This window comes from Streptomyces pratensis (assembly GCF_037137275.1).
In the GTDB taxonomy this organism is placed as follows: domain Bacteria; phylum Actinomycetota; class Actinomycetes; order Streptomycetales; family Streptomycetaceae; genus Streptomyces; species Streptomyces pratensis_B.
On the sequence record NZ_JBBBEN010000079.1, the window covers coordinates 1 to 56473 of the forward strand.

Annotated in this window: 50 protein-coding genes (1 of these 50 cut by a window edge); 22 read left to right on the forward strand and 28 right to left on the reverse strand. The window is 73.8% G+C overall.

The window, feature by feature from the left end:
* Together V9U70_RS09655 and ctaD are read right to left on the reverse strand one after the other, a co-directional pair.
* Window positions 1-995, reverse strand: a 995-nt coding sequence (locus V9U70_RS09655) for a catalase (RefSeq protein WP_336674079.1), incomplete at its 3' end; no start/stop codon positions are given.
* A gap of 273 nt (window positions 996-1268) precedes the next feature.
* Complete coding sequence (ctaD, locus tag V9U70_RS09660) at window positions 1269-2999, reverse strand: aa3-type cytochrome oxidase subunit I (RefSeq protein WP_336674080.1); 1731 nt, start codon at window positions 2997-2999, stop codon at window positions 1269-1271.
* 294 nt (window positions 3000-3293) lie between these two features.
* Here ctaD and V9U70_RS09665 point away from each other — a divergent pair, with 294 nt between their 5' ends.
* The 5 genes from V9U70_RS09665 (at window position 3294) to V9U70_RS09685 (ending at window position 7329) form a co-directional block, all read left to right on the forward strand.
* Complete coding sequence (locus V9U70_RS09665) at window positions 3294-4496, forward strand: hypothetical protein (protein WP_336674081.1); 1203 nt, start codon at window positions 3294-3296, stop codon at window positions 4494-4496.
* Between the two features lie 11 nt (window positions 4497-4507).
* A complete protein-coding gene (locus tag V9U70_RS09670) occupies window positions 4508-5101 on the forward strand; it encodes a hemerythrin domain-containing protein (RefSeq protein WP_336674082.1) in 594 nt (197 codons plus the stop codon).
* A 182-nt stretch (window positions 5102-5283) separates the two neighbouring features.
* Window positions 5284-5775: a DUF2243 domain-containing protein gene (locus tag V9U70_RS09675; RefSeq protein ID WP_336674083.1), complete on the forward strand. Its 492-nt coding sequence runs from the start codon at window positions 5284-5286 to the stop codon at window positions 5773-5775.
* Window positions 5772-6749, forward strand: a complete 978-nt coding sequence (locus V9U70_RS09680) for a cytochrome c oxidase assembly protein (RefSeq protein ID WP_336674084.1) — start codon at window positions 5772-5774, stop codon at window positions 6747-6749. Before V9U70_RS09675 ends, V9U70_RS09680 begins: the two co-directional genes overlap by 4 nt.
* 178 nt (window positions 6750-6927) lie before the next feature.
* Window positions 6928-7329 carry a DUF4383 domain-containing protein gene (locus tag V9U70_RS09685; RefSeq protein ID WP_336674196.1) on the forward strand — a complete coding sequence of 134 codons (402 nt, stop codon included), beginning with the start codon at window positions 6928-6930 and terminating at the stop codon, window positions 7327-7329.
* 838 nt (window positions 7330-8167) lie between these two features.
* Here the strand turns inward: V9U70_RS09685 and V9U70_RS09690 are convergent.
* The 4 genes from V9U70_RS09690 to V9U70_RS09705 all read right to left on the reverse strand — a co-directional run bounded on the left by V9U70_RS09690 (window position 8168) and on the right by V9U70_RS09705 (window position 12172).
* A complete protein-coding gene (locus V9U70_RS09690; RefSeq protein WP_336674085.1) occupies window positions 8168-10069 on the reverse strand; it encodes an alkyl/aryl-sulfatase in 1902 nt (633 codons plus the stop codon).
* Window positions 10070-10368: 299 nt separating this feature from the next.
* Entirely contained in the window at window positions 10369-10563 is a 195-nt protein-coding gene (locus V9U70_RS09695) for a DUF2795 domain-containing protein (RefSeq protein WP_336674086.1), read from the reverse strand.
* A gap of 384 nt (window positions 10564-10947) precedes the next feature.
* A complete protein-coding gene (locus tag V9U70_RS09700; RefSeq protein WP_336674087.1) occupies window positions 10948-11103 on the reverse strand; it encodes a hypothetical protein in 156 nt (51 codons plus the stop codon).
* Between the two features lie 322 nt (window positions 11104-11425).
* Window positions 11426-12172 (reverse strand): dienelactone hydrolase family protein, encoded by a 747-nt coding sequence (locus V9U70_RS09705; RefSeq protein ID WP_336674088.1) that lies wholly within the window; start codon window positions 12170-12172, stop codon window positions 11426-11428.
* A gap of 737 nt (window positions 12173-12909) precedes the next feature.
* On the opposite strand from V9U70_RS09705, the gene V9U70_RS09710 reads away from it, so the two are divergent.
* A complete protein-coding gene (locus tag V9U70_RS09710; protein ID WP_336674089.1) occupies window positions 12910-14610 on the forward strand; it encodes a BCCT family transporter in 1701 nt (566 codons plus the stop codon).
* A gap of 65 nt (window positions 14611-14675) precedes the next feature.
* On the opposite strand, the gene V9U70_RS09715 is transcribed toward V9U70_RS09710, so the two are convergent.
* Genes V9U70_RS09715 through V9U70_RS09725 form a run of 3 tightly spaced genes read right to left on the reverse strand, consistent with a single transcriptional unit; the run spans window position 14676 to window position 18685 of the window.
* A complete protein-coding gene (locus tag V9U70_RS09715) occupies window positions 14676-16898 on the reverse strand; it encodes an iron ABC transporter permease (protein WP_336674090.1) in 2223 nt (740 codons plus the stop codon).
* Between the two features lie 2 nt (window positions 16899-16900).
* Entirely contained in the window at window positions 16901-17875 is a 975-nt protein-coding gene (locus tag V9U70_RS09720; protein ID WP_336674197.1) for an iron-siderophore ABC transporter substrate-binding protein, read from the reverse strand.
* 15 nt (window positions 17876-17890) lie between these two features.
* The gene (locus V9U70_RS09725; protein ID WP_336674198.1) at window positions 17891-18685 is read right to left on the reverse strand and encodes an ABC transporter ATP-binding protein; all 795 of its coding nucleotides are present in this window, start codon (window positions 18683-18685) and stop codon (window positions 17891-17893) included.
* 557 nt (window positions 18686-19242) lie between these two features.
* On the opposite strand from V9U70_RS09725, the gene V9U70_RS09730 reads away from it, so the two are divergent.
* Window positions 19243-19698, forward strand: coding sequence for a subtilase-type protease inhibitor (locus V9U70_RS09730; protein WP_336674091.1), 456 nt, complete (start codon window positions 19243-19245; stop codon window positions 19696-19698).
* A gap of 183 nt (window positions 19699-19881) precedes the next feature.
* Here V9U70_RS09730 and rpsR read toward each other — a convergent pair whose 3' ends face one another.
* From rpsR to rpmG, 4 genes are all read right to left on the reverse strand, one after another.
* Window positions 19882-20148 (reverse strand): 30S ribosomal protein S18, encoded by a 267-nt coding sequence (rpsR, locus tag V9U70_RS09735; protein ID WP_336674092.1) that lies wholly within the window; start codon window positions 20146-20148, stop codon window positions 19882-19884.
* A 123-nt stretch (window positions 20149-20271) separates the two neighbouring features.
* A complete protein-coding gene (locus tag V9U70_RS09740) occupies window positions 20272-21426 on the reverse strand; it encodes a CobW family GTP-binding protein (protein WP_336674093.1) in 1155 nt (384 codons plus the stop codon).
* Complete coding sequence (locus V9U70_RS09745; protein ID WP_336674094.1) at window positions 21423-21677, reverse strand: type B 50S ribosomal protein L31; 255 nt, start codon at window positions 21675-21677, stop codon at window positions 21423-21425. The genes V9U70_RS09740 and V9U70_RS09745 overlap by 4 nt, the downstream gene beginning before the upstream one ends.
* 90 nt (window positions 21678-21767) lie before the next feature.
* A complete protein-coding gene (gene rpmG, locus V9U70_RS09750; protein WP_336674095.1) occupies window positions 21768-21932 on the reverse strand; it encodes a 50S ribosomal protein L33 in 165 nt (54 codons plus the stop codon).
* A gap of 70 nt (window positions 21933-22002) precedes the next feature.
* Here rpmG and rpmB point away from each other — a divergent pair, with 70 nt between their 5' ends.
* Complete coding sequence (gene rpmB, locus V9U70_RS09755) at window positions 22003-22239, forward strand: 50S ribosomal protein L28 (RefSeq protein ID WP_336674199.1); 237 nt, start codon at window positions 22003-22005, stop codon at window positions 22237-22239.
* Window positions 22239-22544 (forward strand): 30S ribosomal protein S14, encoded by a 306-nt coding sequence (gene rpsN, locus V9U70_RS09760; protein WP_336674096.1) that lies wholly within the window; start codon window positions 22239-22241, stop codon window positions 22542-22544. The genes rpmB and rpsN overlap by 1 nt, the downstream gene beginning before the upstream one ends.
* 107 nt (window positions 22545-22651) lie before the next feature.
* Here rpsN and V9U70_RS09765 read toward each other — a convergent pair whose 3' ends face one another.
* Window positions 22652-23917 carry a hypothetical protein gene (locus V9U70_RS09765; protein ID WP_336674097.1) on the reverse strand — a complete coding sequence of 422 codons (1266 nt, stop codon included), beginning with the start codon at window positions 23915-23917 and terminating at the stop codon, window positions 22652-22654.
* A 163-nt stretch (window positions 23918-24080) separates the two neighbouring features.
* Between V9U70_RS09765 and V9U70_RS09770 the strand changes: the two genes are divergently transcribed.
* From V9U70_RS09770 to V9U70_RS09820, 11 genes are all read left to right on the forward strand, one after another.
* Window positions 24081-25067, forward strand: a complete 987-nt coding sequence (locus tag V9U70_RS09770; protein WP_336674098.1) for an ABC transporter substrate-binding protein — start codon at window positions 24081-24083, stop codon at window positions 25065-25067.
* Window positions 25064-26128 (forward strand): FecCD family ABC transporter permease, encoded by a 1065-nt coding sequence (locus V9U70_RS09775; protein WP_336674099.1) that lies wholly within the window; start codon window positions 25064-25066, stop codon window positions 26126-26128. The genes V9U70_RS09770 and V9U70_RS09775 overlap by 4 nt, the downstream gene beginning before the upstream one ends.
* On the forward strand, window positions 26125-27183 hold the full coding sequence (locus V9U70_RS09780; protein ID WP_336674100.1) for a FecCD family ABC transporter permease: 1059 nt from the start codon (window positions 26125-26127) through the stop codon (window positions 27181-27183). Before V9U70_RS09775 ends, V9U70_RS09780 begins: the two co-directional genes overlap by 4 nt.
* A 94-nt stretch (window positions 27184-27277) precedes the next feature.
* Entirely contained in the window at window positions 27278-28234 is a 957-nt protein-coding gene (locus V9U70_RS09785; protein ID WP_336674101.1) for an ABC transporter ATP-binding protein, read from the forward strand.
* Between the two features lie 68 nt (window positions 28235-28302).
* Window positions 28303-28437, forward strand: coding sequence for a streptamidine family RiPP (gene amiA, locus V9U70_RS09790; protein WP_015613003.1), 135 nt, complete (start codon window positions 28303-28305; stop codon window positions 28435-28437).
* A gap of 124 nt (window positions 28438-28561) precedes the next feature.
* Window positions 28562-29446: a hypothetical protein gene (locus tag V9U70_RS09795; protein WP_336674102.1), complete on the forward strand. Its 885-nt coding sequence runs from the start codon at window positions 28562-28564 to the stop codon at window positions 29444-29446.
* Window positions 29443-30987: a CocE/NonD family hydrolase gene (locus V9U70_RS09800; protein WP_336674103.1), complete on the forward strand. Its 1545-nt coding sequence runs from the start codon at window positions 29443-29445 to the stop codon at window positions 30985-30987. The genes V9U70_RS09795 and V9U70_RS09800 overlap by 4 nt, the downstream gene beginning before the upstream one ends.
* On the forward strand, window positions 30984-32351 hold the full coding sequence (locus V9U70_RS09805) for a YcaO-like family protein (protein ID WP_336674200.1): 1368 nt from the start codon (window positions 30984-30986) through the stop codon (window positions 32349-32351). Before V9U70_RS09800 ends, V9U70_RS09805 begins: the two co-directional genes overlap by 4 nt.
* A gap of 15 nt (window positions 32352-32366) precedes the next feature.
* The gene (locus V9U70_RS09810; protein ID WP_336674104.1) at window positions 32367-33980 is read left to right on the forward strand and encodes a nitroreductase; all 1614 of its coding nucleotides are present in this window, start codon (window positions 32367-32369) and stop codon (window positions 33978-33980) included.
* On the forward strand, window positions 33977-35716 hold the full coding sequence (locus tag V9U70_RS09815) for an ABC transporter ATP-binding protein/permease (protein WP_336674105.1): 1740 nt from the start codon (window positions 33977-33979) through the stop codon (window positions 35714-35716). Before V9U70_RS09810 ends, V9U70_RS09815 begins: the two co-directional genes overlap by 4 nt.
* Window positions 35713-37635, forward strand: coding sequence for an ABC transporter ATP-binding protein (locus V9U70_RS09820; protein ID WP_336674106.1), 1923 nt, complete (start codon window positions 35713-35715; stop codon window positions 37633-37635). Before V9U70_RS09815 ends, V9U70_RS09820 begins: the two co-directional genes overlap by 4 nt.
* Before the next feature lie 33 nt (window positions 37636-37668).
* On the opposite strand, the gene V9U70_RS09825 is transcribed toward V9U70_RS09820, so the two are convergent.
* The 3 genes from V9U70_RS09825 to V9U70_RS09835 all read right to left on the reverse strand — a co-directional run bounded on the left by V9U70_RS09825 (window position 37669) and on the right by V9U70_RS09835 (window position 42336).
* The gene (locus V9U70_RS09825) at window positions 37669-40137 is read right to left on the reverse strand and encodes a SpoIIE family protein phosphatase (protein ID WP_336674107.1); all 2469 of its coding nucleotides are present in this window, start codon (window positions 40135-40137) and stop codon (window positions 37669-37671) included.
* Window positions 40138-40298: 161 nt separating this feature from the next.
* Entirely contained in the window at window positions 40299-41531 is a 1233-nt protein-coding gene (locus V9U70_RS09830; protein ID WP_336674108.1) for a glycoside hydrolase family 26 protein, read from the reverse strand.
* Window positions 41532-41652: 121 nt separating this feature from the next.
* A complete protein-coding gene (locus V9U70_RS09835) occupies window positions 41653-42336 on the reverse strand; it encodes a cytochrome P450 family protein (RefSeq protein ID WP_336674109.1) in 684 nt (227 codons plus the stop codon).
* A 447-nt stretch (window positions 42337-42783) separates the two neighbouring features.
* On the opposite strand from V9U70_RS09835, the gene V9U70_RS09840 reads away from it, so the two are divergent.
* Both V9U70_RS09840 and V9U70_RS09845 read left to right on the forward strand, forming a co-directional pair.
* On the forward strand, window positions 42784-43263 hold the full coding sequence (locus V9U70_RS09840; RefSeq protein WP_336674110.1) for a tyrosinase family oxidase copper chaperone: 480 nt from the start codon (window positions 42784-42786) through the stop codon (window positions 43261-43263).
* Between the two features lie 19 nt (window positions 43264-43282).
* On the forward strand, window positions 43283-44146 hold the full coding sequence (locus V9U70_RS09845) for a tyrosinase family protein (RefSeq protein WP_336674111.1): 864 nt from the start codon (window positions 43283-43285) through the stop codon (window positions 44144-44146).
* An 81-nt stretch (window positions 44147-44227) separates the two neighbouring features.
* On the opposite strand, the gene V9U70_RS09850 is transcribed toward V9U70_RS09845, so the two are convergent.
* From V9U70_RS09850 to V9U70_RS09900, 11 genes are all read right to left on the reverse strand, one after another.
* Entirely contained in the window at window positions 44228-44509 is a 282-nt protein-coding gene (locus V9U70_RS09850; RefSeq protein ID WP_336674112.1) for a chaplin, read from the reverse strand.
* Window positions 44510-44646: 137 nt separating this feature from the next.
* Window positions 44647-45795, reverse strand: coding sequence for a GNAT family N-acetyltransferase (locus V9U70_RS09855; protein ID WP_336674113.1), 1149 nt, complete (start codon window positions 45793-45795; stop codon window positions 44647-44649).
* Window positions 45792-46532, reverse strand: coding sequence for a YveK family protein (locus V9U70_RS09860; protein ID WP_336674114.1), 741 nt, complete (start codon window positions 46530-46532; stop codon window positions 45792-45794). The genes V9U70_RS09855 and V9U70_RS09860 overlap by 4 nt, the downstream gene beginning before the upstream one ends.
* On the reverse strand, window positions 46529-47665 hold the full coding sequence (locus V9U70_RS09865; protein ID WP_336674115.1) for a glycosyltransferase: 1137 nt from the start codon (window positions 47663-47665) through the stop codon (window positions 46529-46531). Before V9U70_RS09865 ends, V9U70_RS09860 begins: the two co-directional genes overlap by 4 nt.
* Window positions 47662-48486 (reverse strand): polysaccharide deacetylase family protein, encoded by an 825-nt coding sequence (locus V9U70_RS09870; protein WP_336674116.1) that lies wholly within the window; start codon window positions 48484-48486, stop codon window positions 47662-47664. The genes V9U70_RS09865 and V9U70_RS09870 overlap by 4 nt, the downstream gene beginning before the upstream one ends.
* The gene (locus tag V9U70_RS09875) at window positions 48476-50167 is read right to left on the reverse strand and encodes a lipid II flippase MurJ (protein WP_336674117.1); all 1692 of its coding nucleotides are present in this window, start codon (window positions 50165-50167) and stop codon (window positions 48476-48478) included. The genes V9U70_RS09870 and V9U70_RS09875 overlap by 11 nt, the downstream gene beginning before the upstream one ends.
* Window positions 50164-51534 carry an O-antigen ligase family protein gene (locus V9U70_RS09880; RefSeq protein ID WP_336674118.1) on the reverse strand — a complete coding sequence of 457 codons (1371 nt, stop codon included), beginning with the start codon at window positions 51532-51534 and terminating at the stop codon, window positions 50164-50166. Before V9U70_RS09880 ends, V9U70_RS09875 begins: the two co-directional genes overlap by 4 nt.
* A 2-nt stretch (window positions 51535-51536) precedes the next feature.
* Window positions 51537-53024, reverse strand: coding sequence for an exopolysaccharide biosynthesis polyprenyl glycosylphosphotransferase (locus V9U70_RS09885; RefSeq protein ID WP_336674119.1), 1488 nt, complete (start codon window positions 53022-53024; stop codon window positions 51537-51539).
* Window positions 53021-54196 carry a glycosyltransferase gene (locus V9U70_RS09890; protein WP_419723960.1) on the reverse strand — a complete coding sequence of 392 codons (1176 nt, stop codon included), beginning with the start codon at window positions 54194-54196 and terminating at the stop codon, window positions 53021-53023. The genes V9U70_RS09885 and V9U70_RS09890 overlap by 4 nt, the downstream gene beginning before the upstream one ends.
* Before the next feature lie 505 nt (window positions 54197-54701).
* Window positions 54702-55751: a polyprenyl synthetase family protein gene (locus tag V9U70_RS09895; RefSeq protein WP_336674120.1), complete on the reverse strand. Its 1050-nt coding sequence runs from the start codon at window positions 55749-55751 to the stop codon at window positions 54702-54704.
* A protein-coding gene (locus V9U70_RS09900) for a tetratricopeptide repeat protein (RefSeq protein WP_336674121.1) crosses the window boundary here: on the reverse strand, window positions 55748-56473 show its 3' portion. It continues 333 nt past the right edge of the window; only the last 726 of its 1059 coding nucleotides appear in the window; its start codon lies off the right edge, out of view; it ends in the stop codon at window positions 55748-55750. The genes V9U70_RS09895 and V9U70_RS09900 overlap by 4 nt, the downstream gene beginning before the upstream one ends.

Sequence of the window (56473 nt, forward strand, 5' to 3'; positions counted from 1 at the left end):
GTGCCGAAGGACGCCTGCTCGTTCTCCGCGAAGTAGTTGTCCGGAACGCGGTTCAGCACCATCCGGCCCACCGCCTTCGGCGGGAAGTCCTGCTCCGGCCAGGTCTTCGTGTCATCCAGCGGATCGAAGTCCAGCTCGGGATGGTCGTCGTCGGACATCATCTGCACGACCAGCTCCCACTCGGGATGGTCCCCCCGCCGGATCGCGTCGTAGAGGTCCTTCGTGGCGTGCCCCAGATCATCCGCCTGGACGTTCGCCGCGTCCTCTGCGGTCATGCTGCGGACGCCCTGCTTCGGCAGCCAGTGGTACTTGACCAGCACTGACTCCCCCTGGTCGTTCACCCACTTGTACGTGTTGACGCCGAAGCCCTGCATGTGCCGGTAGTCGGACGGGATGCCCCGGGGGCTGAACAGGTTCACGAGCATGTGCATGCTCTCCGGCGTCTGCGACATGAAGTCGAAGATGCGTCCAGGCTTCTGCTCGTGGGAGACCGGGTCGGGCTTGAGGGCGTGGATCACGTCGGGGAACTTGATCGCGTCGCGGATGAAGAAGATGCCGAGATTGTTGCCCACGAGGTCCCAGTTGCCGTCCTCGGTGTAGAACTTGACGGCGAACCCGCGGGGATCGCGCGCCGCCTCCGAGGAGTCACGGCCGCCGATCACCGTGGAGAAGCGGACCGCGACGTCCGTGCGCTTGCCCGCCTCCTGGAACAGCTTGGCGCGGGTGTAGCGGGAGATGGGCTCTTCGCCCCACTTCCCGTACGCCTCGAAGTGGCCGTAGGTCGTCACGCCCCGCGCGTGCACCACTCGCTCGGGGATGCGCTCCCGGTCGAAGTGGCTGATCTTCTCCAGGAACTGGTAGTTCTCCAGAGTGGCCGGGCCCCGGGCCCCCACGGTGCGCTGGTTCTGGTTGTCGTAGACGGCATGACCCTGCCGGTTCGTGAGTTCCGGCCGGTCGTCGTCCTGGTCCGGCCCTGAGCTCGCCACGTCTGTCACAGTCCACCACTCCTCTTCGCTTACTCGTCTGTGCTGCGCGGCGCCTCCGACCGGAGGCGCCGGGCTCCGGACATGAGAAGGCATCCCGCGCCCGGTTCCGGCGCCGTCGCCGGTGCTCGTCCCGCAGACCGGTCTCCAAAGCCCATGCTCTTTCCCGTGCGTCGGCCCCACCACCGCAGAGAGGCGAATGGTGGAGCGGGCCCGCATCGGTCCCGTCCCGCGCCGGGGCGGGAGCCACGGCGCGGGACGGGACCCTTCCCCCGCGGGGAAGGATCAGGTCTCGTCCCGGCGACCGGAGAGCGGGGAGGCGATGCCTTCTCCCGGCTCGACGGCATCGCGCCTGCCCTCGTTGGCGTGCCGGTCCATGGTGGCCACGGCCGGGTGATGGAGGTCGAAGGCCGGGGACTCGGAACGGATCTTCGGCAGGGTGACGAAGTTGTGCCGCGGTGGCGGACAGGACGTGGCCCACTCCAGGGAACGGCCGTATCCCCAAGGATCGTCCTCGGTGATGCGCTCTCCGTACTTCGCGGTCTTCCACACGTTGTAGAGGAAGGGCAGCGTGGAGAGCCCCAGGAGGAACGCCCCGATCGACGACAGAGCGTTGAGCGCGGTGAACCCGTCAGCTGCCAGGTAGTCGGCATAGCGGCGCGGCATGCCCTCTGCCCCCAGCCAGTGCTGGACCAGGAAGGTCATGTGGAAGCCGACGAACAGAGTCCAGAAATGGATCTTGCCGAGGCGTTCGTCGAGCATGGTGCCCGTCATCTTGGGCCACCAGAAATGGAAGCCTGCGAACATGGCGAAGACGATCGTCCCGAACAGGACGTAGTGGAAATGGGCCACCACGAAGTAGCTGTCGTGGACGTGGAAATCCAACGGTGGCGACGCGAGGATGATGCCCGTCAGGCCTCCGAAGAGGAAGGTGACGAGGAACCCGAACGCCCACAGCATGGGAGTCTCGAACGAGAGCGAGCCCTTCCACATCGTGCCGATCCAGTTGAAGAACTTCACCCCCGTCGGCACGGCGATGAGGAAACTCATGAAGGAGAAGAAGGGCAGGAGCACCGCGCCGGTGGCGAACATGTGGTGCGCCCACACAGTGACCGAAAGCCCGGTGATGGCGACGGTCGCCCCGATGAGTCCGATATACCCGAAGACGGGTTTGCGGGAGAAGACGGGCAGGATCTCGGTCACCACGCCGAAGAACGGCAGCGCCAGAATGTAGACCTCCGGGTGCCCGAAGAACCAGAAGAGATGCTGCCAGAGAAGCGCCCCGCCGTTCTCGGGAGCGAACACGTGCGAACCGAACCGGCGGTCCGCCTCAAGGACCAGCAGGGCTGCCGCGAGGACCGGGAAGGCCAGCAGGACGAGTACCGAGGTCAACAGGACGTTCCACGTGAAGATCGGCATACGGAACATCGTCATGCCCGGCGCCCTCATGCAGATGATGGTGGTGATGAAGTTGACGGCGCCCAGGATCGTGCCGAATCCCGAGAGTGCCAGGCCCATGAACCACATGTCGGCCCCGACGGAGGGCGTGTGCTCCTCGCGACTCAGGGGCGTGTAGGCGGTCCAGCCGAAGTCGGCAGTGCCGTTGGACGTCAGGAGGCCGCCCACGACGATGAGCCCTCCGAAGAGGAACAGCCAATAGGACAGCATGTTGAGCCGGGGGAACGCGACGTCGGGCGCTCCGATCTGGAGCGGCATGATCGCGTTGGCGAAACCGGCGAAAGTGGGAGTGGCGAACAGCAGCAGCATCACGGTGCCGTGCATGGTGAAGGCCTGATTGTACTGTTCGTTCGAGATCAGCTGAATGCCGGGGCGAGCCAGTTCGGCGCGCATGATCAGCGCGAGAAGACCCCCGAAGAGGAAGAACGAGAACGAGGTGATCAGGTACAGATGTCCGATCTTCTTATGATCGGTGGTCGTCAGCCAGCTCACCACCACTTTCCCCGGGCCTCTGCCGGCGACGGGCACAGGTGTGACGGGTTCGGTCGACGTGGTCATCGGGGTCTCATTTCGGATTCGTGGGACAGCCGAAACTCTCAGTGCCCTTCGCTGCGCGCCCCAAACGGTCCGTCACTTGAATGGCCCCCTAAAAGAGGCAGGCAACCGGTTCCTGTGCCTCTTCCGTTTCCGTCGATCGTGGGCCAGAGCGAAGCCGACCGGGGTGCGCGCCGCCACTCCGGGCGGGGACAGGCGGAGCGAGCGGCGACGGCATGGGGCGGCGCGTCCTCCCGTTTCGGCACCGGCCGCCGGGGTACTCAGACGGCTCCCCGTGTCCGATGAAGGAGACATCGCGTGACCTTCAACCCGCTGGAACAGCGCGGCATCCCGTTGGACCGTCAGCTGAGGAACTGGCGCGAGCTGAACGTGGAGCCGATCGACCCGGACCACTGCGACCCCTACACCCGTTGCCGCGTCATCACGATGAACGGCATCGAGGTGGAGGCGATCATGTTCAGCCATCAACTGGCACGCCACACCGTCGATCCGGAGGTCAAAAGGCAGCTGGCGCGGACCCGCTACATCGAGGCGCAACAGCAGAAGGTGGTCAACTGGCTCCTGCCGGGCGCGTCGTCGGTGCTGGAGACGACGATCGCGTACGAGCAGGTGGCGGTCGACCTCACCGCGTGGATCGCCCGCATGGAACCGGACCCGTACCTGAAGCAGGCCTACCAGTTCGGCGTACTGGAGGACTTCGACCACCTGTACCGGTACGCGAACCTGTACGAGATGATCGAGCACCGCAAGGCGGACTCCATCGTCCAGGGCCTGACGGAGGTCATGCCCGGCCGGCCGACCAGGTTCCATCACCGTGACCCGGTCGACAACGTCCGTGACCCCTACGATCGCAGCCGCACGGACCCGCTGTCCAAACTGCACGCGCTCACCGTCATGTCGGCGGAGCAGCAGACGATGAACTTCTACATGAACACCGGTCCCACCTACATGGAGCCGATCGCGCGTCAGCTCTACCAGGAGATCGGGCTCATCGAGGAGGAGCACGTCACCCACTACGAGTCCCTGGTCGACCCCGGAGAGACGTGGTGGGAGCAGCTGGTCAACCACGAGTACAACGAGTGCTACCTCTACTACTCCTTCATGGAGCAGGAGAGCGACCCCCGGGTCAAGGCCATCTGGGAACTGCACCTCAACATGGAGCTGGAGCACCTGCACGTCGCCTGCGACCTCATGCGGCGTCATGACGGTCGCCAGCCCGAGGAGGTGCTGGCGCCGCAGCTCCCCAACGTGCTCACGTTCGAGCCCAACAAGGCCTATCTGCGCGAGCTGCTCGACACGCAGATCGACCTCACCACTCTCGGCGCCGGCTACGTCCGCGAGGCCCACGAACGGTTCGAGCGGATGCAGGAGCAGATCCACGGAGGCGAGAAGCCTCCGAGCGACCGGGTGATGGCCCAGCACGAGGACATGTTCGGCCGGGAGTACCGCGCGCAGAGCGAGGGCCGGCACCCCGACCCCGCCCAGCGGGAAGAAAGCTGACGGAGGCCGCCATGACCGGGACACACACTCCGCACGCCGGTGACGACCACGCCGCAGACGACGACGTGGTGGCGCTGCTCATGCGCCAGCACGGTGACATCCGCAATCTGTTCGACGAGGTCGAACGCAGCGGCGGCGACGCCAGGAGGGACGCCTTCCGCCGCTTGGTGCGCCTCCTCGCCGTTCACGAGACGGCAGAGGAGGAGGTGGTCCACCCTTTCGCCCGCCGCGGCTTCGCCGGCGGAGAGCAGGTGGTGGAGGACCGCCTGAAGGAGGAGAAGGCGGCCAAGGAGGCCCTCTCCGACCTCGACGCCATGGAGACCGACGACCCCGCGTTCCTGCCCCGGCTCATGAGGCTGCGCGAGGACGTCCAACTCCACGCCCGTGCCGAGGAACGCTACGAGTTCACCCATATCCGCCGCAGCGCGGACAACGCCCGGCTCGCCTCGATGGCACGAGGGGTGAAGGCCGCTGAGGCCATGGCGCCCACCCGGCCTCACCCCGGCGTCGAATCCGCCGGTGCGAACATGGCCCTGGGGCCCGTCGCCGCGCTCATGGACCGGACCAAGGACGCCGTGCGCAGGGCCATGGACAAGGACGGCTGACCGCCGCATCACCCCGTGGCCGGGCTGGCCAGGGCCCCGGGGCGCGGGCCGGGCCCGGGCCGGCCCCGTACCCCCTACGAGGCGTGGCCGGGGCCTGGCCCGGCCTGCGAGCCGCGTTCCGTCGAGCTCCCGGCCGCAGCGACGGCCCGGGGCGGACGGAACCGTACCAGGAGGCAGCCTTCATGAACGCGTCGGACGACCGACGGCCCGTCCACCCGGAGCACCCCGCTCGGCGCAGGTCGATGGTGGTGTGCGGGGTGATCGGAGTGGCGGTGATGGCGGCGGTCGACGAGATCGTCTTCCACCAGATCCTGGGCTGGCACCACTTCTACGACCGCTCCACCAGCAGTGTGGGTCTCCTGTCGGACGGCCTGCTGCACACCGGTGAGCTCCTGGCGCTGATCGCCGGACTCTTCCTCTACGCGGACCTTCGCCGCGCCCGCGCCCTGGCCCCGGCCCACGGATGGTCCGGCTTCTTCCTGGGACTGGGCCTCTTCCAACTGTTCGACGGGATCGTCGACCACAAGCTGCTGCGTCTGCACCAGATCCGGTACGGCGTGGACATCGCCCCCTACGACTGGGCGTGGAACCTCTGCGGCCTGGGCCTTCTGCTGATCGGAGTGCTGCTGGGCATCCGAGCGGCGCGCCCGGCCCGGGCCGGGGCAAAAGCGTGACTCTCGCGCACACCCCGGGAACCGCTCTGTTCGAGCAGATCCTGGCGGGGGCCGCGTCGGTGGCCGCTGTCGCCTACGGGGCGGCCGCAGTCCGCCTGGAACGGCGTGGCGACACCTGGCCCCGGTGGCGAGTGGCGTCCTTCACCGCCGGGAGCACGGGCGTGCTCTGGGTCGTGCTTGGCCCGCAGCCGGGCCCACCGTTCACCGCTCACATGGTCGGGCACCTGATCATGGGCATGGCTGCCCCGCTGTTCCTCGTGCTGGCGCGCCCCCTCACCCTGGCCCTGCGCGCCCTGCCTCCCGGCCCGGCACGGCGGGGTCTTCTGGCTGTTGCGCACGCGCCCCCCGTCAACTGGTCGGTCTTTCCGCCGCTGGCGGCTCTGATCGACCTGGGCGGGCTGTGGCTGCTGTACCGCACAGAGCTGTTCGCCACTGTGCAGCACCGTCCGCTGGGGCACGCCGTCATGCAGGCGCACGTCCTGGTCGCAGGGCTGCTCTTCACCTTCTCCGTCTGCCAGCTCGACCCCGTACGGCACCGCCGGCGCCTGGCGTTGCGAGGGGCCACCCTGCTGGTCGCCGGCGCCGCGCACGCCGTGCTCGCCACGTCCTTGTACGCGACGCCTCCCCCCGGCACCGCATACGCCACCACCGACCTGCAGACCGGTGCCCAGGTCATGTACTACGGCGGCGACGTGGTGGAAGCCGCCCTCGGCGCTGTACTCGCCGCCTCCTGGTATCGGGCGGTCGGCCGCGCCAGGGCGAACGGACGGCGCCGTTCGAGAACGGGTTGCACGGTGCGAGCGGAGGCAGGCCCTCGGCCGGAGGCCGCCGCCCGAAGGGGTCCGCCGTGCGGCGACACTGCCGCGTACGCCCCGCGCCCTTGCGGTCAGCCGGAGATACGAGACCGTCTGACGCCTCCGTCCCACCTCGCGGGTCCGAGCGCCGGGAGGAAACGGCCAGGTTCTCGTGCTTGAACGGCGATGTGTGCCCCCGGTCGTCGAAGGCGCCGATCGTTTTCGATAGGGCTGCGTCTGCCGGGGTACTCGCGGCGCACTGGGCGCTCACCGGAGCGCCCCCGTCCGGAAAGAAGGCCCCGTGACCACGCGCACCCCTTCCCCGCGAAGTGCCCGGACCCCCGTCCAGCTGGCGGCGATGACTGTCGGAGCCGTGTTCCTCCTGGTCGGAGTCCTGGGGTTCATCCCGGGAATCACTACCGACTACGACAGCATGCAATTCGCCTCGCACGAATCCCGGGCCCACCTGCTGGGCGTCTTCCAGGTCTCCATCCTGCACAACCTGGTGCATCTCGCCTTCGGCGTCGCCGGGCTCGCCATGGCCCGCACCTTCTCCGCGGCACGCACGTTCCTGCTGGCCGGTGGCGCTGTATACCTGGTGCTGTGGCTCTACGGCCTGTTCGTCGGCCACGACAGCAGCGCCAACTTCGTGCCGCTGAACACGGCGGACAACTGGCTGCACCTGGGCCTCGGCGTCGGCATGATCGCCTTGGGCCTGCTGCTCACCCGCGGGCGTACCCCGACGGCTCCCGCTGCGTGACAGCGGGACGGCCCGCCGCTCACCCGGGAGGGGGGCAGCCGGGCACCCCGTCCTGCACCCGGGGCGAAGCGGGTCGGCCGGGCAGACCGGCCATGCAGGCCGGCCGTCGGCCGCTCCGGCTCGAAGAGCAGCGAACAGGCGGCGCGGGCACCGGCGTCACCGGTGCAGTGGCTGTGGACCACGGCCGTGCCGGGAATCACGGCCTCCCGGCACGCGGCCCGCAGCGCCCAGCCCCGAACCGCCCGGGTGGCCGGCTCCGCGCGAGCCGGCCACCCGGGCGGTGCTCCGGGCCCGCCGCCGGCGACCGGTCGTAGGCCCGCCGCCTCGCACGGGAGCCGGCCGCGGCGACGGCACGGCCCCCGTGCGCGTCGACGATGCTGTCGGCACCTCGCTGGGCAGGGTAGGCCTGCGGGGAGAGGACGCCCCGCCCGACCGACTGTGACGAACCGCAAGGAGAGCGGCGGGACGAGGGAGATGGCGGTCGCCACTCCGGGCAGCGCGTCGGAGATGTCGGCGCGCACCAGCGCGAAGGCTCCCACAGAATCGGCGTCATCAGGGGCGCGACGATCATCGCGCCGATGACCGTCGCCGAGGAGTCGCCGATCACGCCCGCTCCGGCGATGACAGCGGCCAGGAGGAGGAGACCCCAGAACCGTGTCGCACTCGGGCTGCGCCACGGAGCCTCGACGAACAGGGTGTTCGCCATGCGCTGGACGGCTGCCGCGCCGACACCTGCCACGGCAGGCCCCTTTCACACTTCTGGTGCGCCGGGCCGGGCCCCGTGCTCCTCACGGCGGACGCGCGGAGCACGGGAGCCCCGTGCCGGCGCCGTGCGGGATCAGGGGGTGACGATCGCGAACCCGGGGTCCGGGTCGCTCAGCGCACCGAACAGTCCGAAGAGGAGCCCCGCGTCGCCGGAGATCCGTGCCCGCCCCTGGGAAGCGAGTTCGGAGGGTGTCACGCTGCCCAGCAGGACGGCGCGGAGATCCGCCTCGCCCAGCGCCACCACGACGTCCGGTTCGGCGGCCGCGGGGCCGTCCCCCGTCACATGGGTGAGGACGCCGTTGCGCAACCGCGAGGTCACGGGCTTCCCGTCCTCCAGGTCCCAGCGCACCGTGATGTCGGCGTCCCAGCAACGGGGTCCGTCGACGCGGATGGCCAGGGCGTCGAAGAGCTGGTCGAGGCTGAGGGAGCGCAGGAAGTCGGGGGACATGGTGACCGTCGGAGTGCCGACCGGACCTTGGCGCAGTTCCAGCGCGCCGGTGAGGTAGAAGTTGCGCCAGGGGCCGTTCTCGCACCCGTACCCGAGCTGTTCCAGGGCGTCCGCCTGAAGCTGCCGGGCATCGGCGTTGTCCGGGTCCGCGAACAGCACGTGGTTGACGACCTGGACCACCCAGCGGTAGTCGCCGTCGGCGAAGGACTCCCGCGCCCGGCGCAGCACTTCCCCGGCGCCCCCCATGAAGGTGACGTACCGGGCCGAGGCCTCGGCGGGAGGGTGCTCCCACAGATGCGCCGGATTGCCGTCGAACCAGCCCATGTACCGCTGGTACACGGCCTTGGCATTGTGGCTGACGGAACCGTAGTAGCCGTGCGTGTGCCATGCGCGCTCCAGCGCGGGAGGCATCTGGAACTCCTCGGCGATCTCCAGCGGCGTCATGCCCTGGTTGATCATCCGCAGCGTCTGGTCGTGGAGGTAGGCGTACACGTCCCGCTGTTCGGACAGGAAGGTGAGGGCGCGTTCCCGGCCCCAGACGGGCCAGTGGTGAGAGGCGAACGCGACGTCGACAGAGTCTCCGAACAACTCGATCGCCTGGGTGAGGTACCGCGCCCACACCCGGGGGTCGCGGACCTCGGCGCCCCGCAGCGTGAGCAGGTTGTGCAGGTTGTGGGTGGCGTTCTCCGCCAGGCACAGCGCCGCGTGGTCGGGAAAGTGAATGTTCAGTTCGGCGGGAGCTTCCGTGCCCGGCGTGAGCTGGAAGACCATCCGGATTCCGTCGACCGTCTCCGTCTGGCCGGTCCGCGTGACGTCCCGGGTCGGCGGGAGCAGGCCGATCGCACCTGTAGACGTCGTCGGGCCGAGCCCCGCGCCGATCTGCCCGCGCTCGCCCCTGGGCAGGGCCGCGCCGTACATGTAGGCGGCGCGGCGAGCCATCGCCGTACCCGCATAGACGTTCTCACTCACGGCGTGCTCGGTGAAGCCCTCCGGCGCGATCACGGGCAGACCGGCCGCGACGTCCTCCTCGCTCACCACGCCCCGTGCGCCGCCGAAGTGGTCCGCGTGGCTGTGTGTGTACAGGACGCCCGTCACCGGCCGCTCCCCGCGGTGACTGCGGTAGAGGGTGAGAGCCGCGGCAGCGGTCTCGGCGGAGATGAGCGGATCGATCACCAGGACTCCGCGCTCACCCTCGACGACGGTCATGTTCGACAGGTCGAATCCGCGGACCTGGTAGACGCCCTCCACCACTTCGAACAGTCCGTGGTCGGCCACCAGCCGACTCTGCCGCCACAGACTCGGGTTGGCCGTGGCGGGACAGTCCTGCGAGAGGAAGCCGTAGGCGTGCAGGTCCCACACCGTACGGCCGTCGGCGGCGGTGATCCTGCCGTCCTGCGCGGTTCCCATGAAGCCGCGACGCGCGTCCTCCATGTCCTGGGTGTCGCCGAACGGGAAGCGGCGTTGGACGTCCTCGTTGGCCCGGACGATCGCGTCCTGGGCCGGCTTGGACTGAGATGTCGCGGACATGGCGCTCTCCCTCGCGGCCGACTGTGGCGGCCCGGTGGCAGCCCGCCCTCAGCCTGGCCGGACCCCTGCCCCGGCACCAGCGGAGCTGCTCCGTCGGGATGGCGCCGCAGACCCGTCGGTCCCCGCGGCGGTCATGGCAAGGCGGGGGCACTGGGCCGAACGGGAGTCCACGGGGGCCCCGCCACGCGGCGCTCTCGGGTGGCCCGGCGGCTCCGGTCGTCCGTCCGGCGGGCGCGGCGGGGTCCGCCGGGCGACAACGCCGCGCCGGACGGTCGACCGGGGGGTCTGCGCCGGTGTGACTACTTTCCGTCGAACACCGCCTTCTGGACATCGTTCGGCCCGTCGAACCGGTCGGTGTCCGCAGCCGAGAGCTTGTCGATGATGCTCGCGTCGGCTCCGTTGTCCCGGGCGAGCGAAACGAGATCGTCGCGGTCTGCCGGGTAGTCGGCGCCGTTGAGAGCCTTCTGGACGTCGATCGGACTTACGTCTGCCATGGGTCATCCCTCGTCTCTGTGTCGCGCTGCTTCGAAGGCAGCGGTGCCGGCCGGTGTGCCGGAAGCTGCGGCAGGCCCGGCGAAGACCTGTGCGCGTCTGTTCGCGCACCGGCTCGCCCACGGGTCCGGGCCCGGCGGCTCCGCGTGTGGACGCGCAGCCGATGGCACCCGGACCATCGACTGAGTCCCCTGCCCTATATCGATAAAACGTCTCTTTGCTCCTGTTTTGACCGGCCGCCTTTCCTCCTCCTCGTGACGTCAGAGGAGGAGGGAAGGCCGTGTACGCCGACGGGAACAGGGTTCTCCGTCGGGAGATTGTTCTCGCAGGGCCGACAGCCGCTCAGGAGAGCCGACCAGGCGCCCGCGACGCGCCCGGAGCGCCGCTCATTCCTCGTAGTCCTCGGGCGTGACGCCTGCCTCCTCCATGGCCTCACGCATGTTCCGGCTCTCCCCGTCGTGCTTCTCCTGCGGAGTCTCGGGCTCGCCGATCACCTGGTCGGTGGTCTGCGTCTTCGGCCGGTTCTCCTCCGGAACAGTCATGTCGCTCGTCCTCTCTCGGTGTGATGTCCCCGCGCTCGGCTCCGCCGGACACGTTTCTTGCTTGTGCGCGGTCGCCGACCTTCCCTCATGGATCTTCCGCCGCAGTGGCGGGGTGCGGGGGCGGCGGGGCCGTGGCTTGCCGCCTTTGGTGCCGAGTCCCCGCGAACAGGCAGGTCAATCATTGCCGGGCGGTCCGGACCACGGGTTCGGCTCCCGCCCCCTGGGGGTGATCACCCTGACCCTCGCCGTGCTGCTGACGGCGCGCCTCAGCGTCGGGCGCCAGGCGGAAAGCCGACGAAGCCCGGGGGCGGCCGGCCGAGCCTCAGCCGGTGACGAGGGCGCGCCTCAGGAGGGGGAGCAGACGGTCCCAGTGGCGCCGTAGCGCTGAGGGATCAAAGGCGTCGGTGTCCGACATCGTGAAGCCGTGGACGGTGCCGGGGTAGATCTCGGAGGTATGGACGATCCCCGCGTCGTCCAAGGCCCGGTTGAGTACGCCGAGGGCCTCGGGGGTGATGTCGGTGGCGGCGTGGCCGAGATGGACCTCCGCGGTGAGCGTGGAGAGGAGGCGACGCAGTTCGCTCGGCCCTTCGGCGCCCACGGGGCCGTGGAACGAGGCGACGGCGGCCACGTGGCCGGGGCGGGCCGCCGCGGTGCGCATCGCCAGGAGGCCGCCGATGCAGTAGCCGGTCACCGCGACCGGGCCGGCGCCGACCTCGGGCCGCTCGGCGAGGAACCCGAGAAAGGCGTCGGCGTCGCGGTGGACGCGCTCGGCGGTATGCGTCCGGATCAAGGGCATCAGGCGGTCGATGAGCGCGGGCCGGACGTCCTCTCCGATGTGCTCGGGAAGTGCGACCACCGGTGCCGGGCCGTGCCGGTAGAAGAAGTTGGGGACGAGGACGTAGTACCCGTGGCGGGCCAGTTCGCCGGCCATCGCCCGCAGCACGGGCCGGATTCCGAAGGCGTCGGCGTACATCAGCACCCCGGGGTGCTGCCGGTCGTCGTCGGGAAAGACGGCGAAAGCGTCGGCGTGGCCGTCCGCGGTGGGAATCTGCAGTGTCTCGATGGGCATGGGCTCTCCTGACGTGGTGATGGCCGAAGCTGTGGTCAACACGCCGGAGGCGGAGCCCGCGCGGCAGCGGGGGACCCTCGCTCGCACCGGGGGCGGACATCCGCCCGTACGACGCTCAGGGGAGCGCCGGGTCACCGATCCGTGTGTGGCGCGAGGCCGTCCCGGGTTTCATGACCGCAGAGTCTAACGGCTCTCCCGTGGACCAGGCGTCCTGTGCCGAGCCCTGCCCCCACGAGCCCGGGCCGGGCTCGGCCGGTGCGTACCATTGGTGTAGGAGGGTTTGCACGCCGCCCGTTGTCCTTTCGCGGCCTGGTGCAGGACTGCGGAAGGAATGGCGGGGACGAGACCTTGCGGCCGTCGTCCACCGAGAGCACGCGCGGGTATGACAGCCCACCGCCGAGAAGATCATGACGGTCCCCGCGGCTGAGCCCGGCGCGGCGGTCTGCCCCCGGTGCCGAGGTGTGCCGCCCTCTGGCGTGAGGACGCGCTTCCCCGACGGCCCTGCCGGTGACGTCGACGGCCTCGGCGTCACCGGGACGGCGATCTCCGACAAGGCGCGGCGGACCGACGGCGGGGCAGGCCTGCGCCCGGCCGGGGCGGGTCAGGCTGACGATGCGATGCTCGGGACGATAACGTGTTCCCAGAAGCGTCGGCAGGTGACGGCGTGCGCCGACACGACGGGCCGTCCGGCGCGTCGCCTCCTTGCCATGGGGAGACGGCCCACCATAGTGGGGCCCATGAGCACGGAAACGATCGAGAAGCCTCCGCCGGGGCCCCCGCCCGGCGTCCCTGTCGCCGCCAAGCCCGACTACGTCCTCGTGGGCGTCGGGATGGCGGCGGTCGCCGGGGTGGTTCTGTGGGCCTGGCTCGGCGACGAGTCCTTCGACAGCGCGTCGTCCACCAGCCTGACGTGGGTGCTGAACAACTTCGGCTGGCTCTTCGTCGTCGCCGCGGACGTGTTCCTGGTCCTGTGCCTGGTCATCGCGTTCAGCAGGTTCGGCCGGATCAGGCTCGGCAAGGACGACGCAGAGCCGGAGTTCGGCAACCTCGCCTGGATCGCGATGATGTTCAGCGCGGGCATGGGCATCGGCCTGATGTTCTACGGCGTCGGGGAGCCGCTCACGCACTATCTGACGCCGCCGCCGACGAGCGGGGCCCAGCCCGAGTCCGCCGCAGCGGCGCGCGCGGCCATGGAGTACTCGTTCTTCCACTGGACGCTCACCCCCTGGGCGATCTACGGCATCGCGGGACTGGCTCTGGCGTACGCCGGCTTCCGCAAGGGGCGGGGCAATCGGCTCAGCGCCGCTTTCGTGCCGCTCATCGGGGAACGGCGGGCGGCTGCCTGGCCGGGCCGGGTGATCGACCTGCTCGCCGTCTTCGCGACCGTCTTCGGCACGGCGACCAGCCTCGGCCTGGGCGCACTCCAGGTGGCGGAGGGCCTCGATCTGACGGCGGGCGTCGACGCCACACGGACCACCCAGCTGATCATCATCGCGGCCCTGTCGGCGGCGTTCGTGGTCTCGGCCTTCACCGGACTGCACCGGGGCATCAAGTGGCTCTCGACGCTGAACATCCTGCTCGCCGCCCTCCTGATGGTGTTCGTCTTCCTGCTCGGCCCGACCGTCTACATCCTGGACACGATTCCGGCGTCCGTGGGCGGCTATCTGCAGAACCTGTTGCCGATGGCGACGCGTACCGGCGCCTTCTCCGACCACGCCTGGCTGGGCTCCTGGACGATCTTCTACTGGGCGTGGTGGCTGTCGTGGGCCCCGTTCGTGGGGACGTTCATCTCCCGCATCTCGTCCGGCCGGACCATCCGCGAGTTCCTCCTCGGAGTGCTGCTCGTGCCCAGCGGCGCGACGGTCGTCTGGTTCTGCGTGATGGGCGGTACGGCGCTCCGCCTGGACTCCACCGGAGAGGCGGACCTGGCCGGCTCTGTGGCGGACGGCGCGGAGGCGTCGCTGTTCGCGATGCTGGACGCCCTGCCGATCGGCACGGTCACCTCGTTCGTCGCGATGGTGCTGGTCATGACGTACTTCGTCACGAGTGCCGACTCTGCGTCCCTGGTGATGGGTTCGCTGACCAGCCGAGGCGCGCTGCACCCGCCCTCCTGGCTCGTCGTGCTGTGGGGTGTGCTGATGGCGTCGGTCGCGGCCGTGCTCCTGGTCGTCGGCGGCCTGGACTCGCTCCAGACGGCGACGATCCTGGTGGCCTTGCCGTTCGTGCTGGTCATGCTGCTGCTGTGCTGGGCGTTGCTGAAGGAACTGCGGGAGGACCCCGGCGCGGGCCCGGCCCGCCATCACGCCATGCACGGTCTGCGCGACGTCGTCCGCACCATGGTCGGTGACGTCGTCACGGAGGAGCGCAACCAGGGCCGCCACCACCGTCTGCGCCGGGCGGCGAAGTCCCGCTCGGAGAGCGACGGCGAGGAGACGTGACCCAAAGCGGCCGCGCGCGAGCCGTGCGAGGCCCCTCGACCCGGCCCCGACGGGTGCGGCGGCCTTCATGACCGCCTCTCCGGCTCCGCCGCGACCGGTTTCCCGAGCCGGGTCGCCTGCGAGAGGGCGGTGCGTCGACGCGACGGCGGCGCGCGGGACCGCCAGAGCAGCCAGATGAAGTACGGAGCGCCGATCACCGCCGTGACGAGCCCGACCGGAATCTGCGCCGGGGCGATGACGGTCCGTCCGACGGTGTCGGAGACGACCACCAGCAGTGCGCCGAGCAGCGCGCTCACCGGGATGACCCGTACATGGCGTCGGCCTACCAGCGCGCGGGCCGCGTGCGGGGCGACGAGGCCCACGAACCCGATCACGCCGACCGCCGCCACGGCTCCCCCGGTGAGGACGACGGCGATGCTCAACAGGATGAGGCGGGTCGCGCCGAGCCGGACGCCGAGCAGGCGTGGAGTGTCGCCGTCCAGCCCGACCAGATCGAGTTCGCGGCGCAGCACGGCCAGCGCGGGCAACGCGAGGACGAGCGCTCCCACCACGGGAACCAGCTCCGGGAACGTGCGCCCGTATGTCGATCCGGAGAGCCAGACCAGCGCCTTCGTCGCGTTGTAGGGATCGGTGAGCACGATCAGCAGGCTCACGAACGCGCCCCCTCCCGCGGAGACGCCGATCCCGATCAGTACCAGGCGGTTCTGCTCCAGCCCGCGGCGCGCGGCCAGCCCGAACACCAGGGTCGCCGCCGCGGCCGCGCCGACCAGCGCGGAGCCGCCGATGAGCCAGAAACTCGCCAGCGGTACGACGGTGAGCACCGTGACCGCCCCGGCTCCCGCTCCGCTGACGACGCCCAGGACACCGGGCTCTGCGAGCGGATTGCGCGACACGGCCTGGACGACCGCGCCCGCGACAGCCAGCGCCGCCCCGGCCGTCAGGGCGGCGGCGACCCGTGGCACGCGCGTGTCGAGGACATACGTCACGAACGACCCCGACCGGCCGGTGAGCCAGTTCGCCACATCGCCGAAGAGCAGGCGGGCGTCGCCGAGCAGCGTCCCCGCCACCACAGCGCCGAGGAGACCCACGGCCGCGACCACCAGCGTGAGGACGAAGGCGCGCCGGCTGCGCAACCGGGCGAACGCCGTCGAGCCGCCCGTCGCGCCCATGTCCCGCGACCGGTAGGCCAGGACGACCAGGACGAGCGCGCCGAAACAGGTCGTGACGATGCCGGTGGGCACTTCGGCCCCCGCCTGCGCGCCGAACACCGCGCGCAACGCCACATCCGCCCCGAGCACCACGATCACGCCCGCGAGCGCGGAGGCGGGGATGAACCAGCGATGGCGGACCAGGACCGGCGCCCACGTGCTGAGCAGCCGGACCACCGCCGGGGCGCACAGGCCGACGAAACCGATCGGCCCCGCGACCGTCACGGCGACCGCGGCCAGCACCACGGCGAGGATCACGGCGACGCTGCGCGTCAGCCGGGGACTCACCCCCACGACCGCCGCGCCATCGTCGCCGAGGGCCAGGATGTCCAGCCTCCGGCCCAGCAGCAGAAGCCCGGCCAGGGCCAGGAGCGCGACGGGAGCGAGCCGGTCGATGGACTGCATGCCGATCTGAGCCAGCGAACCGTTGCCCCAGGCGAACAGCCCCGTCGTCTGCTGCGTGCGCAGAAGCAGCAGCATCCCGCTCAGCCCGGTCAGGGCGAGGGTGAGCGCCGAACCCGCCAGCACCAGCCGGATGGGCCCCGCCCCCGCCCGGGACAGTCCGAGGACGACGCCCGCCGCCAGCAGCCCGCCGAGGAACGCCGTGCCTCCGGCGGGGAGAGCGGGCAGGGTGACGCCGAACGCGGCGACCGCGACGACCGCCAGGTACGCGCCCGCGTTGACGGCGAGCGTGTCGGGCGAGGCCAGCATGTTGCGGGAGACCGACTGGAGGGCCGCGCCCGCCGCGCCGAGCGCGCAGCCGACGAGGAGCCCGGCGGCCAGCCGGGGCAGCCGGGAGTCCAGGATCACGGCGGCACTCTGCTCGTCGGCGGTCCGGTCCGCGACGGCGCCGGTGGCCAGCTGCCACAGCGTGTGCAGGTCGACGGAGGCGGTGCCCTGGCCCACGTGCACGACCGCGAGGGCGGCGAGGGCCAGGAGGGCGGCGAGCGCGAGCAGGAGCGTGCGCCCGCGGCGGGCGGGTCGGCCTGTCACGGCCGACGGCGGGCCTCCTGAAGGGCCGGCCTCCGGCGTCGCCGCGTGCGTGGGGGCGGGCGGGGCGGGAGTGGTGCGGGCGCTCATCGTCAGGCGGTCAGCGTGCCGACGAGCGCGTCGATGTACGCGCGCATGGAGGCGGTGCCGCCGAACATCCAGATGCCGTCCGGCAGTCGGTGGACCTCGTCGTTCTTCACGAACGGCAGGGACTTCCACACCGCGTTGTCCTTGAGCCCGTCGGCGAACGGGTCGACGCCGTCGGAGTCGTTGGCGATGTAGGCGAAGTGCGCGTCACCGATCTTCGTCAGGCCCTCGACGTCGGTGGCCGCCAGGCCGTAGGCCTTGTCGCCCGTGAGCTTCCACGGGTCGGCCAGGCCGAGTTCGGTGTTCACGTCGGAGATGAGGGAGCCCTTGACGTAGGGCCGCACGGAGACCTGGTTGCCTTCCTTCCAGCCGTCGGCGAAGGCGACCTCCTCCCCGTCGAGACCGGCGGCCTCGAGCTTCTTCCTGCCCTCGTCGACGGCCTTGCGGAACGCGCCGACCTCGGCCTGTGCCTTCTCCTCCGTGCCGGTGGCCTCGGCTATGAGGTTGACGGTGTCGACCATCTGGCCGATCTGGCGGCTCGCGTCGGCCGAGCGCACCACGATGACCGGTGCGGCCTTGGACAGCTGGGCGACGGCCGATTCGGACAGGTCGGTGGTCGCGACGACGAGGTCGGGCTCCAGTCCGGCGACGGTGGCGACGCTGGGCTCGCCCCGGGTGCCGATGTCCTTGACGTCCCCGGTGAGCGGCGCGGCCGTGTCGTACGCCGTGTAGCCCTTTACGTCAGCCACGCCGACCGGCTGCACGCCCAGGGTGACGAGCGTCTCCACGACGTTCCACTCGGTGCCGACGACGCGCCGGGCCGGCCCGTCGAGCGTGATCTTCTTGCCGCGGGCGTCGGTGACCGTCACCGCGCTCTCTGCGGCGGACTCCTTCTTCGGTGTCTCCGTCGTGCCGCAGGACGTGAGGGCGAGGGCGGCCGCGGCGGTGAGGACGGGCCAGGTCATGTGCCGGTTCTTCAGGGGCTTCATGGGGGGTCAGGGCCTTTCGGAGCGGAGGTGGTGGCGGCCCACCGCGCGGGTGCGCGGGACGCCGGTGGAGGAGTCGGAGGTGACGTCGACGCGGATGCCGTAGGCCTCGCTCAGCCGTTCTGGCAGGTAGACCTCGACGGGCGTGCCCGCGGCGACGATGCGTCCGGAGGAGAGGAGGACGACCTGGTCGGCCACGGCCGCGGCCTGGTCCAGGTCGTGCAGCACGACGCCGACGGTCACGCCGTGCGTGTCGGCGAGATCGCGGACGAGGTCGAGGATCTCCACCTGGTACCGCAGGTCCAGGTAGGTGGTGGGTTCGTCGAGGAGGAGGACGTCGGTGTCCTGGGCCAGACAGCAGGCGAACCAGACGCGCTGCAACTGCCCGCCGGACAGGTTCTCCACGCCGCGTTCGGCGAACTCGGTGAGGTGTGTGACGGCGAGCGCGTGCTCGATCATCCGCGCTCCGTCCGGGTCGCTGCCGCGAAGGCGGCGGCGGTACGGGTGCCGGCCGAATCCGACGACGTCCCGCACGCTGAGTCCGGCCGGAGCGGTCCGGCTCTGCGCGAGCAGGGTCACGCGCCGGGCGAACGCGGAACGGGACAGGGCGAGGGCGTCGACGGGCTCGGCGTTCCCGGCCGACACGGAGACCGTGCCGGTCCGTGCCTCGTGCAGCCGGGCGATCGCGCGCAACAGGGTGGACTTCCCGCTGCCGTTCGGTCCGATCAGGGCGGTGACGCGGCCGCGCGGCAGCCGGAGGTCGGCCCCGTGGACGACGTCGGTGCGGTCGTACGCGACCGTCATGTCGCGTGCGTCGAGGCCGAGCGCGTCGAAGGAGGCGGTACGGGGCTCAGCGCCGACGGGCGCGGCGGGGACGCCGACGGAGGGCGTGGGGCGCCGACGCGGCGAAGGGGCGTCTCGGTCGAGGACAGGATCGATCACGTCGGTGAGGTTAGCCTAACCTAAACCGTACTGGTCAAGGGGGATGTGGAATCGAATCCTCCGCGCCGCTCCTCGCCCGCCTGGCCGGTCGCCCGCCCGGTGAGCGGGTGAGGCTCGCCGAGTGGTCGGTGCGGGTTCGGGTGACCCCCTGTGTGGCGGTGCTTTCCGGCCGAAGCGGGATGGGCGGGACTGTCGGCCGCTTGGCGTCGTCGCAGGTCAAGCGTTTGTTTCGGATTGAACCGCCAATGTCTGTCCGTATGCTGGACAGGTGTCGGCGGCCCGCGTGAGCTGCCCGAACGACCATCCGGTCGGTTCGAACGCGCGTGTGCGGCTGGAAGCCGGTCGTCGATGTGCGCTCACTTTCCGCGTGCGCAAGACTCCTGACCGCAACCAGGCACACGACTGAGGGGACTTCACTCATGCGACACCGTCGTCACGCGATCCTCGCAACCGTCACAGCGGCCACCCTTCTGCTGGCAGGCTCCGCGACGGCCACGGCCCAGGCGGCCCCGGCCCCGGCCCCGGAGGGGGCGGCGAGCCTCTATGCGCCGTCCGCGCTCGTACTCACCGTCGCCCGGGGCCAGGAGCCCCTCACCGCCACCGTCGAGCGGGCCGTGACGCTCAGCTGCGCGCCGCGCGCGGAGGGCACGCACCCCGACCCGGCCTCGGCCTGCAAGGAACTGGCCTCGGTGCAGGGCCGGTTCGCCGAGCTCACCGCCGGCCCGTCGAACCGGACCTGCACCCGGCAGTGGGACCCGGTCGTGGTCACCGCCCACGGCGTCTGGAAGGGTGAGCCGGTCGAGTTCGCCACCACGTACGGCAACGCCTGCGAGATGGCGGGCAGCACGAACGGCAGCTCGGTGTTCGCCTTCTGACCCCGCGGGGCGCACCGGCCGGCACGACGGGTGTTGGACCGCCATCGCCGGGCCGTGCCGACGTACCGCCCCGCCTTCGGCGCGCCCCCACGCGCCCTGTCACGACGACCGGGAGCATCGTGGTCGCCCCAGCCGCTCCGCCGCGGCCGGCAGCGACTCGCCCCGGTCGGTTCGCGCGTGGCGCTACTTCCCGGACCCGGACCCGGACCCGGGCCCGGACCCGGTGTACGGGAGCAGGGCCATCTCGCGGGCGTTCTTGATGGCCGCGGCCATCTGCCGCTGCTGTTGTGCGCTGATCCGGGTGACCCTGCGGCTGCGGATCTTCCCCCGGTCGGAGATGAACTTCCGCAGCAGGTCGGTGTTCTTGTAGTCGATGTAAGTGATCTTGGCGGCGTCGAGAGGGTTCGGCCGGGCCTTGAGGGGCTTGCGGGGGTCCTGCTTGCGTGCCATGGGGCTTCCTTGGGGCGAGTGGTCGATGCCGGCCGGGAGCCGCCCCGGGTGACGGGGCGCCGGTCGGCGGATGTACGGGCGCCGTCACGCGGCGGGCCGGTGGCGCGGGCGTGCGGCGCCGGGTCAGCGGACCGGGTCGAGGAGGGCGTCGAACGCCGCGGGCAGCGCCTTCCACGCCTCCCGGCCGGATCTGTATTCCCGGTCGGAGAGCAGGCAGGAGTCCAGCAGTGCGGTCAGCCCGTCCCGGTCGAGGCCGGGGGAGACGAACACCAGGTGCTGGCAGCGGTCCCCGTGCTCGGGGTGCCAGTCCAGCGCCGCGGCGGCCTGTCGGTAGGGCGGCGTCATGGACCAGGCGGCGTCCGGCAGCGAGGCGAGCCAGGGGCCGTTGTCCTCCACGCAGAGCGCGCCGCCCGCGGCGTCCCAGGAGAGGAGGGTGTCGGGCCGGTCCGCGAGCCAGAACCGTCCGCGGCTGCGGGCCGCCGCGCAGCTCAGGTCCTCCAGGGCGTGGAAGAGGCGCTCGGGGTGGAAGGGGCGGTGCCGCCGCCAGACGAGGGTGCTGACGCCGCTCTCCTCCGCCTCCTGGGGGAGCAGCGCGCAGGCCGGGTGCTGGCCCGCGGCCGCCGCCTCCACGTCGAAGCCGGCGAAGGCCAGACGCGCCAGCTCGGGGGAGGCCGCCGGGGCCTGGTGGGCGGTCGGATGGAGCTGCCGGATCAGTGCGCGGTCCTCGTCGTCGGCCTCCGGGCTCTCGGTGACGGCCAGGACGGGGGCGTACTCCAGCTGACGTGCCCAGGTGTCGCCGATGGTGCGCTGGTCCGTCGGCGCCGCAGCGAGGCCGGCCTCGACGAGGTCGTCCCCGTTGGTGAGGCAGGGCAGGACGAGTGCCGGATCGATCGCCGTGATCACGTTGGTCACCTCGGCGGCGACGGCGTGCGCGGCGATGACCTCGGCCATGGACTTCGGTTCGACGGAGTCCCAGAGCTCCAGCACGGCGAGCCGTGTCAGGCCCTCGTGGGCCAGTCGTTCCAGTTCGGGAACGAGGTCCTCGCGCAGCGCGCAGCAGGCGCAGTCGTTCACCAGGGGTGTTTCGCCGGAGGCCAGCTCCCCGCCGGAGTCCCGCAGAGAGCGGCGGACCGTGCCGCCGACGGCCGTCGAGAGATCGTGGTGCAGTGCGACGCTGCGCGGAACGTGCCGTAGCAGCCCTTCCACCACCTCGTGCCGGGCCTCGGCGTGCAGACCGCAGACGATCACGACGGGCAGGGGGGACCGTTCCCCGCTCACCGGGCCGGCCCCCGGCCGTAGCGGCGCTCGAAGCGCTCGACGCGTCCCGCCGTGTCCAGGACGCGGGCGGTGCCGGTGTAGAAGGGGTGGCTCGCCGAGGAGATCTCCACGTCGACCACCGGGTAGGCATTGCCGTCCTCCCAGGTGATGGTGCGGTCGCTGGTCAGGGTGGACCGGGTCAGGAACGCGAAGTCGGCGGCCTTGTCGCGGAAGACGACGGGGCCGTAGGCGGGGTGGATTCCGGGTTTCATGACGGTGTCCTCACAGCGGTGTTCGGGATGCGGTCGGGGGCGGCGGGCGCCGCCGGGGGCTGTTGGAATCGCGGGCCGGGCCCGGCGGGCTCAGCGCCCTTCGCGGAAGTCGACATGGCGACGGGCGACCGGGTCGTACTTGCGCAGCGTCATCCGGTCGGGGTCGTTCCGCCGGTTCTTGCGGGTGACGTAGGTGAATCCGGTCCCCGCCGTGGAGCGGAGCTTGATGACGGGGCGTACTTCGTTACGAGCCATGGGCGCTACTATATGGCAATGGTTTCCATTTTCAATAATGGACCGCATCGATGAGAGGCAGGTAACCCTCGTGTCCGCCCACTGCCAACTGACCGGCTCCAAGCCGGGATTCGGCAACGCCATCTCCCACTCGCACCGCCGGACGTCCCGCCGGTTCGACCCGAACGTCCAGCGCAAGCGGTACTGGTTGCCCAGTGAGGGGCGGCATGTGCGCCTCACCCTCAGCGCTCGGGCGATCAAGACCATCGACGCCATCGGCGTCGAGGCCGCGGTCGCGCGCATCCGCGCGCGGGGAGGGAAGGTCTGATGGCGAAGAAGAGCAAGATCGCGCAGAACGACAAGCGACGGGCGACCGTCGAGCGCTACGCGGCCCGCAGGGCCGAGCTCAAGGAGGTCATTCGCCGACCGGACACGCCCGAGGGCGAACGCGCGGCGGCTGTCGTGGAGTTGCGGCGGCAGCCCCGTGACGCCAGTGCGACCCGGGTCCGCAATCGGGACAGCGTCGACGGCAGGCCCCGGGGGTATCTGCGCAAGTTCGGCCTGTCCCGCGTCGGGATGCGCGAGCAGGCGCACGCCGGATTCCTCCCCGGCGTGACCAAGTCCTCCTGGTGACGGCCGGTTGAGGGTGCGGGGGAGGCGCGGCGACCGTGCCGCGCCGCCCCCGCCCCCGCCCCCGCCCGAGGGTCTCGTGGTGGTCGGCGGCTCGTGGGGTCGGAGCCTCAGCGGCCGACCGGGTCGGCGTGCGCCCCGTCGCCGGGCGTGACCAGGGTGAGGTGACCGCCGTCGTCGAGCGGCGTCGGAACGGTGAGGGTGGCGATCCGCGCCGCCCGGTCCGCGTCGAACACGTGGATCTCACCGTGGCCGCCCCGGCTGACCGCGACCAGGCCGCCACCGGGCGAGGCCGCGACCGCTCGCCGCTGGACGCCGTCCCAGGGGGCCTGGCCGCGGCGCGGTGCGCCGGACATGGTGGGCAGCGGGAGGCGGGCGCTGACCTGGGGGCGCGCTGGCCCGCCCGTGGGTGCGGCGAGCAGGATCAGCTCGTCGCCGTCCGGGTGGACGCGGGTGTAGGCGATATGGCGCTCCGCCACCGCGAGCCGGAACACGAGCCCCGGCCCCAGGGGCAGCCGGCCGGTCTCGCCCGTGTCGAGCCGGTGCCACCAGGCGTCGTTGGTCCAGTCCGGCCACTGCCCGGGGTCGCCGGGGCCGCCGCGCACGCAGGACCACAGGACGCGGCGCACGGGATCGAGCCGCAGGTAGTAGCCGCGCCCTCCGGAGCGCCCGTCCGCGGACCAGGGCAGAGGGCGTTCGGCCGTCAGGCCGTCCCCCTCGCGGCGCGCGCGGTGCACCCCCGAACCGGCGGCGGCGAACACCCGTCCCCCGACCGGGTCGTGGGCGTCGCCGTGCCCGTCGTCGTCCGGCAGGGCGATCCGCTGGACCGGGTCCGCCGGGGGGCAGGCGGGGGCCGCGTTCATCAGGTCGTCGTGCCGGTGGGTCAGCAGTTCGCCCGGTTCTCGGTGACGCAGCACCACGAGAGGCGACGGGCCGTCGAGGACGGTGACCCCGGGCTCGCCGGTGCGCCCCCGGACGCGTACGGCGACGGCGCCGTCCGGGGCGTCCAGGTCGACGGCGGTCAGCAGCCCGGTCCACGCCTCCTCGTTGCGGCCGAGGCCGGTGGTCACCACCAGCCGCCGCCCGTCCGGCGTCGTCGCCAGGTGTTCTGCGGGTACGGCGACCGGTATGCGCCGCCGCACCAACGGCTCCCCCGAGTCAGGGCCGTAGGGGTCGAGAACCAGCAACTCGCCCGCCCGGTCGTCCACGCAGGCGATCCGGTCGCCCGGCAGTGCGAGGAAGCCCGCGTGCTCGGAGAGGTGCCGGTGATCCAGTGCGGCGAGCTCCCTGCCGTCGGGGAGGTCCAACAGGCTGACCCGTCCCGCGACGTGGTCGGAGACCAGTAGGCGGGGCGACGGGGGAGGGGTGGGCGGCATGGTGACTCCTGGGGTCGATGGGCCGGAACAGGGTCGTCCCGCCAACTTTATTGGAAATGATAATCATGTGTATGGTTTGGGTCTGTGGCGGGGACCGCTCCCGGGGGCCCGCCGTCGCCCTGCCCCATCCCCGGGACCGCACAGGAGAGTTGAGGGCGTCTTCATGCCACGATCCGCACTGAGATTCCGCCGTTGGGCCGCGATCGCCGTACTGGGAGGTCTGCTGGCCGGCTGCGGCGCCGAGAACGCCGACAGCGGCTCCCCGGCAGCCGGGCCCGCGGGCGACTCCGGTTCCCGTACGAGCACCGAGGTGCGGCCCATCCAGGCCGCCACCCGGATCACCGATGCGGGCGGTGCCACGGTCTCCCTGCCGAAACCCCCGGAGAGGATCGTCTGCCTGGTCGCCCTCTGCGACGACATCCTCGTCGAGCTGGGCATGACCCCGGTCGCCACCAACTCCCAACTCCTGGCGCACCCGCGGTTCCTGGGCAAGGAGAAGGCGGCGGGGGTGCCGGTCGTCCCCGGGGGCTTCCTGAGCCCCGAGGTCGAGGCGATCCTGTCCCACCGGCCCGACCTGGTGATCGGCCTGGGCGACACCCACGGCAAGCTCGCGCCCGCGCTGAAGGGGGCCACGGTCTTCTGGCCGCTCCAGCCCGAGTCCTGGCAGGACAGCGTCGGCTACCTCCGGGATCTGGCCGCGCTCACCGGCCGTACCGAGCAGGGGGAGAAGGCAGAGAAGGCCTTCCGTGCCCGGCTGGCGCGGGCGGAGGAGGAGACGAGCGACAAGACCGCGCTCATCATCTACGGCAGCGACGAGAACTTCGGCGTGGCCACCCCCAAGACCGATGTGGCGGCCGGGCTGTTCCCGAAGATCTCGCACTACCCCTGGAAGAGCCGGGGGGTGGACGGCGCCTACAGCCTGGAGGAGATCCTCGCCCGGGACGTCGACGTCCTGTTCGTCGAGACCCTCTCCTTCGGCGCCCCCGACGGCAAACTCTCCGACAAACTGGCCGGCAACCCGCTCTGGTCCCGGATTCCGGCCGTCCGGAACGGCAAGGTCATCGAGGTCGACTCCGAGGTGTGGGCCAAGGGGCGCGGCACCCGGTCCCTGGGCGTCGTCCTCGACGAGGCGACGGCCGCACTGCGGTGAGGCGCCCGCCCGCAGCACTGCTCTGCCTGGGGGCGGCAGGCGTGGTGAGCGCGGTGTGCGCTCTCGCCCTCGGCACCCCGTACGTTCCGCCCGCCAGGCTCCCGGCCGTCCTGGGGAGCGACGGGCTCGCGGGTGTCGTGGTCACCGAACTGCGGCTGCCCCGACTGGTGCTGGCGCTGATCGCCGGCGCCTGCCTGGGCGCCGCCGGCCTCGTGCTCCAGGAGGCGCTGCGCAATCCGCTCGCCGTGCCGGAGATGCTGGGGGTCTCCTCCGGAGCCGCCCTGGGCGTCGCCGCGCCGCTGGTCCTGGCCCTCTCGGTCCCGCTGATGCTCCAGCCGTTCCTGGCTCTGGCCGGGGCGGCGCTCGGCGGCCTGCTCACCCTGCTCGCCGCCGGGTTCGGGCGCAGCCCTTCAGCGGTCCTGCTGACCGGAGCCGCCGTCGCCGCGGCCCTCCAGGCAGCCCTGCTGGTCCTCATGGTCATGGCCGACCAGCTCGACCTCCAGCTCATCTACCGCTATCTCCTGGGCAGTCTCTCCGCCCGCACCTGGGACGACGTCACCGGGCTGCTGCCGTGGCTCGCGGTGGCCGCCCCGGCGCTCGTGCTGTGCGTTCCGGTGCTCGGTGTGCTGCGGCTGGGCGACGACGACGCGCGGGCTCTCGGCGTACGGGTCGAACGCGCCCGGCTGGCCGCGCTGGGCATCGCCGTCGTCCTGATCGCCCCCGTCGTCGCGGTCTGCGGGCCGGTGGCCTGGGTCGGATTCCTCGCCCCCCACCTCGCCCGTCGCCTCCATCCGGACGGCGGTGCGGCGGGGTGGCTCCTCCGGTCGGCCCTGTGCGGCGCTGTCGTCGTGCTGTGCGCCGACCAGCCGGCGCGCCTGGCGCTCGCCCCCGTCGAGACGCCCGTCGGCGCCTGGACGGCCCTGGTCGGCGTGCCCGTCGGCGTCGTGCTCCTCAAGCGGGGGAGGCGGCGCCGGCCGCAGGACCGGGCGCCCGCGGCCCCGCATGCGGCGGGGCGCCCGTCGAGGCTCCCCGGCCCTGTCCTGCGAAAGGCGGAACGATGAGTGCCATCGAAGCCGCGCCCGGACCGGCCCGCCGGGCCCTGCGGGCGCCGGGCGTGCGGATGGGCGCGCTGGCGGTGCTCGTCACCGCGGTGGCCTGCGCCGATCTGTTCGCCGGCCGGGGCGTCGCCCCGGCCGGCGTACGGGCGGTCCTCCTGGGCAGCGGCGCGGACCCGATCGCCGAACACATCGTGCTCCAGCTCCGCTTGCCCCGTCTGCTGGTGGCGCTGGTGGCGGGGGCCAGTCTCGGGGTGGCCGGTCTCGTCCTCCAGTCGGCGCTGCGCAACCCGCTGGCCGGACCGGAGGTCACCGGCGTCACCCCCGGCGCGGTGCTCGGTGCGGTGGCCGCCACCGGCCTCGGGCTGGCGGGCTGGGAGTCCCCGGGGTCCGTCGTCGTGGCGGCCTGCCTCGGAGGGTTCGCGGGCGCGGGCCTGTTGTGGCTGCTCGCCGGGCGGGAGAAGGGCGACCCGGAGCAGACGGCCGTCTTCGGCGTCCTGGTGTCGGCGGTGCTGGCCGGCCTCACGGCCGTCGTCCTGCTGGTGGCCCCCGGTGAACTCGGCAGTGTCGTGCAGTGGTTGATCGGCTCCACCGAGGGCCGGGTCTGGCAACACTGGCATCTGCTCTGGCCCTGGGCGGCGCTCTGGGGTGCGGCGGCCTGGCTGCTCGCCGGGCCGTTGACCCTGCTGCGCTGCGGCGACGAGCAGGCCGCCGCCGCGGGCCTGGATACCGGGCGGGGCCGGGGGGCGGCGCTGGTGTGCGCGGTGGCGTTGACGGCCGGCGCGGTCTCGGCGGTGGGCGCGCTCGGATTCGTCGGGCTGTTGGTGCCGCATCTGGCGCTTGCGGTCTTCGGCGCCGACCTGCGCATCACCCTGCCGGGGGCCGCGCTCTTCGGTGCGGCGGTGGTGTGCGGTGCGGACGCCGCAGCCCAGCTGCTGTCCCGACTGCTGGCGGTGGCGCTCCAGACGGACCGGCTGACCCTTCCGGTCGGCGCGCTGACCACCTTCGTCGGGGCGGGGCTCCTGCTCGTCGTGGCCCGGCGGCGGACGGATGAGCGATGACGGGCGAAGGGCGCGCACGACCCGCGGACACGCCCGGGCGGAGCGAGCAGCGGGTGCGGGAGAGAAACGGGAGCCGGCGGATGAGGAGAGTGGCATGACGGGTCAGACGGACGTGACCGGGGCCGGGCAGGGCCCCGTCCGGAGCGCGACCGGGGCGCGGAGCCCCGGCCCGGACGCGGCCGGCGGCCGCGACCCCCTCCCCGCGGCGCCGCGGGCTGAGGAGGGCGCCCCGGACGTGGTCCGGGCCGAGGGGCTCGGCTTCGGATATCCGGGCCGTACGGTGCTGAACGGGGTCGACCTGCGTATCGGGGCCGGTGAACTGGTCGCCCTGATCGGGCTGAACGGCTGCGGCAAGAGCACCTTCCTCAAGCTCGCCGCGGGCCTGCTCGCCCCGACCGGCGGGCGGGTCCTGCTCGACGGCGACGACGCGGCGCGACTCTCCCGGCGTACCGCGGCCCGGCGGGTCGCGCTGCTGCACCAGTCGGCGCCCGCCGTGCCGGGGCTGACGGTGCGTCAGCTAGTACGCCAGGGGCGTTACGCGGCCCGGGGGCCGCTCGGGATGCTGCGGGAGGGGGATGACGAGGTGACGTCCCGGGCGCTGGCGGACGTCGGGGTCGCCGGCTGGGCGGACCGCCCGGTGGACGCGCTGTCCGGCGGTGAACGCCAGCGGGTCCGGCTGGCCATGGCGCTGGCCCAGGACGCCAGGACGCTGTTCCTGGACGAACCGACCACCTATCTCGACCTGCGGCATCAGCTGGAAGTGCTCCAGACGGTCGTACGGCTGCGCGCGGAGCGCGGCCTGACGGTGGTGATGGTCCTGCACGACCTCAACCACGCGGCCCGGTTCGCGGACCGGATCGTCGCGCTGCGCGAGGGCCGGGTTGCCGCCGACGGGGCTCCGTCAAAGGTCGTCACCCGTCGGCTGCTCGCCGAAGTCCTCGGCGTCGAGGGGCGGGTGGGGACCGATCGGCTCAGCGGGCGCCCCGTCTGTTACCCAGATCACCCTCTCGATCCGTCCCAGCTATTGCGGAATGAAAATCATATTCATTAGTGTCTGTGCTGCGGCACGCACCACCGCCGCGACCGATATCCATCCGATGTGAATGGAGGCTTCAACTCATGGAGCACAACAAGGTGTTCAGCCCGATCGCCGACCAGGGCCAGCTCGCCCACCTCTCCGCCACCCACTCGAACGCTCTCGTCGAGAACCCCTTCGACGACGCGGTCGAGGCCGACACCGCGGACGAGAAGTAGGCGACGTCTGCCGCTGACGGCAGGTGACGCACCCCTCGTGGCGGGCCCGCCCGGTCAAGTCCCGGGCGGGCCCGTCCCGTTCACCACCAGCGCACCACCCACCCACTTGGCCCCGGAGGTTCCCGTGACCCGCAGTCGACTCGCTCCCGGCGCCGGGATCGTCACCGTCCCCGGAGACGCGCCCGTGCTTCGGACGTCCGACGGGGAGTTCCTGCGCATCGAGACCGGCGAGGTCGACGGCTCGGCGCTGACGCGACGGCTGACCGGGCGGGACCAGGAGCCCGGCACGGAACCCGAGTCCCCCGGACTCAGGCGGCTCGTGGAGGCCTTCGAAGCCGAGGGGCACGCGTCCTCGGCACCGCGCGGCGGCCCCCTCGCCGGTCGAACCGTCCACGTCCTGGGCGACGCCGTCCTCACCGGGCCGGTGGAGCGGTACGCCGCGGCGGAAGGAGCGGAAGTCCATCGGACCACCGCCGGCCGTGTGGCGGAACTCGCCCGGTCCGCCGGCGCCCCCACCGACCACCACGCCGTGGTCTGGTGCCTCGACTCGCCCGTCCCCGAAGGGCTGTGGGACACCGCGGACCGGCTGCCCGCACGGGGGACCGGCTGGCTGCGCTGCCACCGCGAAGGGGCCCACGCCTGGATCGAACCGCTCGCCGCGGCCCCGGGCGACGTCACCTCCCGCCACGTCCGGCTCCGCAGACTCGCGGCCACCCCCGCCCACCGCGAACTCGCCGCCTACTGGGCAGGGCACCGCACCCCCGACACCGGGCCGCACCCCACCGCAGCCTCCGCCGCGCTGATCGCGGCCCTGCTCACCGCCGAACTGATCGCCTGGGCGAGCGGCGAGGCCGGGCCCGGCCTGCCCGCCCGCCGGCGCCTGCGGCGCGTGGACCTGCGCGACCTGACGGTCACAGAGCACCCCGTGCTGCCGGTCCCCGACGTCGCCCCACTGCCCGCCCCCGCCCGGCCCGGTCCGCGGCCGACGCACGCCCGGGCGGGCGCGTGACCACCGTGACCGCGTACGTCCCCGCCTCCGGGGGCGCCGAGCTGGCCACCGACGTATGCCTGCCGGAGGGAGCCGGGCCGCACCCCGCCGTCGTGATCAGGACCCCGTACGGGCGGACCGCCCACCGCGCCGAGCTGCGCGGCTGGGCGGCCCGCGGGTTCGCCGCCCTCGCCCAGGATGTACGCGGCCGCCACGGGTCGCCGGGGGAGTGGCGCCCGTACCGGGACCACGAGGCATCCGACGGCGCGGCGACCGTGTCCTGGACGCGCGCCCGGCCGTGGAGCGACGGGCGGGTCGTCGCCGCGGGCGCGTCCTACGCCGCCCACTGCGCCCTCGTCACCGCACTCGCCGACGACGACGAGGGCCGCCCCGACGCCGTCATCGCCGCCGTCCCGGCCCTGGGCCTCGCCGACACCGCCCGCGAGCCCACCGGCCCCGAGCGCCTGTGGGCCCGTGCCGGCTGGTGGGCCGCCCACGGCGACCGACCCGACTCCGACCAGGGCGCGCTGGAGAGCGCCCTGGCGGCGGACCCCCGACTGCTGGAGCGCCTCCCCGTCACCGGGCTGGGCGCACGTCTGGGCGAGGAACTCGGACGCGAACTCCCCTCCTGGCCACAGCTGTGGTCCGACCGCCGCCGCGGGCGCGTCGTGGAGCGCGGGGCGACCGCGCGCCTCCCGCTGCTCGCCGTCGGCGGCACCCGCGACCCGTTCGCCGAGGACACCATGGCCCTGTGGCGGGGCTGGGGCGGCCCTGCCCGCCTGCTGCTCGGGCCCTGGGGGCACCGGCTGACCGCCGAGACCCCCGGACGCGGGCGCGTGGACCTCGGGGCGCTGTACGTACGGTGGGCCCGCGCCGCGCTCGCCGGCCGGCTGGAGCCCACCCGGCGTGGCGTCATCGCCCTGGGCGACAGCGGGCGCTGGCACAGTGCCCCGGAGCCGGAGCCGCATGGCATCCCGGAGCCGGAGCGGCACGCGGGCCGCGCCTGGGAGTTCGGCGCGCCCCACGGTCTGCGACTGCTCCACGGGCAGCGGTTCACCGCCGACCCCGGCCGCCCCGTACGTTCCGACGACCTGGCCGTGCCGCGGGACGACGCCCCCGCCGACCGCTGTCTGCTCCTCTCGCCGCCGCTGCCCCGCCCCCTCGACATGGCGGGGCCGGCCGCGGCCAGGATCAACGTCGCGGCCGACACGCCCGGCGCCGACTGGGCCGTACGCCTCACCGCACTCGACCCGGCCGGCCGCGCGGAACCGCTCGCGTTCGGCATCGTCCGGCGCGCCGACCCGCTCGGGAAGACCGTGGGCATCACCGTTCCGCTCGGCACGCTGGGCCGCCGACTGGCCGCCGGGACCCGACTGCGGGCGGAGATCGCCGGGCACCACTTCCCCACCCACGCCCGCAACCCGCACACCGGCGAGGACCCGGTGACGGCCATCCGGCTCGCCCCGTCCCGCAGGAGCGTCACCGCCCGGGGAAGCGCCCTCCTCCTGCCCGTCATCGCCCGACGCCGCTACGTCGAGCCCGAAGTGGAGATATGCCGTTGACCAGCGTCCTGCCCATCGAAGCCCTCGTCGACCCCGTCAGCGGAATCATCCGCGCCGTCGCACCCGTCGAGCACCCCGACGGTGCGCCGCCCCGCTACACCGCGATGACCGCCGACGTGGCCGACGCCCGCCGCCTCGGCGCGTGGCCCGCAGACCGGGTCTCCCTCGGCACCACCTTCGGCGACCCCGAGGGCGCCTGGATCGCCGCTGTCGCCGAGGCGGTCGAGCGCTACTGCGGCAACCGCCTCCCGCCGCCCGGCCACCCGCGGGCGCCCCGCAGGGCCACCGCCGCCGAACTGCTCGCGGAGGGCCACCGTGTGTACGGCCCCGGGAGCCTGCCGGCCTACGCCCCCTGGCAGTACGGCCGTCCCACATTCCCCTACGCCGAACTCACCGCCGACACCCCGGTCCTGTGGACCGAATGCGTCGAGGGCGGACGGCCCTGCTGGGCCCCTGTGGCGTTGACCCACCTCAACTGGCGTCAGGGCGAGATGCGTGCGCTGCCGCGCACCCACCACCTCAACTACGCGGGCATCGCGACGGGTCAGGGACTCGACGACGCCGTGGAGCGGGGGCTCCTCGAAGTCGTCGAGCGGGACGCCCTGGAGCTGTGGTGGCACTTGGACGGGCCGACCCGGGGCATCGACCCGGCGAGCGTGCCCGGCCTCACCGAGGACCTGGCGGGCTGCGGCCTCGAGGTCCACATCGTGGAGATGCCCTCGGAGTTCGCCCCCTGCGCGGCGGCGCTCGTGCACGACCCACGGCGCGGCATCCGCGCCGCGGGGTTCGCCTGCCGTTACGACCCGGCGGAGGCGGCGCGCAAGGCCGTCCTGGAAGCCGTGCACACCTGGGTGTTCACCCAGGGCGCGGTGGAGCCGGACGGCTGGGTGTACCGCGCGGTGGAGGCCGGCATGCTCGCCCGCGGCCTCTACCTCGACCACCGTCCGGACCGCCGCTACCTGGACGACTGCGGGCCCCGGTTCGAGGCCGTCCGGGACCTCGGCGCGCACGTCCAGGTCTGGCTGGACGACCGGCTGACTCCGCTCGCCCGCCGCTTCACCCACCCGGCCCGGGGCACGGCCCCGGTCACGGAGATCGCCCCCGGCAGCCGCACCGCGCTCGACGCGGCGCTCGCCGCCGGGGGCCACCGGGTGATCACCGCCGACCTGACCACCGAGGACGTCGCCGAGACCGCATTGCGCGTCGCCCGGGTGCTCGTCTCCGGCCTCGTGCCCAACGCCCCGGCCGCCTTCGGCTACTTCGGCTGCCCGCGCTTCGCAGAGGCAGCCCTCGCCCGAGGCTGGAGGACCCGGCCGCCCGCCGGCCCGGAGGACTTCACCCTCGCCCCGCCGCCCCACATGTGAGGGAGTGCACCGTCCATGCCCCACACTCCCGCACGCCCCGCCGTCCCGGCCCCGGCCACCCGCGCCGCGCCGACGGCCGGCCCGCCTGCCGACCCACCGGCCACGTCGCCGCCCCGCCGGGGCAGCGCGCCCGCCGCCGCATCCCACCCGCCGCCGCCGACCGCCCCCACCGACGTGCCGCCCGGCTTCCTGCGGCGCGCCCTCGCGGACGCCCGCTCACCGCGCGTGCCCGCCCTCAACCCCTACGCCCCCGAGCGGCCGTTCCCGTGGCCCGGCCGGGGGCTGCCCCTGACCGGCCCCGGCGCGGCGGTCGACCTTGACCGCGGGCTGCGTCTGTCCCTCGCCGCGCCCGCCGGAACCCCGGGCAGGCTCCGCCCCGCGCCCTCTGCGGGCGCCCTTCACCCGGTGCGCGCGCACCTGCTGGTCGGGGCGGGCTGCTCGCTGCCGCCCGGACGGTACGCCTACGACCCGCGCGCCCATCGCGCCCACCCGCGCGGCCCCGCCCCCGCCGACGCGCCCCCGGGGGCCATCGCCGTCCTCACCCTGGCCGCGGCCCGCACCGTCGCCCACTACGGCCACCGGGCCTGGCCGCTGCTGCTCCTGGACGCCGGTCACGCCGCGGCCGCCGTGGCGCTGGCCGCCGGACCGGCCGGCGCACAGGTCTCCCTGGACGCGGACGGAGTCCTGCTGTCCGCTGCCGCCGGACTGCCCCGGGCGGCGGAGGGGGACGGCGCCTGGGCCCACGTCGAGCCGGAACTCCCCGTAGCCGCCGTATGGCTGGCTCCGCGCGGAGAGGACGGCGAGGCGGCCCGAGTGCTCGGCGCCTGGGCCGCCTCGCCCCGCGCCACCGCACCCCTGCCGCGCCCCGGCGCGGAGAGGGCCCCGCTGCGCGAACTCACAGAGACTTGGTGCCTGCTGGCCCACCTCACCGCCGCCCCGGCGCGACCCGAGGGCGCCTGGCACCAGGTCCGGCTCCCCGAAGCGGTGACCGACGACGCTCTGAGCCGCCGACGGAGCGCCGCACCCGGCGATCTGGTCGTCCCGCCCGGCGAGGAGGCCCTCGCCCGGATTCTGGCGACCGCGTGGGCGGCCCTGCCGGACGGGCCCCCGTGGGCCGCCGCGGTCGGCGGCCCCGCCCCGGCCCTGTACACGACGACCCCGCGCGGTAGCGGCCTCGAAGTCCTCGCCTCCGGGGACGCGCGGCCCGCCCTCGCCCGCTGGGCGGCGCACCAGCGGTGGATCGCCGACGCCGGCGCGGTGCTGATCGCCCACGGCTGTCCTGCCGACGCCCCGCCCGCCCTGGTCCGCGGCAGCCACCTCGCCGCCGGATACGCGGCCGGCGCGGCCCAGGTCCATGCCACCGCCCTCGGCATCCGTTCCCGCCCCATCGGCTCCTGGCAGCGGGCCGACCTCGGCGCGGCGCTCGGCGACGCGCCCGGACGCGACTGGATCGTGCACGCGCTCGCCGTCGCCGCGCCCTCGACGAGCGCCGCGGACCCCGCCCCTTCTCCCGCGCCCGCCCGGCAGGCCGGAAGACCCGCACCGCCGCCCACCCGGCCGAGCGCGCCCTTCGCGCCGACGACGCCCCGCGCCCCCACGGCCCCGCCCGGCGAGGAAGAACGCCCATGATGCTCCACCCCGAACTCCTGCACGCGGCCCGCAGCGCCCGCCTCCCCCTCGGCCGCGCCTGTGCGCTGCTCGCCGCGGTCACCGTCACCCACCTGGCCCAGGCCGTCCTGCTCGCCCTCGTGCTCTCCCGTATCGCCCGGGGCCAGACGGCCGCCCTCGCACCGCTGCTCGCCTCCGTGCTCGCCGTCGTCCTCGTCCGCGCCGTCCTGAGCCGTGCCCAGCGCCTGACCGCCGTCACGGCGGGGGCCGCCGTACGCGTCCGGCTCCGCGACGCCCTGCTGGAACGCCTCGGGGCCCTTGGCCCCACCGCCATCACCGGAGCGCGGGCGGGAGCCGTGCGGGCCACTCTGGTGGACGGCGTCGAGGGCGTCGACGCGTACATCTCGCGCTACCTGCCCCAACTCCTCATCACCTGCACGGTTCCGCCGCTCCTTCTCGTCGTCGTCGCCCTCGTCGAGCCCTACGCGGCGCTCGCCCTCGGCCCCGCACTGCTGCTCGCCCTCTTCGGACCCCGCCTGTGGGACCGGCTCCTCGCCCGGCGCGGCCAGGAGCACTGGGACTCCTACGAAGGCCTCGCAGCCGACTACCTGGAAGCCCTCCAGGGGATGGCGACGCTGCGCGCCACCGGCGCCGTGGGGCGTGCACGGGAGCGGCTGGAGCGCCGCTCTGCCGCCCTGCACCGGGCCACGGTGGCCAAACTCCGCGTCTCGCTCGTCGACACCGGCCTCACCGACCTGGCCGTCCAGGGCGGCACGGTCGCCGCCGTCCTGGTGGCGTGCTCCTCGGCCGCCACCGGACACACCGCCGCCACTGGCGCCTACCTCCTGCTCCTCCTGGCCTCCGAGTGCTTCCGGCCGGTGCGCGACCTCTCCCGCGAATGGCACGCCGGCTACCTCGGGGTCTCCGCCGCAGACGGCATCGCCGCCCTGCGCACCGCAGAGCCCGGCGTCAGGGACGCGGGCACGCTGCCGGCCGCCTGGCGGACGGCCCCCGACATCCGTTTCGAGCATGTGTGCTTCAGCCATCCCGGAAGCGGACGGCCCGCACTCGACGGCGTCACCTTCACCGCCGCCGCCGGGCGCACCACAGCCGTCGTCGGCCCGTCCGGGGCGGGCAAGTCGACCCTGCTGAGCCTGCTGCTGCGCCAGCGCGACCCGGACAGCGGCCACGTCACCGCCGCCGGCACGGACATCGCGGCGTACACCCTGGCATCCTTGCGCCGGGGCATCGCCGTGGTCTCGCAGGAGACCTACCTCTTCCACGCCACGATCGCGGAGAACCTGCGCGTGGCCCGGCCCGCCGCCACCGACGAGCAACTGCGCGCCGCCGCCCGCACGGCCGGCATCGACCAGGAGATCGCCCGGCTGCCGGACGGCTACGCCACCCTCGTCGGCGAACGCGGGGCCACGCTCTCCGGCGGTCAGCGCCAACGGCTGGCCCTGGCGCGGGCGTTGCTCGCCGACGCGCCGGTCCTGGTGCTGGACGAGGCGACCAGTGCGGTGGACGAACGCGGCGAGGCGCGCATCGTGCGGGAGCTGCTGGCGGCCGGCCGGGGGCGCACCTGCCTCGTCGTCGCCCATCGACTCGACGCCGTACGCCACGCCGACCACATCGTCGTCCTCGACGCCGGCCGTGTCGCCGCGGCGGGGGACCACACGGCCCTGCTCGCGGGCGGCGGCGTGTACGCCTCGCTCGTCGCCGCCGGGCGTACCGCAACGGAGGAACCCGCCGCATGACGCCCATCCCGCCCGACCGGACCCAGGACCGGTCCGCCGCGGCCACGACGACCGGAGCGTTCGAACGCGGCGACCGGACGGCGCCCGCAGCGCCGTCGCCCGCCCCCGCAGCCCCGCCCGGAGCCGCTCCGCAAGGCTCGGCGGCGCCGGCGGGCCCGGAAGACCCACAGGCCGACGGCCCCGGCGCCCTCCGCTCGCTCCTCCCGGTCCTCGGAGCGCACCGCGCCACCGTGGCCCGCACCTGCCTGGCGGCCCTCGTGGACCAGGCGGCCCTGGTCGCCCTGGTCGCCCTGGCCGCGCACACGGTCGGCACCGCCGTCACCGCGCAACGGCCGCCCGCGTCCGGGGTCGTCGCCGCCCTGGTGGGGCTCGTCCTGCTGCGGGCGCTGGCGACCTGGCGCGAGATGGACCTGTCCCACGACCTCGCCTACCGGGTGCTCGCCGAACTGCGCGTCCGGGTCTTCGACGGGCTCGCCCGCAGCGCGCCTGCCCGGATCGCGGGCCGACGCAGCGGCGACCTCGCGGCGACCGCCCTCGGGGACGTCGAAGCGCTGGAGTTCTTCTACGCCCACGCCATCGCCCAACTCCTCGCCTCTGGTGTGGTGTTCGCCGTGTCGGCCGCCGTGCTGGCGGCCCTCGGCCCGTGGCTGCTCCTCGCCGTCGTGCCCGCCGCCCTGCTCCTGCTCTGGTCACCCCTGCTCGAAGCCCGCGGGCGGGCCGAGCGCGGTGCGCGGACCCGGGCCGCGCTCGCCGAGGTCTCGGCCGAGACCGTGGAGAGCGTGGACGGGCTGCGCGAGCTCCTCATGGCCGGCGCCCTGAACCGCAGGCGTGCCCGGCTCCGGTCCGCCGGACGCCGCCTCGCGCGCGCCCAGCGCGCCGAGCAGGTCTGGGAAAGCAGCGCGGGGGCAGCCCGCGACCTGCTGGTGGTCGCCGCGGTCATCGGCGTCGTCGCGGCCGCCGCTCACGCCGCGTCCGCCGGCCGGCTGGACGGGGCGTGGGCCCCGGCCGCCATGGCCCTGGCTCTGGGCGCCCTGGCGCCGGTCGCCGAATCGGCCGCCGCCCTCGGCCGGGCGGGCGGCCTGCGCGCCGCCGCGGCCCGGGTGCGGGCCGCCGTGCGCGCCCCGGCCGGGGCGCCGGAGCCCGCGGCCCCGCTCCCCGTGCCGCCGGGCCCGCTGGGCCTGCGGTTGCGCGGCGTACGGTTCGGCTACGGAGGCGCGCCCGTCCTGGACGGCCTCGACCTGACCGTTCGGCCCGGCGAGACGGTGGCCCTCGTGGGGGCCTCCGGGGCGGGCAAGTCGACCTGCGCGCACCTGCTGGCACGCTACTGGGACCCCGCGCAGGGGGCCGTGGAGCTGCTTCCCCGGCCCCCGGGACGCCCCGTGGACCTGCGGGACCTCCGGGAAAAGGACCTGCGGGCGGCCCTCTCCGTGGTCGGGCAGGAGGCCCCGCTCTTCCACGGGACCCTCGCCGACAACCTCCGCCTCGGCGCTCCCGACGCGACCGCGGAGGAGCTGGACGCGGTGGCCCGCACCTGCGGAGTCGCCGCTGTGGCAGCCGCCCTCCCCGACGGGATGGACACCGCCGTGGGCGAACGCGGCGCGACCCTCTCCGGAGGCCAGCGTGCCCGTGTCGCCCTGGCCAGAGCGCTGCTGAGCGGACCGCGAGTACTGGTCCTGGACGAGACGACGGCGCATCTGGACCACCGGGGCGACGCGGAACTCGCCGCCGCGCTCGCGGCCGACTCCGCCACCCGGACAACCCTGGTGATCGCCCATCGCCCGGCGACCGTACGCCGGGCCGACCGGATCGCCGTGCTGGAGGGCGGGCGCATCGTCGAGGAGGGGACCTGGGAGGAGCTCATCCGGGCGGGCGGTGCGCTGACCGGCCTGTTCGCCCGTGAGGAGGCGGCCCTGCCGTGAGATGGGGACCCGGGGGCCCGGCCGGCCCCCCGGTCACGGCAGGTTCTGCTCCGCCCAGATGATCTTGCCGCGGGGTGTGTAGCGGGTGCCCCACCGGTGGGCGAGCTGGGCGACGAGGAACAGACCGCGCCCCCCCTCGTCCGTGGTGCGGGCGTGCCGCAGCCGGGGCGAGGTGTTGCTGGCGTCGGACACCTCGCAGATCAGCGCCGACTGGAGCAGCAGCCGCAGCCGCACCGGTCCCGAGGCGTACCGGATGGCGTTGGTCACCAGCTCGCTGACGATCAGTTCCGTCGTCGTGGACAGCTCCGCGATGCCCCACGCCGCCAACTGGCCCGCCACCTCGCCGCGGGCCTCACCGACCGCCGCCGGCTCCAGAGGCACGTCCCACGAGGCCAGGTGGTCGGGGCTCAGCACGTGGGTCCTGGCGAGGAGCAGCGCGATGTCGTCCGGCTGGGGGACGGGGAGCAGCTGCTCGACCACCGCCGGGCACAGCTCCTCCAACGGCAGATCGCGCCGGGCCACGGCCTCGGCCAACCGGGCCGTACCGGCCTCGACGTCCTTGTCGGACCCCTCGATGAGACCGTCGGTGTAGAGGCCGAGGAGACTCCCCTCGGCCAGCTCGATCTCCCGGGACTCGAAGGGCAGTCCACCGAAGCCCAGGGGCGGCCCCGAGGGCAGATCGAGGAAGCTGACCGCACCGTCCGGAGTGACGATCAGCGGCGGCGGATGCCCGGCCCGCGCCATCGTGCAGCACCCGCTCACCGGATCGTAGACGGCGTACAGGCAGGTGGCCCCCACCACCGTCGTGCCGCCCCGCTCCGCCGCACCGCCCGCCGGCTCCTCCTCGCTCAGCCTCAGCACCAGATCGTCCAGCCGGGCCAGCAGCTCGTCGGGGGCGAGGTCCATGTCGGCCAACGTCTGGACGGCGGTGCGCAGTCGGCCCATGGTCGCGGCGGCGCTGATGCCGTGGCCGACGACATCCCCGATGACCAGCCCGACCCTGGCGCCGGACAGCGGGATCACGTCGAACCAGTCGCCGCCGACGCCGTCCTTCGCGTCCGCCGGGAGGTACGACGACGCCACGTCCAGGGCCGTGCCGCCGCGGAGGGTGTGCGGCAGCAGGCTCTGCTGGAGCACGAGCGCCGCCGTGTGCTCCCTGGTGTAGCGCCGGGCGTTGTCCACGCACACCGCCGCGCGGGCCACGAGCTCCCGGGCGGGCGCCACGTCGTCCTCGGCGAACGGCACCGGGTTGCTCGACCGCATGAAGGTGGTCAGCCCGAGCACCGTGTCCCGCGCCCGCATCGGCACGGAGATGAGGGAGTGCAGCCCGAACTCCCGGAGCCGGGCCGCCCGTGCCGGCTGCTCCACCGTCCAGGCGTGGCTGTCCGGGTCGAGCACCGGCAGCAGGATGGGGTCCCCGTCGACGAGGAAATGCGCGTTGTGCGGCGGCGGGACGAAGTCGACCGTCTCCCCGACCTGTACGACCGCCTCCGGACAGCCTTCACGCACCGAGCTCATCCCCGCCCTCCGCATCGACGGCCGCCCGCCGATGACCGCCGCGGACAGGGCCCCCGGCCGGTCGCCGCCGAGCGCGGGCTCCAGCAGATCGACGAAGACGAAATCGGCGAACCGGGGAACCGCGAAGTCGGCGAGCTCCTGGGCGGTGCGCTGCACGTCCAGGGTGCTGCCGATACTGGCCCCCGCTTCGTTCACGAGCGCCAGCAGCCGCCGCGCGTTCCACCGGTCGGTCACGTCGAGCACCATGTAGCCGACGCCGATCCGGTTCTCCCCGGCGTCGGTCAGCGGAAAGAACGAACTCGCGTACGCGCGCCGGCGGTGCGGATCGGCCCAGCGCCAGCCCAGGTACTCGTAGTCGGTGATCGGCACGCCCGTCGCCAGGACCTGCCGCATCAGCCGTTCGAGCGGCGCGGCCAGCGGCTGGGGCAGCACATCGCCCGGCCGGCGGCCCAGGCGCTGGTCCCTGGGCACGCCGCCGAAGCGCTCCAGGGTGTCGTTGAGCCACAGATAGCGCAGGTCCGGGTCGAGCACGGCCATGCCGACCGGCGACCGGGCCAGGAAGTCCTCCAGCACGGACCCGTTCATCGACCAGTGCGCGGTGAGCTCACGCCCGGAGACCAGGAACCCCTCGTGCCCGGTGACCAGGAACGAGGCGGATACCCGTACGTCCACGTCCAGCGAGCGGCCGTCCCGGCCGCGCAGGGCAAGCGTCCCGCTCCACCCCGCCCCGGCCCGGCAGCGGGCGGCCCCCGCGGCCGCGCGCAGCGGGTCGAGGGGCCCGCTCAGCAGCAGGGCGGCGGGCCGGCCGACCACCTCGGCGGCCGGATAGCCGAGCAGCGCCTCCGCCCCGCGCGTCCAGCCGATGACCGTGCCGTCCCCGGCGATCACCGCCGCCGCGTCGTCGGCCGTCTGCGCCGGTCCCCGCAGCGCCCCGGAGGGCAGCGGCTCGGACCCCGGCGGGGAGTCCTCGTCGGCGGACGCCATGCACCTCACCACCATCCGTAGGTTTCCATGGTCGCGCGTCGCCCCCGACCGCGCACCGGTGTGCGCTGCCCGCGCTGCCGGCGCCGGCGGCTCCGGCTCTGCGGCGGTACGGAGCGGACCGCCGCGCGNNNCCGGCCGTGGCCGGGCCCCGGAGGCGCGGGTCAGTAGCGCACGCAGATCTCGCGATCCCTCGTCCACCGGCCCAGCCAGTCCGCGAAGGGGAGGGCAAGGCACCACCTGCGGGTGGGCGGGACCCCGGTCGTCGGGGGTGTCGCCGTGGGCGCGGGCGGCACCGGCTCGGTCGGCTGCGCCGACGCGGAGGGGCTCGGAGCCGTCGAGGGCGTAGGAGTGGGTGTGGGGGTCGGAGGGGGCGTGGGCTTCGAGGGGGCGGCCATCCGGGCGAGCATCGTCCGGAACACCTCAGAGGACCGGGGGTTGTCCCCGCACTGCCAGACTCCGTGCGGACAGTAGTCCGTGACGGTCTGGTAGAGCGGCTCGTGCCGGTCGATCCATTCGAGCATCCGCCGCATGTACACGGGGTTGTCCCCGTTGCGGAAAAGCCCCCACTCGGGGTACGAGATCGGCTTGCCGCGCTCGGCCGCGAAGTCGACGTGCCGCTGGAGCCCGTACGGGCCCCTCACCTGGTCGTCGAAGCTCTCGCCGGGCGGCTGGTCGTAGGAGTCCATCCCGATGATGTCGACGACGTCGTCCCCCGGATAGCACTCCGTCCACGGGACCGCGTCACGGCCCCGGCTGGGAGTGAAGTCGAAACGGAACCGCTGGCCCGGCACCGCCCGCATCGCCGTGACGATCCGCTCCCAGTAGGCCTTCCAGGCCTCGGGGTCGGGTCCGCAGCGATGCGTGTACGTGGTGCCGTTCATCTCCCAGCCCAGCACGATGACGGTGTCCGGCACGCCCAGCCGCACCAGGCGCTCCGCGAGACGGGTGAAGTGCCGGTCGTGGTCGCCGGCCGCGCCCGCCCGGAGCAGGGCGCGGACCTCGTCGTCCGGGACCCGCTCCTCGTTGCGCTCCAGCATCGGCACGTTCAGGACGAACATCCGGTCCGCGTCCCCCCGCCGCCAGTCCGCCCAGGCGTCGAGGAAGTCGGGCGAGCCCTCGATGTTCACCCACAGGTCCCCCGGCAGGTAGGTGTGGCCGACCCGCAGCTCGGCTCCGCCGAGCCAGCGCGACAGGTCGTCCATCCGGCTGACCCCGGCGGGCCCGAAGTCCAGATAGGCGCCGTGCGCCGTGCCGCCCCCCGCCGTCGGGGGGCCGGGGGCGGCGCTGTCGACGGAGTCGCCGCCCGGCCCCCGGCCCGCGATGCCCCCGCCGGCCAGGAGGCTGAGAGCCACCGCCGCGATGCACGTACTGATGAGATGGCGCTTCGCCGGCATTCATCCTCCTGGCTGCGGTGCAATTCCGGCCGGTTCGGCCTGACGACGAGAGTTTCATCTTCCGGCATCGCAGGCATGTGCAGAAGTCCATTTATCGTATGCGGCGTCGTTTTCGTGCCGTTCAGGTGAATGTGGGGCCGAACGTGAACGGGAGGGACCCGACGCGGTTGTCGAAATGCGAGTCGACCAGTTGCGGATCGCCCGTCTCCGGGACGCCGGTCGAACAGTTCTCGGAGCAGGGCCGTGATTTCGAGGCGGGCCAGATGTGCGCCCAGGCGGTGGTGCGGCCCTCCGCCGCCGTATCCGAGATGGGAATCCGGGGACCGGGTGATGTCGAGACATCCGGACAGGTGAGAACTGTTTCGCCCCGATTGGCCGAAGCGTAGATGAGAGCGACTTTCTCGCCCGGCAGGAACGTGCGGCCGCCGAGTGAGCAGGGTGTGGTGACCGTCCTGCGGAACTGGGGGATCGGTGTCGAATGTCGGACGATTTCTTCGACCGCCCCGCCGACGTGACGGTCGAAGTCGGAGGGCAGCAGAGCACTCCGCTCCGGATTCCGGCCGAGCAGGGACAGCCCGCGCGCGATCGCGTTCCGGGTCGCCTCCGCCCCGGCCGAAGTTCTCCTCGGCGTCGGCCGGCAGGCGGGGGTGAAGCGCCGCGGGACGATCCGGCGCGGCGCCGCGTGCTCCGGCCCGTCCATGTTGACCATCGAGTTGCCGAGCAGCGCCTTCGCCCAGCCCGCCGGCCCCGGGAGGGTTCGCGTACACCCGCGGCTCGCGGCCCGTACGTCGGCGTGGCGCACCAAGGCGTGAACGGCTGACCCGCGGTACGGGCCGCGCCCGGCCGCTGAAGAGCACGGGCGCGTCGAGTGCGCGCAGTACGGCGAAGGGGCGCAGCCGCTCGGCGCGTGGCAGCCGCCGGAAGGCCGGATCGGCCGGATCGACGCCCGCCGCTCCCCGCGGACGGCCGCCGGGCCCGTGATTCGGAACGCTCACGCCCCACACCTCCACCAGTTCGCCAGGCCATGGTGCGGCCCACGGGCGGGTCCGGGCCGCGCGACGCGAGCAGCACGCGCCGACGACCGCGCGCGCTCACGCAGGTGACGCGACGTGGGCCTCGTCCGGCCCCCGTAGGCCGCCCGTGTGAGATCCGCCGCACGGCGCACGCAAGAGAGCTGTTTCACCACCGCCTCGTTGTCAGCATCGCCATCAGCAGCACCCGGCCGAGTCGACGAGAGGCAGGCAGACCCCCCATGAGCCCGACCCCCGCGAAACCCGGAAGCACGCCCGGTCGCACCCGGCGGTTCGTCCTGCGCGGCGCCTTCACCGCAGCCGCGGTCACCGGCACCGCCGCCGCCCTGTCCCCGGTGCTCGACCGGGGACAGGGCGCCGCCGCCCGCCCCGCCCCCGCCTTCGCAGGGCCGCCTCCCGCCGAGGTGGTGTTCGCCGAGATGTACCGGGGCCGGGAGATCCGGGGGACGCAGACCCCCGCCGCCCCGGCCGTCGTCCCTGCCGGAGCTCCGGACGGTGACCGGGCGGCCGTCTCCGCCGGACCCGCCGCCGAGGTCCGTATCGACGGCCGACCGCTGCACGTCATGAGGCGGGCGGACGGCACCTATCTGAGCGACGTCAGGCACTACGAGTCGTTCCCGACCCTGCTGGAGACGGCGCGCGCCGCCGTCGACGAGCTCGGCGCCGCCCGGCTCGCGCTCCCCGCCGCGCACCCCGTGTGAACCAGGAGGACCAGCACCGGTGTACACCCGCAAGAACCAGCGCGACCTCACACACACAGAAAAGCGCCGGTTCGTCGACGCTGTCCTGAGACTGAAGCGCTCGGGCCGCTACGACGACTTCGTCGCCATGCACCGGGAGTACTACGTGATGGACACGGAGTACCGCTCGCGCCCCGCCCACATGACCCCCTCGTTCTTCCCGTGGCACCGCCGCTATCTGCTGGAGTTCGAGCGGGCGCTCCAAGGCGTCGACCCGGGGGTCAGCGTCCCGTACTGGGACTGGACCAGGGACAACACGCCCAGCTCCTCCCTGTGGGCGGAGGACTTCCTCGGCGGCAACGGCAGAGCGGGCGACCGCATGGTCACCACCGGGCCGTTCGCCTACCCGGCGGGCGTGTGGCGGGTCGGAGCGGGAGTCACCGACGAGCACTACCTCACCCGCAACTTCGGCAGACCGGGACGCGACCCGGTCTCCCTCCCCACAGCGGCCGACGTGGCGCGGGCGATCGAGGACCCGGTCTACGACGCCGAACCCTGGAACAGCGTCAGTACCGAGGGCTTCCGCAACCGCATCGAGGGCTGGGGCATCCGCGGCGTGCGCGCCGTGGCCAACCACAACCGGGTCCACCAGTGGGTCGGCGGCCCGATGGCCGGCGCGGCCTCCCCGGAGGACCCCGTCTTCTGGCTCCACCACTCCTTCATCGACCTGCTGTGGGACCGATGGCAGAAGGCCCACCCGCGCTCCGCCTACCTGCCCGGTCGCAGGCCCGCCTCACCCGGCCGTGCCCGTGTCCATGTCTTCGGCCTCGACGACCCGATGCCCCCCTGGAACGTGACGCCCTCCCAGCTCCTGGACCACAGCAAGCTCTACCGCTACGTCTGACCCCGGGCGGGCCCCCGGCCCGACACGGAAACGGCCGGCCCCCTCCGGAAGGAGGGAGCCGGCCGCCGCTGCGCCGCGGGGTCAGCGGCCGTAGCCGTAGCCCCCGTGGTTGTCGTGACCCGCGGAGGCGTTGACGCAGGTGTTGCCGAAGGCCGGGTTCAGCAGGCCGACCACGTTGATCGTGTTGCCGCAGAGGTTCACCGGCACGTGCACGGGGACCTGGACGGTGTTGCCCGAGGCGACACCGGGGGAGGCGGCGGCGAGGCCCTGTGCTCCGGCGTCCGCAGAGGCGATGCCGGCGCCGCCGGCGATGAGGGCGCCGGCACCGGCCATCACGACGGCGGTCTTGGTCATACGAGACATGCAGAACTCCTTGGGAAGAAGAGGGTGGGTGGCGAACACGCAGTCCGCACCCCCTGACAACGCGCGAAGCTCCGGGCGGTAACGGATCGGCGCATAGGTGATATCTCCGACGTCGTCCGTGCCACCGCGGCGACGGCTCAGCGGCCGTGCGCCGGGAGCGCCGTCAGCCGCTCGCGCCAGTCGCGCGCCGCCGGAAACCGGGACTTCACGGTCTGCGCCGCCCGCTCCCGTACCGCCACCTGTGACTCGCGCAGCCGCAGCAGCGGCTCCAGGCCCGGGCGGGCCAGCAGCAGGCGCTGATTGACCACGGGCACGGGCTGCCAGTGGTTCTTGTACCGCTCAGCACCGCGCAACAGGCTCAGCACCTCGTGCCCGCCGTCCGACGCCTGCCGGGCGACCTCGCGCAGCAGCATCGTCGACACATCGACCTTCTGTTCGCGCAGTGCCGGGTCGGCTCCGTACAGATAGCCCCCCACCAGGCGACCGGACTGCAGTGAGAGATTGGACGCCACCACCTCGCCCTTCAGCCGGAACTCGGTCACGGCTGCCGTGCCCTCCGCCGTCATCCGTCCCACCGAGCGGATCAGATGGTCGGAGAAGCGTGCCCGGAGGTGCTCGGGGTTGACGCCCCGGCCCTCCCACTGCCGCTCGTGCAGACGCAGGAGCGCGCCGATCGCCGCCGGGACGCCGTCCTGCGGGATTCTGCGCGCCTCGACCCCCAGCGCGTCGACCCTGCGCAGCTTCGCCCGCAGCCGCTGGCCCCGCGAGCCCGTCAGCCGCGCCGCCAGGTCGCCCAGCGGCTCGGCCGGGAGCTCCATGCACGTCGAGTCCGTGAGTCGGCTCCGCGGCCCCGGCCACCGGCCGAACAGCAACTGCGCCGAGGCGTCGGGCCGCACCTCCCGCAGGTCCACCACGGTGTGCCGGGCCGCCCGGTCGAGCCCACGCCGCAGCGCCCCCACCGCGTACCCGGCCTCTTCCTCGTCGAGCAGGATGTCGAAGAAGTCGGAGACGGCCCCGCCCATCGGAACCAGCAGCGGCATCGGGCGGTGCACCAGCATCAGCGGCGCCGCTCCGATCAGCCGCCCGGCCCGGCGCACCAGGAGCACCCGCAGCCGGCCCTCCTGGCCGTAGGAGATCCACCACGAACGCAGCCAGGCATGGCTCTGGAAGGGGGTGGCCGTGGCGCAGCGCCGGTGCAGCGCCTCCCATTCCCCGCAGAGGGCGGCGAACTCCCGGGAGTCCCGGCACAGGGTGACGGCGAGACCGCCACTTCGGCGTCCCGTCATCGCGCGAGCTCCCGTTCGTCCCGGGCGACGCCCGTGCCGCCGGTCGTCGGTCCGGGCACCTGCGCCGCGACCCGCCGGTCCGCCCGGCGCGGTCGCACCAACAGGGCCAGGCCGCCCAGCAGCCCGCCCGCGGAGGCCCCCACGGCCGTGCCCAGCGGCACGGACGGCGATACGGGCCGGTCGGGCGTCATCGCGTGGGTGAACTTGATCAGCTTCACCCCCGTGTCCTCGGACACATGACCGCTGCTCACGATGACGGCCTCGATGACCGCGTTCGCGATGTCGGCAGCCTTGCGCCGGTCCTCCGAAGCGCCGGTCACCGCGATCATCGGCGAGTCGGGGGACGTCTCCGACCGCACCAGGGACCGCAGTTCGCGCACCGGCTCGCCGGCCGCGCCCTGGGCGTACGAGAGGGTGGCGTCGCTGGTGACCAACCGGCCGTACGACTGCGCGTATCCCAGCGCCGCCGCGGGGGCGGTCTCCTTCTCCGCGACCGCCATCGCGTAGCTGGTGGCCTCGTACCGGGGGGGAGCGAGCAGGCCGTACGCGAGCCCGAGGGCCGCGCCGAGCGCCGCGCAGGCAGGCAGGGGCCACCCGTGCGGCAACCGGGTGAAGGCGGAGCGCAGAAGACGTACGACGCGGCGCCAGGTGGAGCGCAGAAGACGTACGACGCGGCGCCAGACGGAGCGCAGGCGACGTACGACGCGGTGCCGTCGCTGCTCGGGGGACTCGGTCATGACAGGGCTCTCCGGTTCGGTGGGGCGGTGTCGAGGGCGTACGCGTAGACGTCCATCAGACGCTCGCTGCTGCGCCTGATGTCGTAGTGGCCGACGGCCCTGGGCGGCGGCAGCCGGTCGCACCGGGCCTGTATCCGCTGCCGCAGCCGGGCCGTCAGCTCCTCCGGGCTCCCGGCGATCCGGGTGGCGCCGGGGGCGTGGGCGGCGGGGAGGTCGTCGATGGCGGGGCAGGCGTCGTGCAGCACCGGCAGCCCCGCGGCGAGCGCCTCGACGGCGGCCAGCCCGAAGGACTCCTCGCGGGACGTGGAGACGAACGCGTCCAACGCGCTGAGCAGTGACGGGACGCCGGGTGCCGGCCCGCCACCCCCCTCGTCGCACTCCCCGAGGAACCGAATCCGGTCCACCGCGCCCAGACGGAGGGCCAGGGCGCGCAGCGGCCCTGCCTCAGGCCCGTCCCCGGCCAGCAGCAGCCGGGCCTCGGGCAGTGCGGCGACCGCGCGGAGCAGCACGTCGAAGCGTTTGCCGGGGACCAGCCTGCCGACCCCGCCGACCACGAAGGCGTCGTCGGGCAGCTCCAGGGCCGCCCGCACGGCCGCGCGCCGCCCCGCGTCGAAGCGGAAGCGGTCCGCGTCGATGCCGTTGGGCACCAGCCGAATCCGGTCGGCGGGCACCCCCCAGTCCCGCAGCCGCCCGGCCACGGTGGACGAGACGGCGACGGTGGCCGAGCCGAGCCGTTCGGTGGACAGGTACAGGGCACGGACGCCGCGCGTGAGCGGACGGCCCTCGATCTCGGCGCGGCCCAGCGAGTGCTCGGTCGCGACCGTCGCGCGGGCCCCCGCCAGCCGGGCCGCGACCCTGCCGTAGACGCACGCCCGGTACAGATGCGTGTGGACGAGGTCGTAGCGGCCCTCCCGGATCAGCCGCGCCAGCCTCCCGACGGCCGACAGGTCCCGGTTGCCGCGCATCCCCAGATGAGCCACGCGAATCCCGTCGGACCGCAGTTCCCGAGCCACCGCACCGGGGTTGGTGAGCGTGACGACGTCGCAGGGGACCGGCAGATGGCGCAGCAGCAGCCGCAACTGCCGCTCGGCGCCGCCGACCCCGAGCCCGGTGATGACGTGCAGCGCCCTCACCGGGCGCCGCCCGTCCGCACCGGTCCGGCGGCCCGGGGCGCGCAGGCGGGCGCCGTCCCGGGCACGGCGCCGTGCCGCAGTCCGTGCCTCAGGTCCTTCGCCCACAGCCGAGCCCCCCGGTCCGCCTGGCTGATGTGGGTGCGGGGGAGCGCGTAACGGCTGAGCAGCGGGCCGGGGCTCAGCGCGCAGGCGTAGCCGTAGCCCGCGGAGCGGGCAGCCGCGGCGACCCGGCCGTCGAGGACGCCGTAGGGATAGCAGAAGCCCTCCGGGGGCGTGCCGGTGAGATCGCCGATCAGTTGCCGGCTGTGCCGCGTCTCGTGGTGCAGTTCCTCGTCCCCCAGGGCTGTCAGATCCCGGTGGTACAGGCCGTGCGAGCCGACCTCCATGCCGGCGGCTGCGACCCGCCGGACGTCCTCGCGGGTGAGCAGCGGCTTGCGCGGTCCCAACGGGTCCCACTCGTTCACGCCGCCTGGCCGCCCCGGCAGCACGAAGACCGTCGCCCGGCAGCCGTGCCTGCGCAGCACCGGCAGCGCCTCGCCGAGGAAGTCCGCGTACCCGTCGTCGAACGTCAGGCCGACCAGTCCGCGCCGCCCCGCAGCCCGCGCGCGCAGCAGCTCCGCCACCCCCACCCCCGTCAGCCGCCTGCTGCGCAGCCAGGACAGCTGTTCGTCCAGGCGCGCCGGGGAGACGGTGATGCCGTACGGGTCGTCCCCGGCGTCGGTGACCGAGTGGTAGGTCAGAATCCACGGCTCCCGGCGGGCGTGCGGGCGGAACCGGGACGAGGGGGCGTCGGCGCGGCGTGCCGAGGGGTCAGCGGCCATCAGGGAACCTCCGTCGGATGAGTGCCAGCAGGGATGTGACTTCGGGTGAGCGCAGGGCGAGCCCGGTCAGGACGAACACGGCGGGGACCAGCAGGCACCCGGCGGCCAGGCTCAGCACCGGATCGTCGAGCACGGGGGCGGCCGCCCAGCCCGCCGCCCCCGCCGCCAGCGCCGCTCCCGTCAGCCGCCCGAGGGACACCGCCACGGCGCGCGCGCGGATCGGCACCACACGGGTGCCCAGCCCCATGAGGAGCAGCAGCGCCGCGGTGCTGATCCCGAGCGCGTTGGCCGTCGCGATGCCGTCGACGCCGAGCCGGTGCGTCAGGGCGTACCCCATGCCCAGGGTGACCACCAGCCCGGTGCCCATGGCGAACGCGGGGAACCAGGTGGGACGCCCGGACGAGAAGAACGGCCGGCTCAGCGCGCCGACCAGGCAGTGCCCGAGCAGGCCCGCCGCGTACACCCGCATCACCTGGGCGGTGGCCCGGGTGTCGTCGGCGTCGAACGCGCCGCGCTGGAAGAGCACCTCGATGATCTTCGGCGCGTAGCCGAGGACGACCGCCGTGCCGAGCAGCACCACCGTCCCGGCCAGCGCCAGGTCCCGCTCGACCCGGCGCCGGGCGCCCTCCCGGTCTCCGGCGGCCATGGCCCGGGCGACGACGGGGAACGTGACCGTGCAGACCATCAGCGACAGCACCATCGGCAACTGCGCGACCTTCTGGGCGTAGTTCAGGTGGGAGATCGCGCCCGCCGGCAGGGTGGAGGCCAGAAACCGTTCGACCAGCACCTGGGACTGACGGCTCACCACGAACAGGACCACCGGGGCCAGGAGCGCGACGCCCAGCAGCGGAGCCGTCCGCGCGGCCCGGCGCTTCGGCCCGCGCGGCCGCGGCCGCGCGGGCGGCACCAGCCGCCAGAACGTCGGCAGCTGGGTCACGACCATCAGCGCGCTGCCGACCGCGACGCCCGCCGCCGCGGCCCGCACGCCCCACGCGGCGTGCAGCGCCAGGGTCATTCCGATGATGCCGACGTTGTAGGCAACGTAGACCCCCGCCGGCGGCAGGAAGCTGCGGTGGGCGCGCAGGACGGCGCTGAAGTAGCCGGTGATGCCGAACGTGAGCACGGTGACGGCCGTGAGCCGGGTGCAGTCCACCGCGAGCCGTGGATCGGCCAGCCCCGGCGCCAGCACGCCCACCACCCACGGAGCTCCCGCGACGAGCAGCGCCGCGCAGCCGGCGAGCAGGGCGGTCAGCCGGGGGAGCGTGGCCGCCACCAGGTCCCGCACCGGGTCGGGCCCGGGTGCGGCGCCCTGGCCGGCCGCCGCCCGTCGGGTCAGGGCGAGGCTGAACGCGGGGACGAGCAGCAGGGCCATCCCGTCCTCGATCAGCAGGGTCGCCGCCATCTCCGGCACGGTCCAGGCGATCAGGAACGCGTCGCTCGCCCCGCTCGCGCCGAAGTACCGGGCGATGGTCTGGTCCCGCACCAGACCGAGGATCGCCCCCAGCACGGTCAGAACCGCGGTGGCCGCCGCCGCACGGGCGAGGAACGACCCGAGCAGGGGCGCCCCGCCGTCTCCCGTCTCCGGCCCGGCGTCGACGCCGGGCCGGGGGCCGGGGCGCGACGGCGGGGCCGCCCCGCCCGGGCGCGGCCCGGCCTCCGTGCCCGTACCGGTGTCGCTCATGCGGCGCTCACCCGGTCCGGCCCGGCCAGCGCCCACCAGGCGGCCAGCCCCAGCACGACACCGCTCAGCACCGTCGTGGGCCCGCCGATGTCGGCGTACAGGAAGTTGACGCAACTCCAGGTCATCAGCGCGACCGCCACCAGCCCGCAGTCCACGGCCGCGTCGCCGCGCGAGCGGGCCCGGACCAGCCTGCGCACCGCGCCCACCAGAATCGCCGCCCAGCTCCCGACGATCGCGGTGAGTCCGATCAGGCCCTGCTCGCTGAGAACGAGCAGATACATGTTGTGCGGCGACAGGAGCGCCTGCCGACGAAAGCCCTGGCCGGCCCCGGCGGTGTCGCTGCCCGAGGAGAGCCCGATCGAGGCATGGGCGTCGCGGTGGCCGGGGAAGCCCTTGAGCCCCACCCCGGTCGCCGGCCGCTCCCGCCACATCGAGCCCGCCGCGCTCCACATGGCGTAGCGGTCGCTGACCGACCGGTCCGGGGCATGCGTCACCCGGGTCACGCTGGCCGCCCGGTCCGCGATCATCTCGGAGCCGACGCCGAACCCGCCGATCAGCACCACCCCGACCGCGCCCAGCACCGCCAGCGAGGTGAACGCCTGCCGCCGCCCGGTGAGCGCCAGGGCGGCGAGGACCGCGGCGGCCGTGGCGATCCACACACCCCGGCTGAACGAGAGCGCCAGGGGCACGGTCAGCCCGACGGCGACGACGGCGGCGCACGGCCGCAGCCAGGCGGGGGCGGACCGGGGAGCGCGCAGCGCGCAGGCCGTCGCGGCGAGCAGTCCGTAGCCGACGACCGTGGCCATCCCCATGATGTCGCCGGGGCCGAAGGTGCCGACCGCCCGGACGTCTTCCCCCTGGTACGAGGCACCGGTCCCGGTGACGTACTGATGGACGCCCACGACGCCCTGGACGGCGGCCAGCAGCACCAGCGCGCCGCCGACGATCCGGAACCCGTGGGCGTCCCGGAGCAGCAGGAACACGGCGGCCGGCACCAGGACGAAGACCTGGAGGTAGCGGACCAGCCCGGGCAGGGCCGCCGCGGGGTCCGCGGCGGTGACGGCGGCCGCGGCGAAGCCCACGACGGGCAGGCTCAGGACGACGGCGGCCGGGACGCTCAGCGGACGCCACCGCAGGTACAGCAGCCGCCCCACGCACACCAGCACCGCGACGCCGGAGGCCACGTCGGCCGCCCCGGCCGCAGGGCCGCCGCCCGGGTCGGACGCGCCGTGGGGCCAGGCGGGCAGCAGGACGGTCGCGATCAGGGGGAGCAGCGGCCACCGCCTCCGCCACCCGCCCGGCGGCGGCCCTGCGAGGGCGGCGGGGGCGGCGGGCGCGGGCGCGGCCGGCGCGAGGGCAGCGGCCATGGTCAGCTGCCTCCGAGTCGGAACAGGGAGCCCACGGTCCGTGCCAGGACGCACGCGTCCTGCCACAGGGACCAGGTCTCGATGTAGCGGTTGTCGAAACGGGCCCGTTCCTCGATCGAGGTGTCGCCGCGCAGCCCGTTCACCTGAGCCAGGCCCGTGATGCCGACCGGCATCCGGTGGCGCGCCTGGTATCCGGTGTGGGCGCGGCCGAACTGCGCGACGAAGTAGGGGCGTTCGGGGCGCGGACCGACCAGGCTCATATCACCGCGCAGCACGTTCCACAACTGCGGAAGCTCGTCGAGCGAGGTGCGGCGCAGCACCCGGCCCACACGGCTCACGCGCCGGTCGGAGGCGACGTTCCACCGGGTCGCCGACTCCTGGGCGTCGGCGGGCCGCAGGGTACGGAACTTGAGCAGGACGAACAGGCGTCCGTGCCGGCCGACGCGCTCCTGACGGAAGATCACCCCCGGCCCGTCCAAGAGCCTTACCGCCACCGCGCAGGCCGCCATCACCGGGGCCGCCAGCAGCAGACCGCACGCGGCCAGGACCACGTCCGCCGCCCGCTTCACACCGAGGCCGACGCTGCTGCGCGGCCCCTCGTGCAGGGGCTGGACGGCGAAGCCCCACAGGTGGTCCGGGCGAACGCCGGGGGCCTGCGCGGGGACGGCCGGCCCGCCAGGGGCGCTGACCAGCCACATCCGGCAACCGTAGCGTGCGAGCAGGGCGAAGAGCTCCGCGCCGTCCCCGGCGGCCTCGGGCGGGGCGGTGAACACCACGTGCCGCACGCTGTTCTGCACCACGGCTCGTCCCACCTCCTGCGGGGTGTCCAGGAGGGGCGGAGCCGGAGCGCTGGAGCCCGTCGCGGGGTCCTGGTCGCCGGGGCCGTGGGGGGCGACCAGCCCGACCGGGCGCAGCCCGTACTCGGGGCGGCCGTACAGGGCGGCCGTCACCTGGCGGGCGAGCGGGCCGTGCCCGACGACGAGGGCCGAGCGGGGGCGCCGGGCGGCCGTGCGCCGCCGCGCCCGGTGGAGCGCCGCGCGCATGCCGCAGGCCAGCGCGGTCTGGGCGGCGGCCCCGTACGCGAGCACCGTCCAGTCGATGGCGTGGTGCGGGGCCCGGGCGTCCAGAACCTCCATCGTCAGATACCACTGGAGCAGGACGAGGCCCAGCAGCGCGGGCAGTTCGGACAGGGCGGAGGGGGACAGGCGACGGCGGTAGAGCCCTCTGTGGGCGAAGAGCAGCAGCTGCGCGATCGCCTGGGCGGCCACCACCGTCCAGGGCCACGGCGCGGGGACGACCAGGGCGAACGCCATGACCGGCGCGAGGGCGTCGGCGCACAGGAGCTGGGCGACGCGGCCGCACCGGACCGTGCGGCGCGGGCCGTGCTGGGGGCGGACCCGCCCGTCGCTTCTTCGCGGCGGATGGACCGTGTGGGCCTGCACGGCCGTCGTCCGTCCGGCGCCGGGAACGGGTGCACTCTCCATCGTCATCGCTCGGTGCGCTTCCTCATCGTGGGGCTGGACGTGCCGACAAGTTCCCGGTAGAGGCCGGTGACCGCCCCGGCGGTGCGCCGTACGTCGAAGGCGGACCGGCTGTGGAGCTGGGCCCGGAGGGCCAGCGCCCGGCGCAGTGCGGGATCGGTGAGCAGTGCGGTCAGAGCCGCGGCCAGGGCCCCCGGGTCCTCCGGCGGCACCAGGCAGTGGGCCTCGTCGCCGGGCGGCAGGCTCTCCCTGGCCCCACTGACGTCGCTCATCACGACAGCACGGCCGCAGGCCATGGCCTCCAGCGGCGCGAGCGCCATGCCTTCCCAGCGGGAGGGCAGCACGAGGACGTCCGAGGCGTGCACCCACGGCCGCACGTCCTGGCTCGCGCCGGTGAACAGCACACCGGGCGGAGCCGATTCCTCCAGGGCGCCCCGGTCGGGCCCGTCCCCCACCAGGACCAGACGTGCTCCGGCCACCCGCATACGGCTCCAGGCGCGCAGCAGGACGTCCTGCCCCTTCTGCCGGGTCAGCCGGCCGACGCAGACGACCAGCGGGGCGTCGGGTGCGATCCCCTCCAGCCCCGGCAGGGAGGCGCGGGCGGCCGTGCGGTCGGCGCGTCCGCCGGGGCGGAAGCGGTCGAGGTCGATCCCGTTGTGGATCACCGACCAGCGGGCGGCGACGCCCGCCTCCTGGCCGGTGCGCCGTTCGGAGTCGCTGACGCACAGGATGCGGTCGGCCCAGCGCGCCCCGAACCGCTCCCAGCGCAGCGCGAGCTCCGCGGTGGCCCCGCCCACCGCCTCGAACGACCAGGCGTGCGGCTGGAACACCGTGGGCACCCGGCCGCGTACGGCGATGCGGCCCGCCAAACCGGCCTTGGCGCTGTGGGCGTGCAGCACATGGGGCCGACTGGCGCTCACGATCCGGCGCGCGGCCGCGATCTCACCGGCCAGCCGGGGGCCCGGAGCGCGGGTGGCCGCCCAGCCGCGCACCTCGGCCCCCGCCGCCGCGGCCCCGAGCGCCAGCGGGCTCCTCGGCGGGCAGGCCACCACGGGACGCAGCCCGGCCCCGGCCTGCGCCCTGACGAGATCGGTGACGACCCGGGCCACTCCACCGTCGACGGGTTGGACCAGGTGAAGGACCGTCAATCGTTGTTCGTCAGTACGACACATGTGCAGCACGCACGGCTCTCTTCGCTCAATCCGGTGAGTAAAGCCGAGTGCACTCTGGCAGAAATGTGGCGAAATGGTGCGTTTGACTCGCTCATACGACCACCTGGGGATTACCCGAGGGGCAGGGCCGTCCGGGTGGCCGTGCGGTGTACCGCCGTGCGCAACGGCGTTCGCGTTCCCGGCGGGCCACGAGACCCGGGGGAGAGCCGTCGCGCCGTCCGGGGGACCTTTTGGGGGGAGCGGCCGCCGGTCCGTCACGCTTTCGGGGCATGCCGCGCTCCGCCGATCGCCGCACCGGGTGGCGGCCCCGCGCACCGGTCGATGTGCGCCACACGGGTGTCCGCGGGACTCCGGGCTCCGGTACGTGGCGTCCTCGGCCCCGGAGGCGGGCCTCCCCGGGCATCGGCGGGCCAGCGGCGGAGTGCGCTGCGCCCTCGTCGGCTCCGGTCCTCGCGGCCGACGCCGCCCCGGGGAGCGGGCCGCCCACCGGCTCCTCGCGGTGGACGGCCCCGGATCAGGCGGTGCGGTCGACCAGGTACGGGATCAGGGTGAGCAGGTCCCCCCGCGCCCCCTCGGCCAGGGGGGCCCGGTCCAGACAGGCACGGGCCGACGCCAGGTGCTCGCGGGCCTCGGCGACCACGGCCCGCCGCCCCCCGGCGGCGTCGGTCAACTCGGCCGCCCGGCGCGCCGCCGCGTCGTCGAGCGGCTCCTCGGCGGTGAGCAGGGCCTCCAGCCGCCGGGCCGCCGGGTGGTCGGCGGTCAGGGCGGCCAGCACCGGGTACGTCTTCTTGAGCCGCCGCAGATCGCTGTGCACCGGCTTGCCGGTGACCTGCGGGTCGCCCCAGATCCCCAGCAGATCGTCCACCGCCTGGAACGCCACGCCCAGGTGCCGGCCGGCCCGGTCCAGGGCTTGCGCGGTGCTCGGAGGAGCGCCCGCCAACACCGCGCCCAGAGCCGCGGCGCAGCCGAGCAGGGAGCCCGTCTTGTGGGTGGCCATCGTCCGGTACTCCCGCGGCAGGACCGCCTCGGGCCCGGTCCACGGCCGGGACTCGAAAAGCAGGTCCTGCGCCTGACCGCGCACCAGGTCCCCCAGCGCGCCCGCCATCCGCCGCACGGCCGCCGCACCGCCGGGCCCGGGGGCCTCCGCGAGCGTCGAGACGGCCAGCGCGAACATCGCGTCCCCAGCGAGGACCGCGGGGCCGGTGCCGTACGCCTTCCAGAGGGCCGGGCGGCGCCGACGCGTCTCGTCACCGTCCATGATGTCGTCGTGGATCAGGGAGAAGGTGTGGATCAGCTCGACGGCGACCGCGCCGCCGACCGCGTCGGCTCCGCTGCCGCCCGCGGCCTCCGCGCCGAGCACCGCCAGGGCCTGGCGCACGCCCTTGCCCTGCGATCCGGGCGCCGGCTCGCCGCTCGCGCCGCTCCAGCCCAGGGAGAACGCCGCCGTCTCCGCGTGCCAGGGATGCAGTCGGCTCACCGACTCCACCAGCGCCGGCCGGACCAGCTCACGGCACCGGTCCAGTATCTGCGGCGCGCTCGCCTGGCGGGTCGTGGAGAGCGTCATCGCGTCTCTGCCCCCTCGCCGGCCGCGACCGGCTCCACGCCCAGCTCGACGTAGGCCCGCTCGACCATCTCCCGGGCGTTGAGCAGCCCGATCCGGCTCAGCCGGCCGCGCAGTTCGTCCAGGTCGGCCGCGGTGGCGTCGCGGTCCCGCCCGAGCCTGGCCCGTGCCTTGACCAGGCCCAGCGAGGCCAGCGCCTCGCCCCGGGGCTCCGTCATCGCCCGGAACTCCCCGAGCGCCTGCTCGTAGACCTCCCGGGCCTCCTCGTAACGCCCGGCCCTGAACAGCACGTTGGCCCGCATCTTGTGGTTGTACGCCAGTGCGCTGGAGAGGTTCATCGCACGGCAGGTGACCTCGGCCTCCGCGAGCAGGCCGAGCGCCCGCTCCGTCTGCCCGTCCCGGAGGGAGAGGATGTCGGCCATGCCGCGCAGGGCCCAGGCCCGCCCCCGGCGGTCGTCGGCGTCGCCGGCCAGACCCGCCGCCTCCTCGAACATCTCCAGCGCGGTGTCCAGGGAGCCGGTGTTGCGGTGGATCTGCGCTATGCCCTCCAGCGCCCAGACCGTGTGCCGGGCCTCGCCGCGGGCGCGGGCCTCGGCCAGCAGTTGTTCGTGCAGCGTCGCGACCGTCGCGTAGTCGCCCTGAATCCGGCCCGTCTCGGCGAGACCGGCCAGGGAGTAGCCGCGTGCCACCACGTCACCGCTCTGCCGTCCCAGCTCCGCCGCGAG

What these genes read in the sequence shown, in the direction of transcription:
- ctaD (WP_336674080.1), bottom strand. Translation starts at nt 2,999, where the DNA reads ATGACCACGTCGACCGAACCCGTCACACCTGTGCCCGTCGCCGGCAGA.
- V9U70_RS09670 (WP_336674082.1), top strand. Translation starts at nt 4,508, where the DNA reads ATGACCGGGACACACACTCCGCACGCCGGTGACGACCACGCCGCAGAC.
- V9U70_RS09675 (WP_336674083.1), top strand. Translation starts at nt 5,284, where the DNA reads ATGAACGCGTCGGACGACCGACGGCCCGTCCACCCGGAGCACCCCGCT.
- V9U70_RS09685 (WP_336674196.1), top strand. Translation starts at nt 6,928, where the DNA reads ATGACTGTCGGAGCCGTGTTCCTCCTGGTCGGAGTCCTGGGGTTCATC.
- V9U70_RS09690 (WP_336674085.1), bottom strand. Translation starts at nt 10,069, where the DNA reads ATGTCCGCGACATCTCAGTCCAAGCCGGCCCAGGACGCGATCGTCCGG.
- V9U70_RS09695 (WP_336674086.1), bottom strand. Translation starts at nt 10,563, where the DNA reads ATGGCAGACGTAAGTCCGATCGACGTCCAGAAGGCTCTCAACGGCGCC.
- V9U70_RS09700 (WP_336674087.1), bottom strand. Translation starts at nt 11,103, where the DNA reads ATGACTGTTCCGGAGGAGAACCGGCCGAAGACGCAGACCACCGACCAG.
- V9U70_RS09705 (WP_336674088.1), bottom strand. Translation starts at nt 12,172, where the DNA reads ATGCCCATCGAGACACTGCAGATTCCCACCGCGGACGGCCACGCCGAC.
- V9U70_RS09710 (WP_336674089.1), top strand. Translation starts at nt 12,910, where the DNA reads ATGAGCACGGAAACGATCGAGAAGCCTCCGCCGGGGCCCCCGCCCGGC.
- V9U70_RS09715 (WP_336674090.1), bottom strand. Translation starts at nt 16,898, where the DNA reads ATGAGCGCCCGCACCACTCCCGCCCCGCCCGCCCCCACGCACGCGGCG.
- V9U70_RS09725 (WP_336674198.1), bottom strand. Translation starts at nt 18,685, where the DNA reads ATGACGGTCGCGTACGACCGCACCGACGTCGTCCACGGGGCCGACCTC.
- V9U70_RS09730 (WP_336674091.1), top strand. Translation starts at nt 19,243, where the DNA reads ATGCGACACCGTCGTCACGCGATCCTCGCAACCGTCACAGCGGCCACC.
- rpsR (WP_336674092.1), bottom strand. Translation starts at nt 20,148, where the DNA reads ATGGCACGCAAGCAGGACCCCCGCAAGCCCCTCAAGGCCCGGCCGAAC.
- V9U70_RS09745 (WP_336674094.1), bottom strand. Translation starts at nt 21,677, where the DNA reads ATGAAACCCGGAATCCACCCCGCCTACGGCCCCGTCGTCTTCCGCGAC.
- rpmG (WP_336674095.1), bottom strand. Translation starts at nt 21,932, where the DNA reads ATGGCTCGTAACGAAGTACGCCCCGTCATCAAGCTCCGCTCCACGGCG.
- rpsN (WP_336674096.1), top strand. Translation starts at nt 22,239, where the DNA reads ATGGCGAAGAAGAGCAAGATCGCGCAGAACGACAAGCGACGGGCGACC.
- V9U70_RS09765 (WP_336674097.1), bottom strand. Translation starts at nt 23,917, where the DNA reads ATGCCGCCCACCCCTCCCCCGTCGCCCCGCCTACTGGTCTCCGACCAC.
- V9U70_RS09770 (WP_336674098.1), top strand. Translation starts at nt 24,081, where the DNA reads ATGCCACGATCCGCACTGAGATTCCGCCGTTGGGCCGCGATCGCCGTA.
- V9U70_RS09780 (WP_336674100.1), top strand. Translation starts at nt 26,125, where the DNA reads ATGAGTGCCATCGAAGCCGCGCCCGGACCGGCCCGCCGGGCCCTGCGG.
- V9U70_RS09785 (WP_336674101.1), top strand. Translation starts at nt 27,278, where the DNA reads ATGACGGGTCAGACGGACGTGACCGGGGCCGGGCAGGGCCCCGTCCGG.
- amiA (WP_015613003.1), top strand. Translation starts at nt 28,303, where the DNA reads ATGGAGCACAACAAGGTGTTCAGCCCGATCGCCGACCAGGGCCAGCTC.
- V9U70_RS09810 (WP_336674104.1), top strand. Translation starts at nt 32,367, where the DNA reads ATGCCCCACACTCCCGCACGCCCCGCCGTCCCGGCCCCGGCCACCCGC.
- V9U70_RS09815 (WP_336674105.1), top strand. Translation starts at nt 33,977, where the DNA reads ATGATGCTCCACCCCGAACTCCTGCACGCGGCCCGCAGCGCCCGCCTC.
- V9U70_RS09820 (WP_336674106.1), top strand. Translation starts at nt 35,713, where the DNA reads ATGACGCCCATCCCGCCCGACCGGACCCAGGACCGGTCCGCCGCGGCC.
- V9U70_RS09825 (WP_336674107.1), bottom strand. Translation starts at nt 40,137, where the DNA reads ATGGCGTCCGCCGACGAGGACTCCCCGCCGGGGTCCGAGCCGCTGCCC.
- V9U70_RS09830 (WP_336674108.1), bottom strand. Translation starts at nt 41,531, where the DNA reads ATGCCGGCGAAGCGCCATCTCATCAGTACGTGCATCGCGGCGGTGGCT.
- V9U70_RS09840 (WP_336674110.1), top strand. Translation starts at nt 42,784, where the DNA reads ATGAGCCCGACCCCCGCGAAACCCGGAAGCACGCCCGGTCGCACCCGG.
- V9U70_RS09850 (WP_336674112.1), bottom strand. Translation starts at nt 44,509, where the DNA reads ATGTCTCGTATGACCAAGACCGCCGTCGTGATGGCCGGTGCCGGCGCC.
- V9U70_RS09855 (WP_336674113.1), bottom strand. Translation starts at nt 45,795, where the DNA reads ATGACGGGACGCCGAAGTGGCGGTCTCGCCGTCACCCTGTGCCGGGAC.
- V9U70_RS09860 (WP_336674114.1), bottom strand. Translation starts at nt 46,532, where the DNA reads ATGACCGAGTCCCCCGAGCAGCGACGGCACCGCGTCGTACGTCGCCTG.
- V9U70_RS09870 (WP_336674116.1), bottom strand. Translation starts at nt 48,486, where the DNA reads ATGGCCGCTGACCCCTCGGCACGCCGCGCCGACGCCCCCTCGTCCCGG.
- V9U70_RS09875 (WP_336674117.1), bottom strand. Translation starts at nt 50,167, where the DNA reads ATGAGCGACACCGGTACGGGCACGGAGGCCGGGCCGCGCCCGGGCGGG.
- V9U70_RS09880 (WP_336674118.1), bottom strand. Translation starts at nt 51,534, where the DNA reads ATGGCCGCTGCCCTCGCGCCGGCCGCGCCCGCGCCCGCCGCCCCCGCC.
- V9U70_RS09885 (WP_336674119.1), bottom strand. Translation starts at nt 53,024, where the DNA reads ATGACGATGGAGAGTGCACCCGTTCCCGGCGCCGGACGGACGACGGCC.
- V9U70_RS09895 (WP_336674120.1), bottom strand. Translation starts at nt 55,751, where the DNA reads ATGACGCTCTCCACGACCCGCCAGGCGAGCGCGCCGCAGATACTGGAC.